At 43.8% G+C, this 44,649-nt stretch carries 35 protein-coding genes and 13 pseudogenes; 31 read left to right on the top strand and 17 right to left on the bottom strand.

Annotated elements, in window-relative coordinates:
• Window positions 1–55: 55 nt before the first annotated feature.
• Together lnt and TT11_RS04385 are read right to left on the bottom strand one after the other, a co-directional pair.
• Window positions 56–1,628: pseudogene (lnt, locus tag TT11_RS04390) on the bottom strand (apolipoprotein N-acyltransferase).
• Between the two features lie 276 nt (window positions 1,629–1,904).
• A complete protein-coding gene (locus TT11_RS04385; RefSeq protein WP_057761902.1) occupies window positions 1,905–2,804 on the bottom strand; it encodes a CBS domain-containing protein in 900 nt (299 codons plus the stop codon).
• 288 nt (window positions 2,805–3,092) lie between these two features.
• On the opposite strand from TT11_RS04385, the gene TT11_RS04380 reads away from it, so the two are divergent.
• The 3 genes from TT11_RS04380 to TT11_RS04370 all read left to right on the top strand — a co-directional run bounded on the left by TT11_RS04380 (window position 3,093) and on the right by TT11_RS04370 (window position 4,456).
• Window positions 3,093–3,284: a hypothetical protein gene (locus tag TT11_RS04380; protein ID WP_261869192.1), complete on the top strand. Its 192-nt coding sequence runs from the start codon at window positions 3,093–3,095 to the stop codon at window positions 3,282–3,284.
• Window positions 3,285–3,595: 311 nt separating this feature from the next.
• Window positions 3,596–4,207 (top strand): DUF4105 domain-containing protein, encoded by a 612-nt coding sequence (locus tag TT11_RS04375; protein ID WP_261869191.1) that lies wholly within the window; start codon window positions 3,596–3,598, stop codon window positions 4,205–4,207.
• A 57-nt stretch (window positions 4,208–4,264) separates the two neighbouring features.
• On the top strand, window positions 4,265–4,456 hold the full coding sequence (locus TT11_RS04370; protein ID WP_261869190.1) for a hypothetical protein: 192 nt from the start codon (window positions 4,265–4,267) through the stop codon (window positions 4,454–4,456).
• A 7-nt stretch (window positions 4,457–4,463) separates the two neighbouring features.
• Here the strand turns inward: TT11_RS04370 and TT11_RS04365 are convergent.
• Window positions 4,464–4,943 (bottom strand): annotated as a pseudogene (locus TT11_RS04365) (YcgN family cysteine cluster protein); the annotation flags it as partial.
• 296 nt (window positions 4,944–5,239) lie between these two features.
• Between TT11_RS04365 and TT11_RS04360 the strand changes: the two are divergent.
• From TT11_RS04360 to TT11_RS04310, 12 genes and pseudogenes are all read left to right on the top strand, one after another.
• Window positions 5,240–5,976 (top strand): annotated as a pseudogene (locus TT11_RS04360) (dienelactone hydrolase family protein).
• Between the two features lie 173 nt (window positions 5,977–6,149).
• The gene (locus TT11_RS04355; RefSeq protein WP_261869189.1) at window positions 6,150–6,914 is read left to right on the top strand and encodes a DUF2339 domain-containing protein; all 765 of its coding nucleotides are present in this window, start codon (window positions 6,150–6,152) and stop codon (window positions 6,912–6,914) included.
• Between the two features lie 40 nt (window positions 6,915–6,954).
• Window positions 6,955–7,086, top strand: coding sequence for a hypothetical protein (locus TT11_RS04350; RefSeq protein WP_370587775.1), 132 nt, complete (start codon window positions 6,955–6,957; stop codon window positions 7,084–7,086).
• Window positions 7,025–8,407, top strand: a complete 1,383-nt coding sequence (locus TT11_RS04345) for a DUF2339 domain-containing protein (protein ID WP_261869188.1) — start codon at window positions 7,025–7,027, stop codon at window positions 8,405–8,407. The genes TT11_RS04350 and TT11_RS04345 overlap by 62 nt, the downstream gene beginning before the upstream one ends.
• On the top strand, window positions 8,377–9,360 hold the full coding sequence (locus tag TT11_RS04340; protein WP_261869187.1) for a DUF2339 domain-containing protein: 984 nt from the start codon (window positions 8,377–8,379) through the stop codon (window positions 9,358–9,360). The genes TT11_RS04345 and TT11_RS04340 overlap by 31 nt, the downstream gene beginning before the upstream one ends.
• Before the next feature lie 125 nt (window positions 9,361–9,485).
• Window positions 9,486–10,196, top strand: coding sequence for a ribosome biogenesis GTPase YlqF (gene ylqF / locus TT11_RS04335; RefSeq protein ID WP_261863356.1), 711 nt, complete (start codon window positions 9,486–9,488; stop codon window positions 10,194–10,196).
• Between the two features lies 1 nt (window position 10,197).
• Complete coding sequence (locus TT11_RS04330) at window positions 10,198–10,443, top strand: hypothetical protein (protein WP_261869186.1); 246 nt, start codon at window positions 10,198–10,200, stop codon at window positions 10,441–10,443.
• A gap of 23 nt (window positions 10,444–10,466) precedes the next feature.
• The gene (locus tag TT11_RS04325; RefSeq protein WP_261869185.1) at window positions 10,467–10,871 is read left to right on the top strand and encodes a GIY-YIG nuclease family protein; all 405 of its coding nucleotides are present in this window, start codon (window positions 10,467–10,469) and stop codon (window positions 10,869–10,871) included.
• Window positions 10,872–11,210: 339 nt separating this feature from the next.
• Entirely contained in the window at window positions 11,211–11,405 is a 195-nt protein-coding gene (locus tag TT11_RS17015; protein ID WP_370587774.1) for a DUF4357 domain-containing protein, read from the top strand.
• A gap of 153 nt (window positions 11,406–11,558) precedes the next feature.
• A complete protein-coding gene (locus tag TT11_RS04320) occupies window positions 11,559–11,816 on the top strand; it encodes a hypothetical protein (protein ID WP_261869184.1) in 258 nt (85 codons plus the stop codon).
• Entirely contained in the window at window positions 11,762–12,571 is an 810-nt protein-coding gene (locus TT11_RS04315; protein ID WP_261869183.1) for an A/G-specific adenine glycosylase, read from the top strand. Before TT11_RS04320 ends, TT11_RS04315 begins: the two co-directional genes overlap by 55 nt.
• A 78-nt stretch (window positions 12,572–12,649) precedes the next feature.
• Window positions 12,650–12,802 carry a hypothetical protein gene (locus TT11_RS04310; protein WP_261869182.1) on the top strand — a complete coding sequence of 51 codons (153 nt, stop codon included), beginning with the start codon at window positions 12,650–12,652 and terminating at the stop codon, window positions 12,800–12,802.
• 90 nt (window positions 12,803–12,892) lie between these two features.
• Here the strand turns inward: TT11_RS04310 and TT11_RS04305 are convergent, their stop codons facing one another.
• Window positions 12,893–13,795 carry an acyl-CoA thioesterase II gene (locus TT11_RS04305; RefSeq protein WP_057761915.1) on the bottom strand — a complete coding sequence of 301 codons (903 nt, stop codon included), beginning with the start codon at window positions 13,793–13,795 and terminating at the stop codon, window positions 12,893–12,895.
• Between the two features lie 358 nt (window positions 13,796–14,153).
• Window positions 14,154–17,044 (bottom strand): annotated as a pseudogene (rapA, locus tag TT11_RS04300) (RNA polymerase-associated protein RapA).
• 435 nt (window positions 17,045–17,479) lie between these two features.
• Here rapA and TT11_RS04295 point away from each other — a divergent pair.
• The gene (locus TT11_RS04295) at window positions 17,480–18,427 is read left to right on the top strand and encodes an NAD(P)-dependent oxidoreductase (RefSeq protein ID WP_261869181.1); all 948 of its coding nucleotides are present in this window, start codon (window positions 17,480–17,482) and stop codon (window positions 18,425–18,427) included.
• An 11-nt stretch (window positions 18,428–18,438) separates the two neighbouring features.
• On the opposite strand, the pseudogene TT11_RS17010 reads toward TT11_RS04295, so the two are convergent.
• Together TT11_RS17010 and TT11_RS04280 are read right to left on the bottom strand one after the other, a co-directional pair.
• Window positions 18,439–19,942 (bottom strand): annotated as a pseudogene (locus tag TT11_RS17010) (flavin-containing monooxygenase).
• A gap of 217 nt (window positions 19,943–20,159) precedes the next feature.
• Window positions 20,160–20,875, bottom strand: a pseudogene (locus TT11_RS04280) (RluA family pseudouridine synthase).
• A 480-nt stretch (window positions 20,876–21,355) separates the two neighbouring features.
• Between TT11_RS04280 and trxA the strand changes: the two are divergent.
• From trxA to TT11_RS04265, 3 genes and pseudogenes are all read left to right on the top strand, one after another.
• On the top strand, window positions 21,356–21,682 hold the full coding sequence (gene trxA, locus TT11_RS04275; RefSeq protein WP_057761928.1) for a thioredoxin: 327 nt from the start codon (window positions 21,356–21,358) through the stop codon (window positions 21,680–21,682).
• A gap of 528 nt (window positions 21,683–22,210) precedes the next feature.
• Window positions 22,211–23,480 (top strand): annotated as a pseudogene (gene rho / locus TT11_RS04270) (transcription termination factor Rho).
• A 319-nt stretch (window positions 23,481–23,799) separates the two neighbouring features.
• Window positions 23,800–24,027 (top strand): hypothetical protein, encoded by a 228-nt coding sequence (locus TT11_RS04265; RefSeq protein WP_057761930.1) that lies wholly within the window; start codon window positions 23,800–23,802, stop codon window positions 24,025–24,027.
• A gap of 199 nt (window positions 24,028–24,226) precedes the next feature.
• Here the strand turns inward: TT11_RS04265 and TT11_RS04260 are convergent, their stop codons facing one another.
• Window positions 24,227–25,114, bottom strand: a complete 888-nt coding sequence (locus tag TT11_RS04260; RefSeq protein ID WP_101204903.1) for a neutral zinc metallopeptidase — start codon at window positions 25,112–25,114, stop codon at window positions 24,227–24,229.
• 547 nt (window positions 25,115–25,661) lie between these two features.
• Between TT11_RS04260 and TT11_RS04255 the strand changes: the two genes are divergently transcribed.
• Entirely contained in the window at window positions 25,662–26,018 is a 357-nt protein-coding gene (locus TT11_RS04255) for a hypothetical protein (protein ID WP_057761933.1), read from the top strand.
• Between the two features lie 243 nt (window positions 26,019–26,261).
• Here TT11_RS04255 and TT11_RS04250 read toward each other — a convergent pair.
• The 5 genes and pseudogenes from TT11_RS04250 to rpmI all read right to left on the bottom strand — a co-directional run bounded on the left by TT11_RS04250 (window position 26,262) and on the right by rpmI (window position 31,425).
• Window positions 26,262–26,562 (bottom strand): annotated as a pseudogene (locus TT11_RS04250) (integration host factor subunit alpha).
• A 217-nt stretch (window positions 26,563–26,779) separates the two neighbouring features.
• Window positions 26,780–29,190: pseudogene (pheT, locus tag TT11_RS04245) on the bottom strand (phenylalanine--tRNA ligase subunit beta).
• Window positions 29,191–29,378: 188 nt separating this feature from the next.
• Window positions 29,379–30,434 (bottom strand): annotated as a pseudogene (pheS, locus tag TT11_RS04240) (phenylalanine--tRNA ligase subunit alpha).
• 317 nt (window positions 30,435–30,751) lie between these two features.
• Window positions 30,752–31,108, bottom strand: coding sequence for a 50S ribosomal protein L20 (rplT, locus tag TT11_RS04235; protein ID WP_011281252.1), 357 nt, complete (start codon window positions 31,106–31,108; stop codon window positions 30,752–30,754).
• Window positions 31,109–31,227: 119 nt separating this feature from the next.
• Window positions 31,228–31,425 carry a 50S ribosomal protein L35 gene (gene rpmI, locus TT11_RS04230; protein WP_057761939.1) on the bottom strand — a complete coding sequence of 66 codons (198 nt, stop codon included), beginning with the start codon at window positions 31,423–31,425 and terminating at the stop codon, window positions 31,228–31,230.
• A gap of 443 nt (window positions 31,426–31,868) precedes the next feature.
• Here rpmI and TT11_RS04225 point away from each other — a divergent pair, with 443 nt between their 5' ends.
• The 9 genes and pseudogenes from TT11_RS04225 (at window position 31,869) to TT11_RS04190 (ending at window position 38,289) form a co-directional block, all read left to right on the top strand.
• Window positions 31,869–32,312, top strand: a complete 444-nt coding sequence (locus TT11_RS04225) for a thioesterase family protein (RefSeq protein WP_102093896.1) — start codon at window positions 31,869–31,871, stop codon at window positions 32,310–32,312.
• A 195-nt stretch (window positions 32,313–32,507) separates the two neighbouring features.
• On the top strand, window positions 32,508–33,365 hold the full coding sequence (hisI, locus tag TT11_RS04220) for a phosphoribosyl-AMP cyclohydrolase (protein WP_261869178.1): 858 nt from the start codon (window positions 32,508–32,510) through the stop codon (window positions 33,363–33,365).
• Window positions 33,366–33,557: 192 nt separating this feature from the next.
• Entirely contained in the window at window positions 33,558–33,797 is a 240-nt protein-coding gene (gene tatA, locus TT11_RS04215) for a Sec-independent protein translocase subunit TatA (RefSeq protein ID WP_201571991.1), read from the top strand.
• Window positions 33,798–33,823: 26 nt separating this feature from the next.
• A complete protein-coding gene (tatB, locus tag TT11_RS04210) occupies window positions 33,824–34,549 on the top strand; it encodes a Sec-independent protein translocase protein TatB (RefSeq protein WP_261869177.1) in 726 nt (241 codons plus the stop codon).
• Window positions 34,549–34,728, top strand: coding sequence for a hypothetical protein (locus tag TT11_RS04205; RefSeq protein WP_261869176.1), 180 nt, complete (start codon window positions 34,549–34,551; stop codon window positions 34,726–34,728). Before tatB ends, TT11_RS04205 begins: the two co-directional genes overlap by 1 nt.
• A gap of 54 nt (window positions 34,729–34,782) precedes the next feature.
• Window positions 34,783–35,132 (top strand): annotated as a pseudogene (locus TT11_RS17005) (twin-arginine translocase subunit TatC); the annotation flags it as partial.
• Window positions 35,059–35,466, top strand: coding sequence for a twin-arginine translocase subunit TatC (locus tag TT11_RS17000; RefSeq protein ID WP_370587773.1), 408 nt, complete (start codon window positions 35,059–35,061; stop codon window positions 35,464–35,466). The pseudogene TT11_RS17005 and the gene TT11_RS17000, both read left to right, overlap by 74 nt.
• Window positions 35,467–35,694: 228 nt before the next feature.
• Window positions 35,695–37,174, top strand: a pseudogene (locus TT11_RS04195) (UvrD-helicase domain-containing protein).
• Between the two features lie 80 nt (window positions 37,175–37,254).
• Window positions 37,255–38,289 carry a tRNA-dihydrouridine synthase gene (locus TT11_RS04190; RefSeq protein ID WP_261869175.1) on the top strand — a complete coding sequence of 345 codons (1,035 nt, stop codon included), beginning with the start codon at window positions 37,255–37,257 and terminating at the stop codon, window positions 38,287–38,289.
• A gap of 45 nt (window positions 38,290–38,334) precedes the next feature.
• Here the strand turns inward: TT11_RS04190 and TT11_RS04185 are convergent, their stop codons facing one another.
• Both TT11_RS04185 and TT11_RS04180 read right to left on the bottom strand, forming a co-directional pair.
• On the bottom strand, window positions 38,335–38,706 hold the full coding sequence (locus tag TT11_RS04185) for an MAPEG family protein (RefSeq protein ID WP_370587779.1): 372 nt from the start codon (window positions 38,704–38,706) through the stop codon (window positions 38,335–38,337).
• Between the two features lie 69 nt (window positions 38,707–38,775).
• Window positions 38,776–39,189, bottom strand: a complete 414-nt coding sequence (locus TT11_RS04180) for an OsmC family protein (protein WP_057761954.1) — start codon at window positions 39,187–39,189, stop codon at window positions 38,776–38,778.
• 474 nt (window positions 39,190–39,663) lie between these two features.
• Here TT11_RS04180 and TT11_RS04175 point away from each other — a divergent pair, with 474 nt between their 5' ends.
• On the top strand, window positions 39,664–40,182 hold the full coding sequence (locus TT11_RS04175) for an RNA pyrophosphohydrolase (RefSeq protein WP_057761956.1): 519 nt from the start codon (window positions 39,664–39,666) through the stop codon (window positions 40,180–40,182).
• Window positions 40,183–40,279: 97 nt separating this feature from the next.
• On the opposite strand, the pseudogene TT11_RS04170 reads toward TT11_RS04175, so the two are convergent.
• Both TT11_RS04170 and TT11_RS04165 read right to left on the bottom strand, forming a co-directional pair.
• Window positions 40,280–41,100, bottom strand: a pseudogene (locus TT11_RS04170) (NRDE family protein).
• A gap of 108 nt (window positions 41,101–41,208) precedes the next feature.
• The gene (locus tag TT11_RS04165) at window positions 41,209–42,861 is read right to left on the bottom strand and encodes a DUF4139 domain-containing protein (RefSeq protein WP_261869173.1); all 1,653 of its coding nucleotides are present in this window, start codon (window positions 42,859–42,861) and stop codon (window positions 41,209–41,211) included.
• Window positions 42,862–43,273: 412 nt separating this feature from the next.
• On the opposite strand from TT11_RS04165, the gene urtA reads away from it, so the two are divergent.
• The gene (gene urtA / locus TT11_RS04160; protein ID WP_261869172.1) at window positions 43,274–44,626 is read left to right on the top strand and encodes an urea ABC transporter substrate-binding protein; all 1,353 of its coding nucleotides are present in this window, start codon (window positions 43,274–43,276) and stop codon (window positions 44,624–44,626) included.
• The last annotated feature ends 23 nt before the right edge of the window (window positions 44,627–44,649 follow it).

The raw sequence follows: 44,649 nt of genomic DNA, 5'->3' as shown, positions 1-44,649 counted from the left end.
AAACTACTTAATCAGTTATCTATTATTCGCTATCAACACATCTTACTTAACAATACTACTTAACCAAACGTACTGGAGCCTTCGTACGTTTACCCAAATAGCTGAGTATTAGTAACAGTGTCATGATAAACAAAATAGGATATTGACCAAAGCGCATGAATGGCGTATTGCCAACTCGTGCCTGAATATCACCGCGCAATACAGTACGTTCAAACTGCGGTGCACGTTCTACGATACGACCTTTGTGGTCAATGATAGCTGTCACACCTGTGTTGGTCGCTCGCATAAACCAGCGACCGTTTTCGAGCGCGCGCATCTGTACCATCTGTAGATGCTGTAGTGGGCCTGCCGACGTACCAAACCAAGCATCGTTTGAGATGGTTAACAAGAAGTCCGTACCAATCGCGTTTTTGCGCGTGGTATCTGGATAGGCCACTTCGTAACAGATGGCTGCACCTAGATTGTGCCCTCGCACACGCAACGGTGACTGCTGATCACTGCCGCGACTATAGCTCATAATATCTTGGCTACCTGCTAGGTTTGGCAGAATATCGAGCACGCCTTGGAATGGAATATATTCTCCAAATGGCACTAGACGTTGCTTTTTATAAAGCCCTTCTGCCTGTGCCCCTAGCGCTACCACGCTATTGTAGAACGGCGGATATTTATCTGTACTGGCATCAAACGCTGCTTCATCCTTATAAGGAATACCTGTCACCCATGTCGTGTCAGTCTCTTGGGCCATCGCGACCATTTCACTGATAAAACCAACAGCTTCTGTCTGAAACATAGGAATCGACGATTCAGGCCACAGCACAATGTCACGTCCCCACTCGTCACGAGTCAACGTTGCATAGATTTTTAACGTTTCAATCTGATATTCGGTGAGCCATTTTAGGTCTTGAGGGATATTGCCCTGAATCAAAGATACCGATAAATCAGGAGTGCCTTTTGGTTTGGTCCACTGCGGATTGATTAACCATAGCGTGCTACTAATGATAAGCAATGCTATCGATGGAATCATATAGCCACCGCGGCGACGCAACAGCTCAACGATACTGGCAGCCAGTAGTACCGCCACAAAAGAAACCGCAAAGACGCCAGCCACAGCGCGAGCGACGACAGCCAATACTGCTTAGTAAACGCATAACCAACGAATAGCCAAGGAAAACCAGTAAATAGCCACGTTTTCATCCACTCTTGGAGTATCCATAAGGCAGCAAAAGATAACGGCTGCTTGCCGACCACACGATTAAAGATTAGCGCCAAAAATCCATGGAACAAGCCCATGCCCAGACCCATAAGCGCAATCATAATCAGCGCAAGCCATGCGGGTGTATCGCCATAAACGTGTATCGAGGTGTATAGCCAAAATGCTCCAACACACCACAGCCCTGTACCGTACGCTTGACCAATTAGAAAGGCGCGGCGACCTGTCATCGCTGGTACCAATAACGCATATAAAATAGCAGGTGATACCAAGCAACTGGCCAAATGCCATAAGGCGCGAGCGCGAGTATGAAAGCTGCCCCTGCCAGCCAAGCTATTAGTACCGTCAATCCCATATGTAAACCTTTTGGCTTATCGGGGTTCAGACGTTTTTGCAAATCAACAGTAGACAGACGCATAGCAGTTATCCAAAACCATATTTTCTAAAATTTCTCAGCTAAGCGATGAGATAACACTCATGCAAAACCTGACTGCATAATGCTTTATGCAGGGCCACAAATAAAACCCACCCATGATACCAGTCAAAACCTACAAGTGGGTAAATTTGCGTAGCTAAAACCTCATTCTAAAGTTCAAAAGGCAGAAAGCAAAAAACACGATTTTTCATCGTGTTTTTTATTGAATTTGCTAACAAGTTTTATTCATTGACCAAGTATCGTGACACTATAAGCAAGCTAGTGGCTGCCTATCAATATCTGTTGCTCAGCATTGGTTTTGGTCAGCTCTAGATTTTGGATAAATCGACCTTCTACATCGGTAATGGTGATTTTCCAATCATCTATCACGACGCTCTCGCCTTCTAAATCACCAACAAAGCCAAGTGCTTGCATGACCAGACCGCCCATCGTATCGACATCAGTATCGTCAAAACGACTACCCAGCTCATCATTACAGTCTTCAATTACTGTAGACGCTTGGACACGCCACGTATTTGGTTTTTCTGGATCAGGGACGATGTTATTGATATCGCTGTCTTCATCAAAGTCATCATGCTCATCGACGATGTCGCCAACGATTTCTTCTAACAAATCTTCCATGGTGACCACACCACCAAAGTTACCAAACTCATCCACGACAATCGCCATATGTACTTGGGTGCGCTGCAATGAGCGTAGCAAGGTATCAGAACGAGCCGTCTCACTGATATATAACGGCTGGCGCACCAAGTCTCTGAGACGCTTACTGTCAATTTTGTCTTCTTGGTTGCGAACCATATGTACCAAAATTGGAATCAAGTCTTTTGCCAATAAGATACCGATGACAGCATCATCGTCTTGACTGTCAAAAACAGGATAGCGCGAATGAGTGGTCTCAAGAATGATGTCCATCACTTCAGCAAGACTGGTGCTCTCGTGCAGACCAATTACTTGCGGACGCGGCGTCATGATTTCGCGGACTTGTGTCGCAGGCAAATCTAGCACGCCTTCTAGCATATCGACAGTATCAGGCTCTAAAAACTGGCGCGAGTCTTGTACCAGACGAATCAATTCATCACGGGTTTCGGGGGCGGTCGATAGCCAGCGTTTTAAGCCGCGCATCGACCAACTACTCGGGCTGGGAGTGTCGTCAGACATGGTGGTGTGATTTAACCTCTTTAGTTAATAAAAATCAGAATAGTATTCAATATAAAAATGAACAATACTCAATAAAAAAACAAGTAGAGCCTAGATGGGGATAAAAGTAGCAAATAAAACAGCTAGTTTGTTATTAATTACTGCATGAATAACAAACTAGCTAGTACAAATTAGCTTCACTTTATCGCAAGGCTCACCGACATTCAACGACAAATTCACTCAAATTGTATTGTCAGCGTGTTATAAACTTTGCTATGGTCAAAGCCTTTATTTATCAAAGCAAACCCTATGTCGCTACGTTCCGTTTTTTCTCGCTTACTCTCGTCGCGTTCACGCAGTCGACTGTCAGACAGTCGTGGCTTAGAGAGCTGTGGTTTAGAGAGGCGTGGTTTAGAAAGTGCTGACTTAAAACGCGAAATATCAAAAACAGCACATCAAATAGCAAACAGCCAAAGCCTACATGGCGCCAGCGTCTTGTGACTTTTTTTAATTGCCGTTACGTTATTGTTATCAGCGCTATGGTTATTACTCGCGATTTGGTATCAGTACGGCGTCAGCTCAGTATTGACTTGGCTTGCGACAATAGTGATTGTAGGCATATTAGCTACGCTGCTAAGTACACGTTACTGGGATGCCGTCACAAGAGTATTGCATAGTGACTCATTATCTAATAAAAAAAATCAATTGGTAAAGGCACAGCAACCAAGCTAATTATCGGCGTATATAGCGCTATTTGGCTCATAGGTTTAGGTTGGTTTTTTTCTATCGAACCGAAACAAGATCGAGAATGGATGGCTGAAGTCGACCAGCGAGTCTCCTATGAGCGCGATGCGACCAACCCTGATTTGATTACTTTAACCAATGTTCGTAACTTTGATTGGCAAACTGAGGAAGACGCTACCGAGCACTGGGATACCCGTACGATTGATTTGTCTAAGTTATCCGGCGTTGATGTGACTAACTCTTATTGGATGGGACCGCTGATTGCTCATACCTTGGTTAGCTTTCGATTCGAAGATGATAGACCACTTGCCTTCTCATTTGAGATTCGTAAAGAAGACGGCGAGTCTTTTTCAGCGCTGGCTGGGTTTTTTCGACGTTATGAGCTGAGCCTGATTGCCGCAGAAGAACGCGATATTATCTACACTCGCAGCAATGCGCGCGGCGAGCAGGTTTATCTGTTTCCTATTAGCAATTTGCAACAGCATGAAGTGAGGTCGCTATTTGAGTCTTATCTGACTGCGGCTGATGATTTGAACGCTAAACCTGCTTGGTACAATACATTGCTCAGCAACTGTACCAATATTATCTTTTATATGGCGCGTATCGTCAGTGGCGATCGTTTGCATGGGATTATCGGATTTGGGTCTCTGGTTGGTTACCGAACTATCTATACGATGTAGGCATGTTGGATGCGGCTCCCGAAAAGGACAACCAGCCTTGGTCAATGAATACGTGGTATGAGCGCACTCATATCAACAAAAGCAAAGGGGTTCGATAATCAAGTCAACTCACAGTCTAATATCGATAGAGATAAAAACAGCCGCAAATTTTCACAGCAGATTCGTCAAGACATTCCGATACCATCGTTGGCTAACTCGCAAGCCAGTGCTGAAGCAAAAGCCAAATCTACTGCTCAAGTATCTAACTGACTATAGACTAAGGATTGACCCAGTTAACCACCCGCGTCTCCATTTCTTCATCAGACATACCGATTTCCGTGACACAGCGACCAGCGACGCCCACGTTGGCCGCTCGCATTTGTTGTTGTGTCACCACAGCATCTCCAGTCAATAGTAAATGCCAACTTGGTAAGCCCTGCCCTTTATACAAACGCTTATAAGCGCAGTGCGATGGTAGCCACATCATCTTGGGCAAGTTGTCCATAGTCAGCTGAATACAGTCTGGCACGTGCTCTTGACGTGTTGCATAGTGACTGCAATATCCTGTCGCGCAGTCCATCAACTGGCAGGTGACATCGGTATATTCGACCAGCTCCTCATCCACATTGCCACTTTCATCTTCATCGATGTACTTGATCAAGCAGCAACTGCCGCAACCATCGCACAACGCTTCCCACTCACTATGGTTTAGTTCTGTTAACGCAAATCGCGACCAGAACTGCGGACGTAGTGGCTCAGACTCATACTTAGAGTCAGAATCAGCATTAGAATCGACATCGGTATTATCAGTGAATAAACTTACCGGTTGCGCAGGCTTGCCCGCCGCATCGAGACCTGAGTTCAAGTCAGATTGGTCATTATTTTTGTTTAACAAATTTATAGTCATAAAGTCGCAGTAGCATTTTGATAAAGAGCGTTACAGTATTATAGCTGTTTTTGCTAGACATGGGCGTTAAGGTAGTACGAGTTATAAAAACGAACCATCACAATGACGAATAATTAAAACTCACAGCATAAAAAAAGGACAATAATATGTCAATTAAGACTTTTGAATTAATCAGTACTACCGAAAACGGTGTAGAACTTATCAGTTATGTAGCACTACCAGAGAACGCTTCAGATGAAAATCCAACAGCAGGTATCTTGGTTGCACCGGAATGGTGGGGCGTGGTCGATCATCCAAAATCAGTGGTTGAGCGTTTGGCAGAAGCGGGCTATGCAGCAGTCGCTATGGACGTTTACGGTGAAGGCAAATTAACTACTGATGCAGCGCAGGCAAACATGTGGATGGAGCAAGTACTGGCCGATCAAGACATGCTAATGGCACGCTGCCGCTTGATTTTGAATGACTTCAGCGATCAGTTATCTGTCGATGGTGACAACCTAGGTGCAATCGGTTACTGCTTCGGTGGTAAAGTTGTACTAGATATGGCTCGCGAAGCATGCCACTAAAAGCCGTTGCTACTTTCCATGGTAACCCAACGCCAAAACAACCAGCTGACAAAAACTTTGCGGCAAAAGTGTTGGTTGCTCATGGCCGTGATGACTCAATGGTATCAATGGACGCTATCGAAGGTCTAAAATCAGAGCTAGACGCAGCCGATGTTGATTACACTATTGACGTTTATGACAACGCCAAACATGGCTTTACCAATCCGCATGCCGATGAGCGCGCAGCCAAAAACGAAGTAGATCTTGGCTACAATGAAGCTGCTGCTAAGCAAAGCTGGGAAAACATGCTTGAGTTTATGAAAGCCAATTTAGCATAAAAAAACGATTTGGTATAAAGACTATTAAAAAGGGTGGCTTAATTATCAAGCTACCCTTTTATTTTGAGTGTCATTCTAGCATTTGTCTTTTAGCCCAGTAATCAGAGTAGTCTTGTGCTTCTTATCAAATCACGTCATTATCACTTTACTATAAACTGGATTGAGTGACGAAGATGTTGTATCTAATGGTGACCCAGTTGGGCTGGCTGGCTTTTACGATTTTATTGATCGTAGTGGTCGCGTTATATACTAGGATAGCTCGAAAAATCGAGCATCTACGCCGTGATGTGACGACGCTGCAAGCTGAGCTTGAGCAGCAAAGACAGCGTAGTATGACGCCTCCGTCTGCACCTTTGGTCGATAAAAATGGTTATGTGCGCAACACTGCTACTGACGATCATGATCTTAAAGACAATGCTCCTAAAGACAGTGACGCTAAAGAAATAGCTTTTGACTCACAACCATCCTCTCCAGATAATCGGCTGCCTGTATCACCACCACCGCTTCCTACCGTTGCTTCAAACTCAACCATACATGCATCATCAAACATCTATGACGATAAATCTATAGACGATAACGCCCCGATAAATACGCAAAACACAGCGCCTACCGCACCGATTGAGCCTGATGAACGCTCATTGCCTATTGTGACCTCGCTCATTCACTCAATCAAAAACTGGTTTTTCGGTGGAAATTTAGTCGTGCGAGTCGGCGTATTGGTTCTGCTAGTAGGTGTGGTGCTCTTACTTCGCTTATTAAGCGAATATATCGAGATTTCGATTGCCACAAAGCTGATAGCAGTTGGCGTTACAGGGTTAGCATTGGCAGCGCTTGGGTTAAAGCTGACGGCAAAACGCTTCTCATATGGGATTACGCTACAAGGCGCAGGCTTAGCAATTGCGTATCTAAGCACCTTTTTTTGCTTACAGTGTTTATGAAATCATTCCTAGTGTCCCAAGCTTTATCGGACTTGGGTTATTGTCTGCCATTACCATTGCTCTCGCCGTACGTCAAAACGCTTTTCCATTAGCATTACTAGCATTATCGGGTGGATTTTTTTGCACCGATTTTGACCAGCGAAGATACTGGCAGCTTGGTCACCTTATTTAGCTATTATCTACTGCTAAACGTCACCATTGCCGTCATTGCTCATTATCGACCGTGGAAAATATTGAATCTATTCGGTGTGACTGTGACGTTTGGCTTGGCATACTATTGGGGTATCAGCGAAAACCTGAGCGCCGTCATTGAAACGCAGCGCTGGGCATTGGTGGCATTAGTAGCCTTACACTGGTTGCTTTACTTATTTGTCGTCATTCGTTATGCGCAGCAAATCATCACCTATAATGCGCTAAACGAAAAAGACCTCAGTCATGCTGATAATGTAGATGACACAAAACACTTGGACAAAGCCCATGTAGGCAGCTCCTATGTATTTCCTATTGATACGGGTTTACTGTTTTCAGTACCGCTACTGGCTTTTGGTTTATTTTCTGCCTTATTAAATGATATCTCTAACGCCCTTACGATTACCAGTGGCATTTTGGCTACGGTTTATCTTGGCTTAGGCTGGCTATTTATCCAGCGCAGTAGACGCTATGCTTTAATCACCGAAGGGATGCTGGCGTTAGGATTAGGATTTTTTGCGCTCGTTATTCCGTTGGCGCTAGATGCTGAATGGATTGCTTTTGGTTGGTCTGTACAAGGATTGGCGCTAGTATGGTTTGGACGACGCTCATTGCGGTCGTGGTCGGTATTGTTCGGCTTACTATTACAGCTTGTCAGTATTGGTATGCTAGTGACGACAGCGATATTCTCTAGCAAAGACTATCCCGTTTTAGCCTTTAGTATTTCAGCGCTCAGTTATCTAGCGACCATCTTTATATTACGCGATAGCAACTCCCCTGCCGCGCTGATTAATACGATAGACACCAGTAATAACCTTAACAATAAAAGCGCTACAACATCCTCGGTCATACAATCACAATCCTCAGTAATGAAAACACAAACCCTGGACAGCACATCAGATGCGTTAACCAGCTATGCGCATGCACTGGGTGTCAGTACGCAAGCTGCGTATCAATGGCTGACCTCCATCGATAGTCAGAGCCGCGTATTCAAATTCGTTTGGCACAGCCCTAGATTCATCAAATTTTTGACATTGACCGTGATGGCTTGGATGCTACAAGTACTAATGCTTGATTTGCATCATTGGTTTGATATCTGGCAATCAAGCACGACGGTAATTGCACTGGCAGCACTCATCAACTTGATCGCTTATTGGGTCATCAATCGCTATCGTCCATGGGCGGAAATTAGACAGCTTAGTCATGGACTATTAGCCCTGTTCTACTTCATGCTAATACTGCAACTGCCCCAAAAGTTTGAGCGAGATTTAACATGGGCAACAGCGGAATGTTGGTATTCGTAGGCTTAATAATCGGCTGGTTAGTCATGGGGCAGCTATGGCTAAAAACATGGTCTGATACATGGGCCGATAACAGCGATACCTCACGTTATACTGCTGCAAGCTGGCTAGGTACGGGCATCTTACTCATTGCTGCCGCGGCGCATTATGGCCTACCAGACTCTGATGGCGTGATGGCTTTCTTGTTTTCAGCAGTACTCATATTATTTGGATTATGGTTAAATCATCGTCATATCAATCAAAATGAAGAAAATACATCGACTAATAGAGTTTCGGAACAAGGTCTACTGTACTGGTTTGATTGGCAACAGGCACTATTAGGATGCGCTGCCATTTTTGCTCCCATTACTTTACTGTGGGTTGTTCTTACCAATTGGTCTTATGACGGTGTGATTTGGGGAATGTCTTATTTTCCATTGTTCAACCTATATGACATCACATCATGGTTGACATTATCGGTTGGTTTTAGTCTGTATTACATCTGCCAACGCCGTCGCAATGATACCGTTATCGATTCGAGTGCAGCTGCCAAATCTAAGCGCGTATTCACCACTGAGAATTTGCTAATTATATTGGGACTGATCAGTTTTTGGTTAATCTCCAGCATGTTGGTCAGAACGCTACATGCCTTTATTGGTACGCCACTTTGGAATGACTATCAAGGCGGCGCATGGCAAAGCGAGCAAGTACAAACTGGACTGACAATTTTATGGACGCTCTTAGCCTTGGTCGCCACTATCCTTGCCAGCCGCTATTGGCAGCGCGCGCTTTGGTTTATGGGTATTGGATTATTAGGTATTGTCGTTCTCAAGCTGGTCTTGGTAGATTTGTCACAGACTGAGGCAATTTGGCGAGTGATATCCTTCCTTGGTGCAGGCAGCTTAATACTATTGATTGGTTACCTTGCCCCATTACCACCAGCACACGAGGAAACAGAAAACCAAAATCAGGCGTAATGACAAAGCTGGTTGGGTGAAATTGTGCCGTGAGCAAGGTGGTTCTGTAGTAAACTGGACACCATTAGAAAGTAAACGTTGATTGTTTTACTTTTAGCATTTTTTATAAAAGGTTATGAAAGCAGATGGATAAGAGAGCAAGTATTCAGTGGTTCCCTGGGCATATGAACAAAGCCCGTAACGAAATCAAAGAAGTCATGCCGCAGATGGATTTGGTCATCGAGGTCATCGATGCGCGTATTCCTTATAGTAGTGAAAACCCAATGGTCGCAGCACTGCGCGGCGAAAAACCTGTTATCAAAATCCTGAACAAAGCTGACCTTGCCGATCCTGAGTTGACTCAAGCTTGGATGGATTATCTCGAGCAGCAAGATGGGGTCAAAGCCATTGCTTGCGATACTGAAAAAGCCAATGATGTAAAACGCATCATCGCCATCTGTAAGCATCTTGTACCTAATAAAGTCGGGACTGGTCGTCAAATCAAAGCGATGATTATGGGTATTCCAAACGTTGGTAAATCAACGCTGATCAATACGCTAGCAGGACGTGCTGTGGCAAAGACAGGCGACGAGCCAGCCGTGACCAAATCGCAGCAGCTGATTAAACTCGACGATGACATTATGCTCTATGACACACCTGGTATGCTATGGCCAAAGGTTGAAAACGAAAACTCAGGTTATCGTCTCGCTGCGACAGGCGGTATTCGTGATACTGCTTTTGACTTCGCTGATGTAGCCAGCTATACCGCTGAGTATCTAATGCAAGCCTATCCTGAGCTGCTAAAAACTCGCTACAAAATTGAAGAGCTACCGAAAACTGACTGGGAGTTTTTTTGAAGTGGCTGGGCGTAATCGCGGCTGTGTACGCGCGGGCAACCAAGTCGATACTTACCGTATGTCTGAGATTCTCATTAACGAATTGCGTAGCGCGAAGATTGGTCGCATCACGCTAGAAACACCAGCAATGACTGAAGCGGAAGAAATCGTCGTCGCTGAACAACGACTCGCTGCTGAAGAGAAGAAAAAGGCGAAAGAGGAAGAAAAACGCTTACGTCGTCTAAAAACGCGGAAGAATCGGAAGTAGATTCACCAATAATATAAGCTACTATGAATCCATTAATACCATCGGCTAAAACCATCCAAATTTATCTGCCAAAAGGTAACCCTCGTGGGTTGCGTTTGGCAGAGATGACTACGCGCACAGTAAGATTGATTGAAATCCCACGTATCCACATTGACGACTTTTTTGCGATGCCCGATGCCAATCAAGTTGGTTTGTATTTTTTGATTGGTGATACCGATAGTGTAGAGAAGCCGTTACTTTATGTTGGACAAACTGGCGATCTTAAAAGACGTCTTAACCAACATGATGACAAAGATTTCTGGACACGGGCTTTTGTCATGCTCTCAACCAATAACTCTATGACGCAAACCCATGCGCTATATATAGAACATAAGGCTATCGCAACTGCCATTGAGGTGGGACGTTACGAACTAAAAAAATGGAAATAATGGAAATAAACCGCATACACCTGACCCATTAAAGGCTGATTGCGAAGAATTATTCCACACCCTTGACGTTTTACTATCCACCTTAGGACAGCCTATTTTCGAGTCCTTGGCTATTCATGATAGCTTTATAGCAACGAGACTTATAAAAGCAAATCGACTGATTCCACCATTGCTAAAGTTGCTCAAATAATCGATGAAGCTCCATCGAAACCTATTCCATCCCTGTTTTACTATAAGGTAAAAGATGGTGATGCTAAAGGATACTATGACGACGATGGCTTCGTAATATTAGCAGGCTCTCTCATAAGACAAACACAGACATCATCAGCTCCGCCATTTGTGACTAAATTAAAAGAGAGTCTGTTCAGTAGCGGCAAACTCGTAGCCGTAAACGATAAAAGTTATAAACTCACTGAAAACCATTTATTTAAAACACCCAGTGGAGCCAGTGCTCTAGTATCAGGACGTTCGACCAACGGATGGATTGAGTGGAAAAATGAATCGGGTGAGACTTTAGACAGTGTCTATCGATAAACTCTTACTTCTCTATAGTGATACTATCTATCCCCTTTATTTATAAACAATTAAGCCTCATATATTGGTAAATAGTTTTATCTATTCACCTTCTCACTTACCCGTCGTAACTCCAAATCCTATATATCCCTGTTCAACTTACAAGGAATACTCTTGCCTACTCAATTTTCTCAGTCACCTACTTCCCTAAACTCCTTTGCCCCACGCCTACTAGATTGGTTTGCCGAAAACGGTCGCCATGACTTACCTTGGCAACAGCACCAAACCGATACGCCAAATCCTTATATCGTTTGGTTATCCGAAGTGATGCTTCAGCAAACACAAGTGCTACCGTACTGCCCTACTTTGCGCGCTTTATGGCGTCGTTTCCGACTGTGCAGGATTTGGCCGCAGCAGAATGGGATACCGTAGCAGAGCATTGGGCAGGGCTTGGCTACTATGCACGCGCACGTAATTTGCATAAAGGTGCTAAGCAGTTGGTTGAGGTAATCGATAAAACGGGCGAGTTTCCGCAGACGCTAGCAGGATGGGAAGCGATTTCGGGCGTTGGGCCATCGACTGCTGGCGCGATTATGGCGATGGGATTACATCATTATGGCGTCATCTGCGATGGTAATGTCAAACGAGTGCTGACACGTTGGGCGGCAATTGACGGCGATATCACTAAATCTGCTACCACCAAAGATTTATGGGCATTAGCAGAGCGACTGACACCTACAGAGAACTCAGGATTGTTTGCGCAAGCCATGATGGATATGGGCGCGACATTATGTACCCGTAGCAAGCCTGCGTGTCTATTATGTCCATTGAAAGAAGACTGCCTAGCGCATGCGCAAGGGCGCGAGACTGATTACCCCGTCAAAGCAAAAAAGCAGCCCAAACCTAGTAAATTCAGTGATGCACTGCTAATCGAAAGTGCAGATGGTGACATACTATGGCTACAGCGCCCTGACAATGGTATCTGGGGCGGATTATGGAGCTTGCCATTACAGTTCGTGGAAAAAGTTGATGGTAAAGCGAATAACAAGGCTACCGTTAAAAAGACACTAGCTAGCGATGATAAGCCATCGAATATGCCAAATGACGTACGTAGTAATGAAAAAGTATACGAAGCAGAATTTACCACTGCCGAGCAAATCATAAATGAATGGCTGATAAAAAAATGAACTGGTGGCAAAGTCAGTCAGCAATACCTTGCTCGATGACGCCCTATCAAGCATTCGCTGACGCATTTTCACTGGTATTTGACCCCATGTAAACTGATGATTAACGCGACGCAGGTAACTGAGCTAAATCAAAAATTAGCAGCGGCTGAAATTGACTTTAAGTGGTTAACCGAACAAAAAGCGCAAGACAGCCTAGGGCTACCTCGCGCGATGATTAAGATCTTAGAATAAAAATTGGAATAAAAAAAGCGACCCACTATTAATAATGAGTCGCTTTCTTATGATCATAATATAGAGATAACTAACTAAGCCTACAGCACTCTAAGACTTTGGCACACGTAAACGCATGAGTCCTTCTTGTTGCACGGTAGCGACCAGTTTTCCATCTTGCCAAAACTGACCATGGTTCAACCCTTTCGCATTAGACGTGGTATCACTCCACATGTCATAAAGCATCCATTTATTCAAATCAAAATCACGATGGAAATGCATTGAGTGATCGATACTAGCGGCCTGTAGGCCACTGGTCATAAAGCTAACACCATGTGACATTAGCCCTGTGCCAACCAAATAAAAGTCAGACGAAAATGCTAATAGCGCTTGCTGAATAGCCACTGGCTGATTGCCCAATTCACGAATGCGTAGCCAGTTTGCTTGTTTAGGCTTCATTGGTTCTGGGCTAATCGGATTACGCGGCTTCACTGGCTTAATCTCGACATGACGGCGGCGCATAAATCTTGCTTTTAACGCTTCTGGCACTTTTCCGACATTCTCTTCTTTTAAATCCTGTTCTGTCAGTAAGTCTTCTGGTGGTGGATAGACAGGCATGTCTTCTTGATACTCAAGGCCATCTTCCATCGGTGAAAACGAAGCAATCATTGAAAAGATCACTTGCTCAACAGGTGGCTTACCGCGTACTTCTTTGTACTGAATAGCGGTGACTTCACGTGCAGACAAGCTACGACCATCACGCAATCGACGGACTTGGTATATCACTGGTTGGTTGATATCGCCACCACGCAAAAAATATCCATGCAGTGAGTGACAAGGTTTGTCTTTATCTAATGTATGCGCCGCTGCCATAATCGCTTGAGCGAGCACTTGCCCACCAAATATACGACTGCCCACATAGTCATGGCTTTTACCCTCAAACACATCAGGGGTAACTTCAATAAGCGCGATAGTAGCCAGCAGCTCATCAATCAGTTGTAGATTATCGGACATGACGATATGTTTCCTTATTTTTATCAAAAACGCTCAGCATCTGATGATATTGATGCCATATAGCCATCATATTTGAATGTAAAATAATGCGAGATCACTTGTTAAGATCTGTCGAAGGAGACCTTAAAATAAACATACAGACATCGTTAGCGATGTTATCACCGAATATTTATTTTCTATAGAAAAGGTAAACATCTTACCCAATATTGGTGGCTTTGACTAGTTGCTGTCGGCTTACTTATAAGTATTGCTTATCTATTTTTGCCAGACAAATCTCAACTAAAGATCAAAGCAAGCAATCTCAACCATAAAAACGAGATGTATAATAACACCTCGTTTTTGACAAATACGCCGATGTTTATGGCTTAACTGCTACGAGTACGCGAATAGAGTCGGGTACTAATGACAAGTTACCAAGCGCTTGCTCACCTTGAGCTTTAAGCTGCTCTAAACGCTCAATCTCTTCAGGACGTACGTTTGGATTGATCGTCTGTAGATGTTTTAGACGCTTGATTTCACGTGACCACTGCTGGCTAAAGCGGCTACTTGCTTGCTCACCAATTTCAGCGATCTGCTGACGAGCAATGTCTTCAGCTTCGTAATAACGCTGCTCAATCACATCACCGCGTACTTTAATGACTTGGCGGGCACGGTTTTTATCCAAACGCTCAACGTGCGGCATAATCATCTCAGCACTGATACGAGCCGATAAATCACTGCCCTGCTCACTGATAAAGACACGGATATTTTGCGTGGACAAAGTCGCTGGCAAATTAAGCACTTTTGGCGCAATCGCTTCAACACGGAAGTTCACCTCTAGCAGTACCATACCTTGCGGAACAGCGGCACTTTTTAGCATAGCAACTGTCGTGTTACCAAAGGTGCTGGTGCTCGCTAGCTCATAAATTGCACGCATCAATGGATGCTCGTGAGTGATGAATTCGATATCTTCACGCTGAAGCGCTTGCTCACGCTCAAAGGTCAACGTCATACCGTCTTCATCACCAAGTGGCAAACCATCAATATAATCACTGATCTCGGTGCTATCGATCGGTGCGATCACCCACGAGCCATCACGTTGGATGTTATGATCGATATTGGCAGATGCAAAGAAACGCTCAATAAAGTGCGGCAGCAAATTATTACCATCAAAGTCACGCATAGCATCGGCGATACGACCTGCGACACGCGGACGACATGAGTTGTACTCTAACAGACGATCACGACCAGCTTGTAGCTGTGCTTCTAGTCCCAAACGTGTCTGTAGCGCCTCGTCAATAATGTCTTGCAAGATGACATTGTTCTCAGAAGTATCAGCACCCTCAAGCATTGGCTTAAGCTCTTGAATATATTGCTCTTGTACGCTTTGTGCGGTTGGCGATATCTGATTGAACATGTTCAGCGCATCGTTATACCACTGATACAGACGCTCTTGCGCTGTACCTTGTACGTAAGGTACATGTAGCATAATTTGCTGCGTCTGACCGATACGATCTAGACGGCCGATACGCTGCTCTAACGTATCTGGATTAGCAGGCAAATCCCATAGTATTAACTGGCTTGCAAACTGGAAGTTACGACCTTCTGAACCAATCTCTGAGCATAACAATATCTGCGCGCCTTCACTATCAGCAAAGAATGCGGCCGCTTGGTCACGCTCAAGCAAAGTCATCTGCTCAGTAAAGATAGCTGTTTTGATACCTGCATGCAGACGCAATACTGCTTCCAAACTCTCTACCGTCGCACCACTACGAGCGATTAATAGCACTTTTTGATGCTTAAGCTCACCGCGTAAGATATCAATCAACCAAGAAACGCGTGGGTCATCTTCTAGCCAGCCACCATCTGGTTGGTTTTCTTCGCCCCATAGCTGCTCACGCAACTTACCATTGGTTTGATAGCTGTCTTTCCATGCCTCAGGAAGTGGCAATGGATATGGTTGGCTACTACGGCCGTAGAAACCTTTCACACTCTCACGAGTATTGCGGAACAAAATACGACCTGTACCATGACGATCTAACAGCTCATTTAACGCATGTGTACGCAGTTTTTCATCTTCGTTGATTGAAGACAACTCTTCAGTACTAATGTCTAGCAAGCTACTCAAGGCAGCGATTTGGCCTTCATTGAGTGGCTTTTCTTCTATCAAGACGCCAGCAACTGCTGCTGTCTCTGCAAAAGCTTCTTGCCCATCGATAAATTCATCCAAATCATCAAAACGATCTGGATCAAGCAAACGCAGACGGGCAAAGTGACTTTGCGCACCGAGTTGCTCTGGCGTTGCTGTCAATAGCATCACGCCTGGCGTTTCTTCTGCGAAATCTGCAATCAAGTCATACTTATCATTGCCGCCCTGTGCTTCATCCCAATGCAGATGATGCGCTTCATCAACGACCAATAAATCAAACCCTGCATCCATCGCTTGGTCGTATAAGTCTGGGTGATCGAGTAATAGATCCATACCACCAATGATACATTGCTCAGTGGCAAAGACGTTTTGTTCAGGATCGTGTTCTTTGATAGCCGCAGTACGCACTAGATCAAACAATGCGAAATTTAGATTAAAGCGACGACGCAGCTCAATCATCCATTGATACTGCAAACTATCAGGTACTAAAATCAACACACGCTCAGCTTTGCCCGTTAGCAACTGCTGATGAATAATCATGCCCGCTTCGATGGTTTTACCAAGGCCCACTTCATCAGCCAGTAGTACACGCGGCGCGATACGCTTGCCAACTTCATGTGCGATATATAGCTGATGCTCGATGATATCGACACGCGCACCCATTAACCCTTTTAGTGGGTGGCCTGCTAGCGCTGACTGCATGCGCAGGATATCTTGGCGCAGCTCATACCAGTCACCGCGCTCAATTCGGCCAGCAAGCAAACGCTCAAGCGGCTTGGCCAACGTGATATTGGCAGCAAGACGGGTTTCCATGATGCCGCGCTCGTGCTCATCGACGCCATATTTAAGTACGCCCATCACTTCATCAACAGCATTGACCGTATAGCTTTTGCCATCTTGATCGTAGATGCTATCGCCTACTTTAAATACCACGCGCGATAATGGCGCAGAGTTTTTTTTGCGTAGACGCGTGTCTCTTCACTTTGCGGAAATAAAATATGCACACATCGGTCGTCAACATCGATGACCACACCTAAGCCAAGCTCAGACTCCGTATCAGATAAATAACGTTGACCAACGGCGAATTCAGTACTGTGCAATGAAGCAATAGAGATAGTCATAAGGCGATGTCTTTTGTACTCAGATAATGAAATTTAGATAGCAATGGTAGATTGTGATAGCGGTAAGATTACAAAGAACATAAATCGTCAATAGACGCAAAATAAATGTCGTAATCTTAGTAGAGCCAGCAGCTCAGTCACACCATTATATAACGTTAGCGGGTAGATGAGTGCGTTAAGTTGAATTTTCAAGAGGCAGCTTGCGATAGCTATGATTTTATAAGTTATTTAATCGATACTATGTCAGACCAGTACACTATTATTAAATAATACAGATTATCCTATTTTATCAGCAGCTTATATCTATTCTATCGATATTTGGCCGATTCGTTTTTGACTAAAAATATCAACGTGCTACATTAAGCTGATAAGGATTCATGCGATAGCCGTTTATTCGCTAATTATCTATAAGACAACAATAAGTAAGGACTAGCCATGCAAGCCGTTTTTTTAGATAAAGGTACGTTTTCTGAAGGTATTGACCTGCCCGCGCCAATGGGTGTGAGCGATTACATCACTTATAACGACACGCCAAAAGACACGGCTGTCATCATTGAACACTGCAAAGACGCCGATATTATTATCACCAACAAAGTCCAGATTGGTGCAGAAGTGATAGAGCAACTACCGAAACTTAAGCTTATCCAACTGACTGCTACTGGCATGAATAACGTCGATCAAGAGGCTTGCGATAAGCACGGTGTTGCGCTGTTCAATGTCGCTGGCTATGCGGTCAAAAGCGTGCCCGAACACACATTTATGCTCATGCTGACAGCTATGCGTGCTGGTATTCATTATCATCAAAAAGTCGCTGATGGCACGTGGCTGGCAAACGGTAATTTTTGCCTGCTAGATATTCCGCTGATTGATTTGGAAGATAAGACGTTAGGTATTATTGGTATTGGCACTATCGGCAAGCGCGTGACCGAGATTGCTCGTGCCTTTGGTATGACCGTACTGTGGGCAGAGCACCAAGGACGTGAACCACGCAGCGACGACTATACCGCGTTTGATGAAGTGCTGGCACGTGCGGATGTGATCAGTCTGCACTGCCCATTGAACGAACAAACTGAGCATCTTATTAATAAAGATACTCTGGCAAAAATGGTTAAACAACCGCTCATTGTCAACGTCGCCCGTGGCGGCATCGTTGATAGCCAAGCATTAACTGACGCGATTAATAATGAGCAAATCATCGGCTATGCTAGCGATGTGTTTGAACAAGAACCGATCGCTGATAATGACCCTTTGCTCAGTATCAGCGACCATCCGCGTGTTATCTTTAGTCCGCACAATGCATGGGGCAGCAAAAGCGCTCAGGAGACCTTGTGGCAGATGTTAAGTAAGCAAGTGGCCGATTTCATCGACAACCATCATCAATAATTACCAAGACGCTAACGGCTAAATCGTAACCAGTCGTCTTTTATCTTGCGATACTTAAGCATGATTCGATCGCTTAGATAGTTGTTGGTCACGAACCAAGGATAGCGATCGCCTTGCTTAGGTAGCTCGTCTTTGCCGCGTCTGACATATCCAGACGATAGCGAACCCATTACGGTATCTACTTGAGCACAGGCTGTCATATCTGCAGTCTGTGCTTGTGGCATGGCGACTTGATAACGGTTCTTATGCATATACCCCAGTAGCCTCACTACATACTGACAAGCCAAATCGATTTTTAGTGTCCATGAGGCATTGGTATAGCCAAACAGTGCAGCCATATTAGGTATGCCTTCTATCATGACTGCCTTATAAGTCATACGCGTGCCGATATCGACGGCCTGACCGTCGATATATACCGCGGCCCCACCCAACATCTGTAGCTTTAAGCCAGTCGCAGTAACGATGATATCAGCGTCGAGATGCTGGCCAGATTGCAGCATAATTCCCGTTGCCGTAAAGTGCCGATTTGATCGGTCACTACTGTTGCGCGTTTGTCCTGCAGGGCTTTGAATAAATCACCGTCAGGTACCGCACATACTCGTTGATCCCATGGATTATAGTCAGGCATAAAATGCTTGCTGTCGACGCCGCTACCCTTTAACTCTTTTTTTTCACCCCATGTTTTAAGACTGCCTTCATCACCTTGGGTGCATGAGTCGCAACTTTGTAAAGGCCTTGTTGCCGTAACACGTTGCGCGCGCGTAATACCGTATAAGCTTGCTCTTTTGATAAAGGAGAAAACTTGCCAGATAGCCAGTCAATAGCATGGTCATCACCCGGCACGCTTGCCACATAGGTCGGCGTACGCTGCAGCATCGTGACATGACGCGCACACTGATTACTGTCTTTGTCTACTAGCGCAGGTAGCAATGTCATCGCTGTGGCACCGCTACCAATAACGACGACTTTTTTATCATTATAGTCTAGATTATTCCAGTGCTGTGGATGGACGATTTGACCGTGGAAATTCTCTTCTCCTTCAAAACGAGGGCGATAGCCTTGCTCATAATCATAATAACCAGTGGCACCTACGATAAACTTAGCAGTCTTAACAAAAATCTCACCGCTTGCATGGTTTTTAATAGTTGCTGACCACTGTTGTTCCTCACTAGACCATGATATCTGCTGAACTTCATGCTGATAATGGATATGTTTGGTCACCCCAAACTCGCGTGCCGTATCGGCGATATAGCGTTTGATATCATCGCCTGCTGCAAGCATTCTATAATCAAGCCACGGCCTAAAATTATAGCCAAAGGTCAAGGCGTCAGAGTCAGAGCGAATCCCGGGATAGGTAAATAAATCCCATGTACCACCCAAATCAGCACGCTTTTCTAAGATAGCAAAGCGCTGTGGAGGTTTTTGCTTATTAGTCGATTTTGCCTGCTTTTGCTTTTTTGGAGCTTTATGACCGAATAGGCCTTTATGCTGCTGTTGCTGTAAACGGCAAGCCATACCAATACCTGCGATACCCGCACCGATAATCAATACTTCATAGTCGGCTACTTTGTCCGTCTTTGACTTTTTACCTTTAAAGCGATTTTTGATAGCCTGTTTGGTAGTGGTGATATCAAGCATACTTTCATCCTTGTATTTGCATGACTGGCATTTTATAGCTGGCTTTAGAGCCGTTTATCGCATCTATTAACAGCAAGCGGCAAAATCTAACGATTTAAAATGGGCAGGGACTTTCCCAGTCCATCCAAGCACCCAGTACTGGATGCTTTAAACGCAATTGCTGTGCATGTAAGTTGAGCCTTGGGGCTATCCCTAGTGCGGCACCTTCAGCATAAATCGGATCGCCAATCATCACATGATCGACATGGACCATATGTACGCGTAGCTGATGACTGCGACCCGTGACTGGCTTTAGCATGACCGAGTGACTGCCTCGCCATTACAGGTTTCATGAGCCACAACTTCATACAACGTCAGTGCATGCTTCGACCAGTCGTGATCGACGATATGGCGCGGTTTGGTACTTGGCTCATAGCGTACTGGCACTGATATCTCACCAGTTGCACCGACCTGCTCCCATTTACCAAAGACACGTGCTTGATATTTCTTTTGCGGTAGACGCTCGATAAATTGCTTACTGACATTGGTTTGCGCTGCTGCATTTTTTTGCAAAAATAAGCAGTCCCGAGGTGTCCATATCTAAGCGGTGAATCAATTTGACAGCTGGATTGGCACGCTCAAGACGAGCAAGCAGACTGACTTTGAGTGTTTTACCATCGACGCTTAATAGGCCTGCAGGTTTATCAACCACCCAAATGTCATCGTCTTCATAAACCGTAATTTCTTGCGCAAAATTTTTAAAAAAAACTCAAGCGGATAAGCGCTTTCTTGGGCATTGAGGGCGTTAACTTCTTCATCGGTAAAAGGCATAAATTTAACTACTTATGTAAATTGGTTTTAAGATAAGGATTTTTGGTGGCTAGTCTTTTAGACACGATAGCTATATTTGGCATGATAGCATTTTATGAACAACGTTTATTTGGATAAAAAGGCAAAACTTTGACTGATTTTTAATGTCATTAATATCGCTAGCTACTAATCACTAGCTACTATATAAACGAGATATAAAATACGACTTATATCGCACTGAGATACATACTTTAATAAGGATAATCGTATTAAATAACAGATTAGACACTCTTGTGCTGCACCGTTTTGATTTATTGTGCTAATACTAGTTGTTAAACAATTTAACCAGCCTGTATCTGTCAAATTAGGGCAAACATGTTAATATAATGGCACATTTTCACCCCTTCTAAACAATTCTTTGACCACCAACTGATTTATTATTAAACCAATATATAGGTTGATGAGTGGTGATAGAAGTAATAAAACAAGAGAGATAAAATTATGTCAGACCTTATTGTACATACTACCGACACAGACTTTGATCAAGACGTTCTACAATCAGACGTACCTGTACTAGTAGACTTCTGGGCGCCATGGTGTGGTCCTTGTAAAGCCATTGCTCCTATTTTAGAAGATCTAGCGACTGAGTACCAAGGTAAAGTTAAAATCGTCAAAGTAGACGTAGACAACAACCCACAAGCGGCTAGCCGTTTTGGTATTCGCAACATCCCAACACTATTTGTATTCAAAGATGGCGAAAAAGTTGACTCAGTAATGGGCCTACAGCCAAAAGCTGAATTGGCTAAAGTACTAGACAAGCATTTATAAGTTACATTTGCTCGCTCTAGATGAACTTGAGCGGGTAAAATAGAATAACCGAGAAAGCCATTATCTAACCAAGATAGTGGCTTTTTTTGCTTGTTTTTTTGTGCAAAAAACTCGATAATGTGACTTTTTTTGGCAAAATTTATTGACAACGCTATTGTGAAGACCGTATAGTCTGCTGACAAGAGAAAACCAACTGTTTTCCTAAGTATCTTGTCGCTATTCTCCTCGTGTTTATCAACAAAAACACAATCGTCATTATAAACACCATTGCTGAACAAAATGACTAAACGCAATTACTGATATTGAGTTTTTGACGCAGACTCTTATGTAGCCTTTTTTATCCTTATTTCTTATTACCTTGCATCCAATGATGGCAATGCGTACATAAGCAGACATATAAAACCAAAACTACATAAACTACAGCGCTGTGCACACACCCATATCATCATATTACCGTTATTTTAATCACTGTCGTGACTTGTGCTGCTAATGGCATCTCTCATCTGATCAATTGCTAATGACCTATCTATGAATCTTACTGAATTAAAGAAAAAATCAATCGCTGAGCTATTGGCTATCGCCAAAGAAATGGGTCTTGATAATATGGCGCGTAGCCGTAAACAGGACATTATCTTTGCTATTCTAAAAACCCATGCGCGTAACGGTGAAGCCATTTATGGTGACGGCGTACTTGAGGTTCTTCCTGATGGTTTTGGATTTTTGCGCTCATCAGAAGGCTCATATTTAGCCGGTCCTGATGATATTTATGTCAGCCCTAGCCAAATTCGCCGTTTCAGTCTAAAAACTGGTGACAGTATCGCTGGTACGATTCGTCCACCAAAAGATTCTGAGCGTTATTTTGCATTATTAAAAGTTGGCGAGATTAACTTTGATACGCCAGATCGCTCACGTCATAAGCTTATCTTTGAGAACCTGACGCCCCTATTCCCAACTGAGCATTTAAAACTTGAGCTTGGTAACGGCACCACTGAAGATTTGACTGGTCGTATCATCGACCTAATCGCTCCGATTGGTAAAGGTCAGCGTTCTATCATCGTCGCACCGCCAAAAGCGGGTAAAACGATGTTGCTACAGACCATCGCGCAATCAATCACTCGTAATAACCCTGAATGTTATTTAATCGTACTATTGATTGATGAGCGTCCAGAAGAAGTCACTGAGATGGTACGTACAGTACGCGGTGAAGTGGTCGCTTCTACCTTTGATGAGCCGCCACAGCGTCACGTACAAGTTGCTGAAATGGTCATCGAAAAGGCCAAACGTTTGTCGAGCATAAGCAAGACGTGGTGATTTTACTTGATTCAATTACGCGTCTAGCGCGTGCTTATAACACGGTCATTCCATCGTCAGGTAAAGTGTTGACGGGTGGTCTGGATGCCAATGCTCTAGAACGTCCAAAACGTTTCTTTGGTGCTGCGCGTAACGTGGAAGAAGGTGGTAGTTTGACTATTATTGCCAGTGCATTGATTGATACTGGTAGTAAGATGGATAGCGTTATTTTTGAAGAATTTAAGGGAACGGGTAACCAAGAGATTACGCTTGAGCGTGACTTGGCTGAAAAACGTGTATTCCCTGCGATTAATATCAAAAAAAATCTGGTACGCGCCGCGAAGAGCGTCTATTGGACGAAGACAAACTGCGTAAAGTATGGATCTTACGTAAACTACTTCAACCGATGGATGGCGTACAAGCCACTGAGTTCTTATTGGATCGCCTAAAAGAAGCGAAAACCAATGACGAATTCTTTGAGCAAATGAAGCGTAAATCACAAAACTAATTCTTAGTCAGTTTGCTAGACATATTCAGCTTTGATTCAATATTAAGACTACCTATAGGTAGTCTTTTTTATGACAGCATCAAAATATTAATAGTTAAACCCATTAGGACGTAATCTGCACTGTCGTTAACAGGCATTGCTGATGATACAGTACGGCAACATCGCTTACATCTCGTTTGCAAAGTTTAGCGCTTTTACTACGACTATATTATTAGTAACCGACTATTATGACAGACAGTAGGAATATACTTGAAAATATCATGGACACAGTATTTTGAAGGTATTGTATTTTAAACTTGATGACTTAATAGGTGATAATATGAAATTTGCTAAAACGATCGCAATGACTGCAATTACTAGCTCAGCACTAATCATGACTGGTTGTAACTCTTATAGCGGTATGAGCAACACAGCTAAAGGTGCTACTGCTGGCGCAGCAGCTGGCGCTCTTATTAAAAGCAAAGGTGACAGTAAAGATATCGCTCGTGGCGCATTGGCTGGCGCAGCGATTGGCGGTGCTGGTGGTTATGTTCTTGATAACAACTAAATCTTTCTACGCTGATATTATTTGACAATTGGTTGAGTGATATTAGATAAAAGATGATAAAAAAAAGCCTGCAATTCGTTGCAGGCTTTTTTTATGTCTTAATTTTTATTATAAGTCCATGCGCTAGACTTATAATAAAAAACATCAGTATTAGAAATACATCATTAGTAAAACACATGACTACTAATATGTATGGCCATTAAAGTGCACCGCTGAACGTATCGCAAGATTGTACATTACCGCTTTCTAGACCACGGGTGAACCATTCGACACGTTGTTGACTGGTACCATGAGTAAAGTTATCGGGCACTACTGCACCACCACTCGCTTTCGCTAGACGATCATCACCAATTTGACTAGCTGCATTCACCGCTTCATCAAGATCTCCAGCTTCTAAAAACTGTACACGCTCTTGATTGCGCTGTGCCCATACACCAGCAAAACAATCCGCTTGCAACTCTTGCAATACTGATAGCTTATTGGACTGTGCTTGGGTCACTTGCTGACGAGCTTCATTGACCTGTTGGCTAATGCCCAGTAGCGTCTGAACATGATGACCGACCTCATGCGCTATCACGTAGGCCTGTGCGAAATCGCCAGCCTTGCCTTGGTTCTCTTCACCACCAGAGCCTTGCTGATCGCCTGAAATACCAAGATTCTGACGCATCTCTACAAAGAATGACGTATCCAAATAAACAGTCTGATCCCCTGGACAATAAAATGGACCGGTTGCAGAGCTAGCACTACCACATGCTGAGCTGACCTGACCATTAAACAAAATCAATGACGGTTCTTGATAAGTACTACCAGCTTCATTAAAGATTTGATGCCAGACTTCTTCTGTATCTGCTAGTACAACTTTCACAAACTGCGTGTCTCGGTCTGTGCTGGTTGCCAGCTCAGTAGATGATTCACTACTACCACCTGTAACCGCCTGTCCTGTCTGTAATGCGGTCATTGGGTTTACCCCAAATACCAACCACAAAATACCTGCGATAATAATGCCACCAATACCACCACCGATCATCTTACCGCCACCTGTGCTAGAGCGCACATTCGAGCTACCTCGTCTACCTTGCCATTTCATAATTCTATTCCTCAAATATAGATTAATTCACTATTTCTATTAACTACTATCTCTATTAGCCACTACTTCTATTAATCTTTACTTATGTTATATGTTATTTGACCAGTTAACTCACGCTATGACCTAGTCTACTATCCTAAAAGCAAGTAGAAACCTATAAAATTGCTAACTTAACTAGGATTTATGTAATATAGGACCATAATCGGACTATTTAATTCAATTCTTACCCATAAAAACGGGGTTAATATCAACAATTCGAGACAAAAAAATGAGAACTAAAAAAAAGGTCTCAATCCCTCTGATGTCATTGATTATACGTCGATTAATTTGGCTTCTTGTATTAAAAAGTATATCGGATAGAGAAAGTAAAATATTATTTTAAATTTTATTGTTACTTAATTGTACAGGCTATTTCTATTTACTTAGAAAACCTATAGAATGCGTGGAAGCTGAGTAGCTGTGACTAAGAGTAGTTGAATTCTGAGAAATCTCGGATTTCGACCTTTGTTGCTGCTACTGCTCATTTCATTTTTCCGGAGAAAACCATATGAAACTTAAATTACTTGCTCTAGCTGGTATCATGACTGCAACTATGGGCCTTACTGCCTGTGATAGCAGCAAAGAAAACGCTGCTGAAGATTTATCTGACGCGCAAGAAGAAGTGCAAGACGCTTCTGAAGAGCTAAACGAAGCTGCTGCTGAAGGCGAAATGACTGCTGATGCTGACGCTGCTGTTGCTGGCGCTGAAGCTGACATCGCTGATGCACAAGCTGCAACTGCTACTGACGAAATGGACGCTGAAGTTCCTGTAGACGGCGACACCACTAGCGTAGACGTAGCTAGCGAAACTGATACTGCTGCTGTTGAAGCTTCTGACGAAGTAGTAGTTGAAGAAGCTCAGTAATTTATTGTTCATACAATAGATAAACTGTAGTAAAAAAGAGAGCCTATGCTCTCTTTTTTATGTCTATCATTTATGATCTTAGTAGGATTTTACTTTATAGATAACCCTAATATGCGATGCGTGCCGCAATATCGAAATACATAGATGTACGCAAAAATAACTAAGTGCAAATACGCACTAGCATTCTTATAAACTCACGATAAAACAGACACACTATCGTTCAGCGCAGCGCCAAACTAAGTATTAGCTATCGAACAAACGCTCGTCAACCTTCTGACGAAATTTCTGTCCTGTCTTAAAAGTAACCACACGGCGTGCGGATACTGCAACAGGCTCCCCTGTTTTCGGGTTACGGCCTGGACGGCTGTTTTTATCTTTAAGCTCAAAGTTGCCAAAGCCTGAAAGCTTGACCTCTTTGCCATCAATCAAACTCTCTGACAGCTCATCAAAAAAAAGTTCTCCACCAGACAGCGGCCTTCTTGGCGTGTTAGGTTAGGTGACTCATCAAATGCTCAATCATGTCAGATTTGGTTAAGGTGCTCACAGTACGACTCCTATGCTATGTCGTGATGTCGAATATCATGGTTTAGCGGTATGAGGGTTAAGGCTAGCTATTATAAAGGTTTTTTTGACCGTTTTTTTAACAAAGTCTTCATTAAAATCCTTTATTAATAACCACTTAACTTATTCTATGAATAGCAATGCTCCGTAGCCTCATGGTAAAAAGACTACAGAGCATTGGGTATAATACTTACTAAATGTTAGCTGTCGCGCAGCTGTACAGAATGCTGGTCAGTTAGCGCTTGTACCACTTTATCTGTGGTAGTCTTGACGGCTTCGTCAGACAACGTTTGCGTACTGTCTTGCCATATTAGTGCAAACGCTAGTGAGCGCTGGCCTTCTGGTACTTTGTCACCTTGATAGACATCAAATAACCAAAGATCAGTCAACAAATTACCTGCCGCAGTTCGCACCGTTGTCTCTAGTGTCTGCAAACTGATGTCACTGTCTACCAAGATAGCAATATCGCGGCGTACTTGCGGGAACTTGCTTGGTGTCGTGATAGCATGCTGCTCACGTGCAATCGTCAATAGCGGTGCCAGTGACAATTGAGCGACCCATGTAGCCGGCAGATCTAATTGTTTAGCAGTATTTGGGTGCAACTGACCCAACCAACCAACGTATATATCATCGATATATAACTCAGCGCTTTGTCCTGGATGCAGGAAGCTCAGCGTACTACGCTCATAGCGGATACGTGCGCTATCGATTTGAGCTGGTAATAGCTGCTCAATATCATGCTTTAGGTCATAAAAATCTAACGCACGATTCTGATAAGCTTGCTCGCTCCATATATCACCAACTGCGACTAAAGCGATACTTGGCGTTTGTACTAAGTCACTAATACTTTGTCCAACAAAGCTAAGACCTGTCTCGAAGAAACGTATGCGCGGCTGCTGACGATTTAAATTATATTGCACGCAAGGCAATAGGCTCGATAGCAAAGTACGACGCATAACGGCTAAATCACTAGAGATAGGGTTTGCCAGTGCCAACACCTCTCCTAGCGCTTCGTCGTCAAGCAATGCTTCTAGTTTTGCATCACTAAAGCTAAAGCTAATCGCTTCCATATAGCCGTTGTCAACTAATGATAGCTTCATCTCATGGGTCAAATCTGCAGTATCATCATAATCCATACTGACTTGTAAATGTGGCAGGACGCTTGGAATATTGTCATAGCCATAGATACGAGCAATTTCTTCGATTAAATCCTCGCGGATACTCATATCAAAACGATAAGATGGCGGTTTACAAATCAGTGAATCGCTCTGCTGCTCTACTTTAAAACCCAACTGGGTCAAGATACGTACCATCTCAGTTGGTTCAATATCAATCCCAATGACATCGCGAACTTTCGCGATGGGCAATGTAATTGGCGCGCGTGCTGGCAAATGCTCAAGGTTTTCGGCCGTGACTATTTGTCCAGCTTCACCGCCAGTGATACTGGTGATTAAATCACAAGCTCGTGCCAACGCCAATGCTGGCAATTCAAAGTCGACACCGCGCTCAAAACGCTGTGATGCGTCCGTATGTAGCCCGAAACGACGTGCGCGTGCAGCGATAGCGAGTTGATTAAAGAAAGCACTTTCTACAACGATATTGGTAGTGCTATCAGTGACACTGCTACGCTGACCACCCATGATACCAGCCAGTGCCAAGCACCTTTATCATCAGCAATCACAAGCTCATCACCGGTCAAGGTAACGGTTTGCTCATTCAGCAAAGTAATGGTTTCATCAGGCTGTGCCAAACGTACAACGATATCACCTTCGATCATGTCTGCGTCAAACGCATGTAGCGGTTGACCCAACTCCATCAACACATAGTTGGTCACATCGACCAAGAAGTTGTGTGAACGTAGGCCCGACTGTACTAGCGCATCTTGCATCCATTTCGGAGTATCGATGCTACGGTCAATATTGCGAATCGACTGCAACAGATAGCGAGGACACGCTTCCTTTGCATCGACTGTCACAGCTGGTGTTGCGGCAGTGCCAGCGGTATTGGCCGAGATTTCTGGCGTTTGTACAGGTAGATCGTTGATGACTGATATCTCGCGAGCGATACCACGTACGCTAAAGCAATCACCACGGTTTGGGGTGATAGAGATATCCAATATTTGATTATCTAAACCTAGATATTCACGAATATCTGTACCAACTGGTGCATCTTCAGGCAGCTCAAGCAAGCCATCTATATCATCGACTAAATCAATTTCAGAGGCGCCACATAGCATACCGTTTGAAGCCACACCGCGTAGTTTGCTCTTCTTAATCTTAAAACCCGCTTTACCATTACTGGCGTCATCGCTTGGCAATACCGCACCAACGGTAGCAACCGGTGCTTTCATACCGACGGTCACGTTAGGAGCACCGCAGACAATTTGTAGCGGCTCAGCGTCACCGATATTTACTTGAGTAACACGTAATTTATCTGCATCAGGATGCTGCTCAACGCTGATGACTTCACCGACAACCACACCGCTAAAAGCACGGGCAACCGCATAGCGATCATCAATCTCAAGACCTGCCATAGTCAACTGTTCGGCTAACTGTTCGCTAGTATTTGTAGGGTTTACCCACTGACGTAGCCACTGTTCGCTAATTTTCATAAATATCTCGGATCAGAATTTTATAATAAAGATGTTGGAGTAAAGCTTGGCGAATTCGCTTGCTATAGTCAATCCTATATAAATTAGATACAGCGTCAGGCTCGCTCAGTCTACGATTTGTAGCACTTTCACTCGCCTTCCTTGGATCTAAATTATCTTGAACTAACTATATAGGTATAAAGAAAACTCTAGCCAAATTGCTTTAAGAAGCGCACATCATTTTGGAAAAATAAGCGCAAGTCATCAATACCGTAATACAGCATCGCAAAGCGCTCGATACCCATACCAAAAGCAAAGCCAGTGTATTTGTCGCTATCGATACCGCAATTGGTTAATACTTGTGGATGCACCATGCCGCAGCCCATTACTTCAAGCCACTTGCCATTGTCATCTAAGATATCCACTTCTGCAGACGGCTCAGTGAATGGGAAAAACGACGGACGGAAACGTACGGTCAGCTCTTTGGCAAAAAAAATGCTTCTAGAAACTCACTGATTAAGCCTTTAGCTCAGCAAAAGTGCTCGACTCGGTGACCATAAGGCCTTCTAGCTGATGGAACATCGGCGAATGAGTTTGGTCTGAGTCGTTACGATAAACACGGCCTGGGCAAATGATGCGAATCGGCGGCTCATTTTTTCCATGGTACGAATCTGGACAGGACTGGTATGCGTACGCAATAGATAATGCGCATCGAAATAGAATGTATCATGCATCGCGCGCGCAGGATGGTGCGACGGGATATTCAACGCTTCAAAATTATAGTAGTCGCTCTCGACTTCGGGGCCAGTTGCGACATTGAAACCCGCTTGAATAAAGTACTGCTGCATACGCTGAGTAATCATGGTTACTGGATGCAGATGACCTTTTTGACCACCGCGAGCAGGCAAGGTAATATCAATGCTCTCGGCCTCCAACTTGGCATTGAGCGCTGCGACTTCTAGTTGCTGCTGCTGGTCTGTCAGTGCTTGCTGAATGCGACTACGCACTTGATGCAACCAGCCGCCATAAGTTTTTTTATCATCAGCATCGAGCTTGCCCATCTGCTTTGACCAGCCCGTTAACGGACTCTTTTTACCAGTCAATTGCACACGCAAATCTTGCAGTGTACGCGCATCAGTTACTTGTAGGATTAGAGCTTCAGCAGCACTCGCAAATTCGGTAAGCTGAGCTTCGTTAAGCTCATTGAGCTCTGAAGACAAGGTCGGTAGCGCCGACAAGTCGTTGGTGGCAGCAGGGTTAGTCATAAGACGCATTATTCCTGATTTGAACGGACTATTAATTGTAGGGATTTGACCAAATATTGCAAACCATTTATCCAGCTATGTTTATATAAAAGATTAATATAAAGGCTGGTTAGAAGAATGGCTTGAATATTTAGACGATGATAAGCGTATTTTTACTCAATAAAGAGCACGCTTAAAATAATTTAATATAAAAAAAGCCACCGACCAGCGGTAGCTTTTATTAATATCATACTATTAATCAATATTAGTCCTATCCATTTAGACAATTGCTTATAAATAATTATTTAAAAGCATCATACCTAAAGGACGGTTAATATTTAGGCCAATTCCGCTTTTGCTTTTTCGACCAATGCTGTGAAAGTCGCTGCATCATGCATAGCGATGTCTGCTAGAACGCGACGATCGATTGCGATGTTTGCTTTTTTCATGCCATTGATGAAGCGGCTATAGCTTAAGCCGTTTAAGCGTGCACCAGCATTGATACGTGCGATCCAAAGACGACGGAAAGTACGTTTCTTGTTGCGACGGTCACGATAAGCATATTGACCAGCTTTGGTCACTGCCTGTACCGCTACGCGGTAAACACGTGAACGGGCACCGTAGTAGCCTTTTGCGCGCTTTAAGATTTTTTTGTGACGGCGATTTGCCTGTACACCACGTTTTACACGGGCCATAATTTACTCCAAGATTTTTTAATCACTGTTAAGCGAGTGATGATGCTGTCAAATAACAAACATCATTGTCAGATTGCAAAGTCAAATATTTTCAATCAAAGATAGATGACGGTAGGCTATTAAATGTATGGGCACATACGACGAACTGCTGCTTCGTCAGACTTGTGCACCAACTTAAGACCACGCAATTGGCGAATACGCTTAGCTGATTTCTTGGTCAAAATATGGCTTTTGAATGCTTGCTTACGCTTGAAGCCATTCGCTGTTTTTTTGAAGCGTTTAGCTGCGCCGCTTCTGGTTTTCATCTTAACTTTCATGATGATTTGCCTCTTTTTCTGTTTTAGAACCTGGTCGTCAAATAGTCATACTGAATAATCGTTATATAAATAACCACTAAACCTCTATTTGCCTCGAGGTGGGAGGCGCTATTTTAGCAGATAGTGCCTTGTTTTGCCAAGTAAAGTTTTGGCGAGGTTTTAGTAGTCAATATAGACAAGTAATCAGCATCAAATAAGCGATAGCGGCTCTCCTAAAAGCACCAATAAAATGGCTGATTTTTATCCAAATAGATTGAATGTCAGCCTAAGCTGTGCTTAAGTAGAGACTGAGCTATATCTTCATATAAACACTATTAAAACCACCTTATTTACCATGAATATTTAAGCTAGAATGCACAGTCATAACGACGATAACAATAACAGTGCTGCTACCTACGGCATGATAAATAGAACCATATTTGGCCATCACTCTAGGAGATAGTGTGTCAAAACAAGAGTTAGTATTCGACGACGACTTGTTTGTTTTTGAGACAGTGATGCGTGTACGTCATACGGAAGCCGACGCAGGACAGCATATGACGGTAGAATCTCTGACAGCGCTATTGTCCGAAGCACGGCTAAGATTTCTATACGCTAAAGGGGTCAAAGAAATCAACGCAGACCATCAAGGCTTGATTATTGATAAATTGCAGCTAGATATTGTGAGCCGTATCCGCGTACGAGAAGAGCTATTATTTGAAGTTGGTGTTGAGCCAATATATGATAATGGCGGTAATATAATCCTAAAGGTCACGCGGATGCACACGGGCGAAATAGTAGCAAAAGCGCGCCAGCATTTTAGAGGTTACGACTTTAACCTCAATAAAGTGACTAAGCTTGATAATACGATTAAAGAAGCGTTGTATCCGCATTTATTTAGACTGTAGAATCGCTTATTATCAATAGTATGCTGTTCATTTAGATTTAGCATAATTGCACTCTATAGCGCATTTAGCTGACATCATATTGCTAGCTGTCAGCATATTGCAGAGCATTTCAGATAATCTCCCCGCTTTAATCATAAGTAGTATAATTGCTTATCACTCTTTTTCACTTTCTACCTATAAGACGACAAATACATTATGACTTTACCTGCTTGGCTGACTGCCGTAACTTTTAATGATGATGGTTTGATTCCTGCAATTGCTCAAGATCATCAGACAGGTCGTATTTTGATGATGGCGTGGATGAATGCAGAAGCATTGCAGCTAACCGCGCAAACCCAAACAGCGGTTTATTTTTCACGCTCACGTGCCAAGCTGTGGCATAAAGGTGAGTCATCAGGTCATACGCAAACTGTGCATGATATTCGTCTAGACTGTGATGCAGATGTGATTGTGCTTAGTGTCACTCAGGCTGGCGGCATTGCTTGCCATACGGGACGTGAATCTTGCTTTTATCAGCGGTTGGATTTATCAGGTCAAACGCCTGAATGGCAAACTGTCGATAAAGTATTAAAAGACCCTGCAGATATTTATCATTCTCATGACTCTACTAGCGAAACTCTTGAAATTGAAAACACTGGTGCGAATACTGATTCTGATACCATCCAAGCACAATCTAATACTACTCAAGCACAAATCGATAAAGCCTCTGTATTGCAGCAGCTTGATAGCGTATTAGCAGAGCGCAAACAAGCCGATGCCGACAGCTCTTATGTCGCCAGTCTGTATGCTAAAGGATTAAATAAGATATTAGAAAAAGTCGGTGAGGAGAGCACAGAGAGTATCATCGCTGCCAAAGATTTTGCTAACTGCGATGAGAGTACAGACAAAGCAAGCTACGATGAAGCGCGTCATGAGCTGATCTATGAAGTCGCCGATGTCTGGTTCCATACCTTGGTTGGGCTAGCATGGTTTGATATAGAGTCGGATGCCGTGTTAAACGAGCTAGGCAGACGTTTTGGGTTATCCGGTATCGATGAGAAAGCCGCTAGATAAGCCTAAATAAAAAATAAACGTCTATTTTATTTGATTATTGTTGCTTTCACCTATTTGTAATAAGTGCAGGTTATAATATAGCTCTGTTTTATCTCGCATTATATGTCGATGCTTTTTGTTTGCTAGATAGACCTTTTTGCAAACTCAAAGCAGGCATATAAAGACTGAAAACCAAGTCACAAGGATACCATTATGGGTAGTTTTTCTATTACACATTGGCTGATACTATTGGTCGTTGTCGTTGTCGTGTTTGGCACCTCAAAACTCAGAAATGCTGGTAAAGATTTGGGCGGTGCTGTCAAAGGTTTTAAAGAAGCTGTTAAAGATGAAAATACAGAGCATGCCAAAAAACACGCGGTTCTTGACCACGATGCAACGGCACACACTGAAGAGCGCTCAACCAGCAAGGTTGATGATAAGCATAACGTATAGCATCTAAACAGTGACATCGGACCATTATGTTTGATATCGGGTTTTCTGAACTACTTCTCTTTGGCGTTATCGCCCTAATCGTACTGGGCCCAGAAAAACTGCCGCAGGCAGCGCGCACGGCTGGGCAATGGTACGCCAAAATTCGCCGTACAGTCTCAACATTGCAGTCTGAAATAGAGGCTGAACTTGACTTGGCTGAGACGCGCCAGCAAATGCAAAAAGAGCTTGCCAAAATTCGCCAGACCGAAGCCGAAATGAGGCGTGAGATGGCTGAGATGCGGGGTAATATGAAAGCATTTGAAAGCTCGCATAGTCCTGCTTCGATAGCTTCTGAAGCATCTACGAATGCTGAAAATAGCAAGGGTGACGAAGTTCATGAAAATAACCGCACACAAAAGCAGCCGTCAGCCACGCCAAAAGCATTCGACTATGCTTATGCCACTGACGAGCAGACAGATACATTAGAAAATGACCAATTATCGAAGCGCGGTCACAGCGGTGACAATATAGATGATCCAAATGTAGATGATGCAAATGTAGATGATGCAAATGTGAGTGACAACGCCAAGGCAGCGCCAGTTGTTCAGACCATCATTACCCGACCGTGGGAAAACATGTGGTTTCGACTTGGCGCTTATGACAAAGCACGTCGGCTCCCAATGCCACCATATGTGCCAAACTATAAAGCGGATGCCCTACTCAACAGTCCTGCCAACATGCAGACTTCTGACCATAAGCAGGAGACTGATTGATGCCATCATTCAAGCGCAAAAAAAGTCGTCAAGAGAAAATTGCTGTTTCTGCCGTTACTGACCCAAATGTCATTGATCAAGAAGCTATCGATCAAAACAACCTTAATCAAGGTGCTGCAGCAACGACCAATACCACTCAAGATAAAAAAATCAGAGGATGTTTTAAGCCCTTTGGCTGATATGCTATTACCGAGCATTTGATTGAGCTGCGTCGGCATTTGATCAAAATATGCGTGGCGGTACTGATAATATTTTTAGGTTTGGTCGGCTATTCGCGTGAGCTATATAACTTGTTGTCTGACCCGTTGGTGGCGCAGTTACCCGCCAATTCGACCATGATTGCCACCGATATCACATCGAACTTTATGGCGCCGATACGTTTGACCGTATTTGTAGCTGCATTTTTGGCGATGCCTATATCCTTTATCAAATTTGGTCATTTGTAGCGCCCGGTCTGTATAAAAAAAGAAAAGAAAATTGCTATTCCAGTACTGCTATCTTCTATATTTTTGTTTTATGCTGGTGTGGCTTTTTCTTACTTTATTGTGCTCAAAGGGGTCTTAAAGTTCTTTATCATGTTTGCCCCGCAAAACGTACTACCCATGACAGATATCGACAGCTATCTCAGTTTTGCCTTAAAATTATTTATGGTATTCGGCTTAACGTTTGAGATTCCAGTTGTCACTTTGCTATTGATATTGGCAGGTATTGTCTCCATTCAGAGCTTAGAAGAAAAGCGTCGTTATATCATTGTGGGCTGTTTTGCTGTGGCTGCTGTTGTTACGCCGCCAGATGGCGTATCGATGCTCATGTTGGCGATTCCGATGTGGTTGTTGTTTGAGCTTGGTTTGTTTTTGGCGAAGATTCTAATCAAAGAAGAGCCTAGTCCTACTCTCATATCGACAGACAAAGAATAAAACACTTATCAGTCTAATCCAGACTAAAATAAAGTTATTGATTACATATAGCTATGCGTTAAACTACCATTACACCGTTTTATTCTTGCCTCATTAGTAAGCTGATTGCTTACTATCACGTTTTAGCATCACCATCATCTATAAGCCATTGTTTACCCAGTGGCTTTTTTTGCCCCTTTTATTTTTAATCAATTTTTGTATTTAGGTAGCTTTATTATGTCCGCATCTATGCCAGCTTATATGAGCGATCCCACTGACGAGCAGCTGAGCGCGCTGAATATGGCGATGGATCATAAGTCGTTTAAAGTGGTCGCTTATGCGGGCGCCGGTAAGACAACGACGCTCAAGCTAATCGGTGAGCGCTTACGTGGCCGCGGACTATATCTGGCTTTTAACAAAGCGATTGCCAATGATGCTCGTTCAAAGTTTCCGCCACATGTAGAGTGTCGTACTTTTCATTCACTTGCGTATCGTCATGTGGCTCGTGATATTACCGCCAAGCTATCTCTGCCACGATTTTCACCTAAGCGTCTCGGTGATGATTTAGGACTACAGCCTGTACAAGTACGTCGACAAATGGATGGGGTTAATAAATACATTACGCTGACACCCGCACGATTGTCTCGGTTCGTCAGCGATGCGGTAAGTAATTTTTGCAGCACGCATGCCAGCTACCCTGCGCCAAGCACATACTCTTCCCAAGTTGGCTCGATGACTCAGATGCAGAGCAGCTGCGCGAGATGCTCTACCCCGCTGTTGAGCAGCGCTGGTTACAGTCGATTGATGCGCGTCACCCTGCTGGTATTGGCCATGATATTTATCTCAAGCTTTGGGCGTTGTCTAAGCCAGTATTCCAGCGGACTTTATCTTATTTGATGAAGCCCAAGATGCCGATCCCTTGATGATGGGTATCTTGACTCAGCAGTCGAGACAAGTCATCTATGTGGCGATGCACACCAGCAGATTTATGAATGGCGCGGTGCGGTCAATGCGATGAAAAAAACTGCCGCTACCGCAGACATTATTGACACAGTCTTTTCGCTTTGGCGAGCCGATTGCAGAAGTGGCCAATACCTTATTAAAAGCGCTACAAGAAGACGTACCGCTAAAGGGTAATCCAAACAAGCAATCCTCTACCGATAAGGGCATGGTACACAGTAAGAAAGATGCTATTTTGTGCCGTACCAATGCTGCTGCTATGTCGCAACTGTTGACAGGATTAAAACACGGGCATCGCGTGGCGCTACAAGCGGATACCGACCGTATGCTCAAATTCTGTCAGGCAGCCGAAAACTTAAAAAATGGTAAATCGGCTTACGGTGTACCTGAGCTGGCTTATTTTTATAATTGGGGTGATGTGCAAGAGTACGCCGAAACCAATGAGGGTAGCGACCTCAAAACACTGGTCAAACTGGTCGATGACCATGGTACTAATGTACTAAGCCAAGCGGTCAATAGTCTGACTAGCATTGAAAACGCTGACTATGTCATCTCTACTGCTCATAAAGCCAAAGGGCTTGAATGGGGAAAAGTACAACTAGATGATGATTTTTACTACGATGTGACAACCAATGCAGTCAAGATCAGTCCAGAAGAGCTGCGTTTGCTTTATGTTGCTTGCACGCGTGCGCAAAGCAATTTGGATATTCACAATATTAAAGACTTGATATCAGGATTACAGACGGGCAAAAAAAGTGATTTTTGGTAATACTTAATTACCCTCCACCTTTGTCAGCCTCAAGTTTTATTCAATCTCTCATAGTGACCCTTTAGCAGTGAATCACCAGCATGAATAATAACCAACAACTTCAAACGCGTCAAAATACCATTAATCAGTTATTTGCGACTCCCGTGCGTTTGCTCGCGCCTATGGAAGGCTTGACCGATCCATTAATGCGCCAAATCTTAACCCAAATTGCGTCTGACTTGGGGTGTCCTTATGATTGGTCGGTCAGTGAGTTTATTCGCATCACTCAGCACGTCTTACCTGCGCATGTGTTTTATAAATATGTGCCTGAGCTACATCATGATGCCAAAACGGCCTCTGGTACGCCCATTCATGTACAGATTTTGGGTAGCGAAGCACAGCTTATGGCCGAAAACGCCGCGTACGCTTGTGAGCTCGGTGCGCCTGCTATCGACATCAACTTTGGATGTCCTGCAAAAACGGTCAATAGTCATCGCGGTGGTTCAGTACTGCTGGATGAACCTGAAACAATGTATCAGATTATCAGTGCCGTACGCCAAGCCGTTCCCGCCCATATACCAGTATCAGCTAAGATTCGTCTGGGCTATACCGACACTAGCCGAATGGATGATATTCGCGGTGCAATTAACGATAGCGGCGCCGACTGGCTGACCATTCATGCACGTACTAAAACCCAAGGCTATAAGCCGCCTGCCTATTGGGACAAAATCCAGAGCTTTAATGCGCTCGATATTCCAGTCATTGCCAATGGAGAAATTTGGAACTTTGAGCATGCGCAAAACTGTATGACACAAGCAGGTACACCGCATTTGATGTTAGGTCGCGGCGCAGTAACACGTCCTGATTTAGTGGCACAGGTTGATAATGATACTGAAAACAGTACTGATAGCGTAGAGAATACGGCTACATTGTTATGGCAAGATTTAATCGCGCATCAGATTAAGTTTTTGGAAGGTGAGGCAAAGAACGATGTGGTTTTGGTCGGTCGTTATAAACAATGGCTAGGTATGCTTACCAAAGGCTACGTTGAGGCGCAAACAGTGTGGGAAGGTATTAAACGAGAGAAAAATAAAGCGGTGATTATTAGCGCCCTACAAGCAAGCGTACGAGATTAATCACCTGCTTGTATTTGAGCGTTTTGGCAGTTACGGATATTTTTACTAGACGCTGACTCGTATCGCTAAATAAAATAGCATTAGACAACATGCCATTGATAGTACCCAGAGGATAGAGCGGAACATTGCCAAATTAGTAATATACGCCACACAAAAACCAATTCGTATCATCACATACAGCCAAGCCAATACGTTGATAATCGACTGCGGTACAAAGAACAGCATAGCTACCAATACTGCTGCCAAGAATACTGGCAAGGTTTCATAACTGTTTTGCTGTGCTGCATTAGCACGTGCTGCCAGGCCTGTCGCATTTTGAAAGAATTCGCGAGGATGTGCATTATTTCTGATTCTAAAGCCACCAGATACTTTCGCAACGATTGACACCGCCCATGGCAATAGACTTGCTACCACCATGGCTAAAATGGCAGACGCCACTTTGTCAGTTACCAACTCAAAAAAATGCACTTATCATTATATAAGTTCCTAGCTTGCAACCACTTCGAAATCATGGGTGATATTGACCCCACCTGCTACTAGCATACGGCTGGCAGAACAGTATTTTTCTGCTGATAACTGGATGGCTTTTTCGACTTGTTTTTCTTTGACCTCTTGACCAGTGACAATGAAATGCATATGAATATCGGTATAGACCGCTGGTACGGTTTCAGCACGCTGGGCGGTTAGCTCACAACGTACATCCGTCACTGCTTGGCGTGATTTCTGTAAAATCTCTACGACGTCATAACTGGCGCAACCACCTAATCCTAACAAAATAAGCTCCATCGGGCTTGAGCCTTTTTCTTTATCAGCATCGATTTGTACATTATGTCCTGATGGTGACACACCCATAAAGGCTTTGTTCTCTTGCCATATGACGCTTGCTTTTGATTCTGACATTGTAGATGTTCCTTATTTTAAATGGCGTATTGCTATTATTATTGTGTGAATGATATATTGCCCAGCTAGTGTAGCATAAGCCAAAGCAAGATTTTATAGGCTCATTGTTTTGCTGTTAGCTCGCCAGTGAAATCTGTGCTTTCATCACTTTATACATATCGAAATAGTGAAGTTCGACAGTTTACTAAATAATCGTATGTTCATCCGCCTATTACTACTCTTCGACACTTGCCCAAAAATACTGTATAAAAACCTACAAAAGTTTGCTTATAAATAGTTGATTTTAAAAGGTAAAACTCGTGAAACATTTTATAGCAAAATACTGTTACACATTTTGCTTGTTTCTTGGTTTAATAACGGTAATGAATCTTGTTTTGAGCGGATGTCGATAACAATCACCTTATAATAATTACGATTGCTGTCACGGTTTCAAGTCAAAACAAGCTATTTTTAAACAAATTAAAAGGTTTAGTCATGATAGATGCAGACGGCTTTCGCGCCAACGTCGGCATCATCTTGGCAAATACACAAGGGCAGGTTCTGTGGGCAAAACGTATTGGTCACAACGCTTGGCAATTTCCGCAGGGTGGTATCGACCGCGGGGAAACGCCGATGGATGCAATGTATCGCGAGCTCTGGGAAGAGGTCGGCTTACATCCGCGTCACGTAGACTTATTGGCAGTCACGCAAGACTGGTTGCGCTATCGTTTGCCAAAACGTTATGTACGTCATGGTCAGCATCCCTTATGTATTGGGCAAAAACAAAAATGGTTTTTGCTACGCTTAGATGAGCCAAATACTCAACATATACGCTTTGACGAAGGGAAACCTGAATTTGACCATTGGCAATGGGTCAGCTACTGGTATCCACTCGGACAAGTGATTCACTTTAAACGAGGCGTTTATCGTCGTGCCTTGCAAGAATTGGTACGCGAACTCCCGCTAAAGCAAGAGCTGATCATTCCTGAGCAAAATAATCATCTGCTTATGTAATGAATCACTCAATAGTACAATGCAAAACACCCACGATAGTAGCTAGAATGTTAGCAATTACCGTGGGTGTTTTTTTATTATCTACTAACCGTCATTGTCAGTGACTATCAAACTCTCGGCTAACAATGTCAGCCGTGTAGTTTGCTCCCATATCTCTCTCTTTGCGCAACGTTAAGATGCTTTGAGTGCGGGTACCATAAGTAGGTTTGCTAGTTTTAGTATCGCCAAAAGCGACGGGTTCAATATAAACAGACGATAGCATTTGCTCCACTTCAAATGCCACGCCAGTCATAGGCAATTTATCTTCTGGTGCTTTGGTACTATCTGACAAAATGTTAAAAGCCGCCGCTTGCCAGTACGCAGGCGAACTATCCTCTGCAATCAATGGCAGCACTTCTTGACGTAGTCGCCCGCGCAACCACTCTGTCTTAAACCAGCTGTCCTCTGGTTGTCCATTAGAGATAACATACAGACCTGAGTATAATGGCGTGGGTGCATGGCCACGATTATTAACGATCACAGCTTGCGCAGCGTCACCAATGATCAGGTTAAAGCCCGCATAATCTTGCAAATCAATCTGCCGTGCAAAATCCATCGGACTTAGAGTCCCTGTCAAGAATTCAGTGACCAGTCCACCACGTGAGCGCTCATCACTACTTGCCTGCACACCATCACGGAAATTTAATACTGCAGCCCAACGACCATTCTGTTCATAATACTCTGCACTCTGCGCTGGTGACACTTGCTGATGAATGCCTAACCACGTGCACCGCTTTGCTTATCGCGTCCAGCATAGATAGGTTGGTCAGACCACTGGTGGAGCGGCTCAGTTGGGCGCTGCAAAAACTCATCACGATTAGACAGTAGTACCAGCGGTAACTCATCAAATAATTGCCAAGCAATAGCGACAATACACATAGCTTTCCTTTTATAATAATTTTCGTTATGCGGGTAATTCTTAATAGAGGCAAAGATATTATTTCAGACTTTACTTATTAATAAGGTAGCACTTACAGGCAGTGCTTATTAATTGCCAGTCAGTAATTTATTGGCAGGATAACTAACCTGGGAGGTTGAACGTATTACTTTTGATTGCTTACTTGGTAAGTTAAATTCCCACGCCACCATACCTTGATTGTCATTCCAATCTCGCTCAGTTACAGGCGGCGTATGAGTCACCGCAACTTTTAAACTATCGTCACGACTGATAGGTTCACTGCCCAGTACTTGCAAGCGTACGCTACGATTGTGCTGATTGGTAAACTGATAGGCTTGGGTGGTCGTCAGTGTTTGCGTACGGTTGAGCACGCCTTTTTCCCCTTGCTTGTCTTCATTGGTCAGCTCTTTTACGAGCATATTTGAATCACGACCAAATCCAATCCCCTGCTCTTTTAGCATTTGATAGTTATAGCGCGATTGTCCAACATAATTGTCATCACGGTACAGCTGTAGCGAACCATCGACCCAGTCCGGCGTCAAAAACGGCGCTGACGCATACCAGTAGGCAGCAGTCTCAACACTTGGCGTACTGCGAATCCAGAGCTTACTGTTACCTGCCTGCTCCCCAATCACTGTGCGTACGCGTCTCCCATCACTCGGAATACTGACCAACTGCGGTAAACGATACTCGATAATGCCATTTTTGTTTTGGCTACTGACCGTAAAATTCGGTAGCGGTGCCATCGGTGCGCCTGCTCCTTTGTTATAAGCAGGCTCTTCCATCATAACAGGGGACGCATCCATCATAGGTAGCTCGCGTCTTACTCGGGCATCCGCGCTCTCTTCATACAATGATAGACGCTGCACATATGGCAGTTGCCCCGTCGTACTTTGATTGGGATTAACAGTACTAAGTGTCAGTGGTACGTTTGTCCAGTTCTCGCCAGTTTGCTGAGCAATAATCGCAGAAGCTGTGATACTTAACTGCTCACTGTTTGTGTTTAGGCGAGCTTGATATGCAGGCTCCCAACCTGCACCTTGCACTTGATAATGCAACTTAATACTACTTGGCGAGCGGCTTGCCGTACGTACACTCACCTGTGTCACCTTGTTAAAGGTCGATGTCGCGCTGCCTGCCATCAGTTGATTAAGTGCGTCTTGGGCACGCGCTTGTCGCTGTTGAATCTCTAAAATCCTTTGGTTAATACTGGTAGCTTGAGTTTCTATATCGCGGGCATTATTGGCAATCGTGCTGTCTGTATTGACTTGCGTGGCTTTGGTCAAATTCTGCAAGTAAGCCTTTGCTAATCGTGCCGCTTCTAATTCAGCATTGATATTGGCTAAGGTGTTTTGCTGCGTCTGTACCTTGGCATCACCTTGATACTGGCATTGGGCTGCCTGCTCACCTGTCAGCTCTTCGATGCTGACTTCCCCAACGTTGACATTATTCGTCGCTTGTACGCTTAGACTTTCTTTATCCATATAAGGTGATAGGCACGAAAACACCACCATTTGCTCACCGCTACCTGTAATAGGCAATGCGCGCGTCACGCTTGCCAGCCCCTGATAAATGGTCACTTGCTCGACGCTACTGGTGGCCGCTTGCGCCGAAGACAATCCCAAGATGGCACTACTACTAAGTACAAATGGAAGGATAGCAAATCTAGTCATTTGATTAAGCGGCGGTAATACGCTGCCACGACCTGTTGAGACAGGCGAATCCGTTAATTGTGCGTTCATACATCATTCCTTAGCAGTAAAATTCATCATGGCAGCCACGCATTGGCTCAACGCGCAAAATAGTAACTATCTTAGAGATATTACCGTAGCCGTTTTACAGGTCTTTGGCAATAAATGCTTTTGGCAAACAGCATTTTTAGTAATAAGCACTTTTAACGATAAATCTCTTCATATGATAGCTATGCAATTTTAAAAATTTGGTTTTCTGGATTGCACCATTTTTTTGTTCATCTCCCCTTTATGGTGCAGTTTATTAACCATCTTGCACTAAATTAATGAATATATTAATCAGAACCTAATTATTGCTCAATTATTACTCGATTATTGGCTTTTTTAACTTGGCACGGAACTTGAACTCTTAATAGGTGTTCAGGAACATTATTTTACCTTTTGTATTTATTAGGAGATGTCCATGTTTTCGTTACCAATTTTAGCCAATACTCAAGTAGTAGCCCCTCAATCACACGGAAAAATCAAATCACGTTTATCGTTACTAGCAGTAGCCGTCGTTGGCAGCTTAAGTCTTATTGGTTGTCAAAAACCTTCCGAAACTGCAGCATCAACAGAGACAACCGCTGAAACGAGTACAGAAACGACCACCGAGCCTGCTGCTGATGGCGACACTATCAAAGTCGGCATACTACATTCGCTGTCTGGCACCATGGCCATCTCTGAAACCTCTCTAAAAGATACCGCGTTAATGACCATTGATGAAATCAATGCCAATGGCGGTGTGCTCGGTAAGCAACTCGAACCAGTCGTCGTCGACCCTGCTTCTGATTGGCCATTATTCGCTGAAAAAGCCCGTCAGCTACTCACTCAAGATAAAGTAGATGTCATCTTTGGCGGTTGGACATCGGTATCACGCAAATCTGTATTACCTGTAGTTGAAGAGTTAAACGGATTGATGTTCTATCCAGTGCAATACGAAGGACAAGAGCAGTCAGAAAACATCTTTTACACTGGTGCGGCACCAAACCAGCAAGCCATTCCAGCAGTAGAGTACTTGATGAGCGAAGAAGGCGGCGGTGCAGAGCGCTTTGTATTGTTAGGTACTGATTACGTCTATCCACGCACCACCAACCAGATTTTAAAGGCATTTTTGAAATCAAAAGGCGTGGCTGATGCAGACATCATGGAAGAATACACCCCATTTGGTTTCAGCAACTATCAAACCATCGTATCTAACGTTAAAAAGTTCTCAACGGGCAAAAAGACCGCGGTTATCTCGACCATCAATGGCGACTCAAACGTTCCGTTCTATCGTGAACTAGCGAATCAAGGCATCAAAGCGTCAGATATTCCAGTCATGGCATTCTCAGTCGGTGAAGAAGAGCTACGCGGTATCGATACCAGTCTGCTACAAGGGCATTTGGCGGCGTGGAACTACTTTATGTCGATCAAAAACCCAACCAACAGTGCCTTCACCAAACGCTATAAGCAGTATGCATTGGACCAAAAACTACCAAATGCTGAAAAAGTCGTGACCAATGATCCAATGGAAGCTACTTATGTCGGTATCAATATGTGGAAGCAAGCTGTCGAAAAAGCAGGTACAACTGATGTCGATAAAGTACGTGTTAGCATGGCGGGACAAACATTCGATGCACCTTCTGGCTACACGCTAAAAATGGATGAAGAAAACCATCATCTATGGAAGCCTGTGATGATTGGTCAAATCCGTGCCGACGGTCAGTTTGATACGATTTTCAAAACGCCAGAAGTCATTCAAGCGCAGCCATGGAGCGAATACATTCCTAAATAAAACATCTCCTAAGTAAAGTGGTA

Origin of the sequence: Psychrobacter sp. JCM 18901 (assembly GCF_000586435.1) — a bacterium.
Lineage (GTDB): Bacteria > Pseudomonadota > Gammaproteobacteria > Pseudomonadales > Moraxellaceae > Psychrobacter.
The sequence above is the reverse complement of the archived record's forward strand: the minus strand, read 5'-3'. Positions and strand labels throughout refer to the sequence as shown.

What these genes read in the sequence shown, in the direction of transcription:
- TT11_RS04385 (WP_057761902.1), bottom strand. Translation starts at nt 2,804, where the DNA reads ATGTCTGACGACACTCCCAGCCCGAGTAGTTGGTCGATGCGCGGCTTA.
- TT11_RS04380 (WP_261869192.1), top strand. Translation starts at nt 3,093, where the DNA reads ATGTCGCTACGTTCCGTTTTTTCTCGCTTACTCTCGTCGCGTTCACGC.
- TT11_RS04375 (WP_261869191.1), top strand. Translation starts at nt 3,596, where the DNA reads ATGGCTGAAGTCGACCAGCGAGTCTCCTATGAGCGCGATGCGACCAAC.
- TT11_RS04370 (WP_261869190.1), top strand. Translation starts at nt 4,265, where the DNA reads ATGAGCGCACTCATATCAACAAAAGCAAAGGGGTTCGATAATCAAGTC.
- TT11_RS04355 (WP_261869189.1), top strand. Translation starts at nt 6,150, where the DNA reads ATGTTGTATCTAATGGTGACCCAGTTGGGCTGGCTGGCTTTTACGATT.
- TT11_RS04340 (WP_261869187.1), top strand. Translation starts at nt 8,377, where the DNA reads ATGGGCAACAGCGGAATGTTGGTATTCGTAGGCTTAATAATCGGCTGG.
- ylqF (WP_261863356.1), top strand. Translation starts at nt 9,486, where the DNA reads ATGGATAAGAGAGCAAGTATTCAGTGGTTCCCTGGGCATATGAACAAA.
- TT11_RS04325 (WP_261869185.1), top strand. Translation starts at nt 10,467, where the DNA reads ATGAATCCATTAATACCATCGGCTAAAACCATCCAAATTTATCTGCCA.
- TT11_RS04315 (WP_261869183.1), top strand. Translation starts at nt 11,762, where the DNA reads ATGGCGTCGTTTCCGACTGTGCAGGATTTGGCCGCAGCAGAATGGGAT.
- TT11_RS04305 (WP_057761915.1), bottom strand. Translation starts at nt 13,795, where the DNA reads ATGTCCGATAATCTACAACTGATTGATGAGCTGCTGGCTACTATCGCG.
- TT11_RS04295 (WP_261869181.1), top strand. Translation starts at nt 17,480, where the DNA reads ATGCAAGCCGTTTTTTTAGATAAAGGTACGTTTTCTGAAGGTATTGAC.
- trxA (WP_057761928.1), top strand. Translation starts at nt 21,356, where the DNA reads ATGTCAGACCTTATTGTACATACTACCGACACAGACTTTGATCAAGAC.
- TT11_RS04265 (WP_057761930.1), top strand. Translation starts at nt 23,800, where the DNA reads ATGAAATTTGCTAAAACGATCGCAATGACTGCAATTACTAGCTCAGCA.
- TT11_RS04260 (WP_101204903.1), bottom strand. Translation starts at nt 25,114, where the DNA reads ATGAAATGGCAAGGTAGACGAGGTAGCTCGAATGTGCGCTCTAGCACA.
- TT11_RS04255 (WP_057761933.1), top strand. Translation starts at nt 25,662, where the DNA reads ATGAAACTTAAATTACTTGCTCTAGCTGGTATCATGACTGCAACTATG.
- rplT (WP_011281252.1), bottom strand. Translation starts at nt 31,108, where the DNA reads ATGGCCCGTGTAAAACGTGGTGTACAGGCAAATCGCCGTCACAAAAAA.
- rpmI (WP_057761939.1), bottom strand. Translation starts at nt 31,425, where the DNA reads ATGAAAGTTAAGATGAAAACCAGAAGCGGCGCAGCTAAACGCTTCAAA.
- hisI (WP_261869178.1), top strand. Translation starts at nt 32,508, where the DNA reads ATGACTTTACCTGCTTGGCTGACTGCCGTAACTTTTAATGATGATGGT.
- tatA (WP_201571991.1), top strand. Translation starts at nt 33,558, where the DNA reads ATGGGTAGTTTTTCTATTACACATTGGCTGATACTATTGGTCGTTGTC.
- tatB (WP_261869177.1), top strand. Translation starts at nt 33,824, where the DNA reads ATGTTTGATATCGGGTTTTCTGAACTACTTCTCTTTGGCGTTATCGCC.
- TT11_RS04205 (WP_261869176.1), top strand. Translation starts at nt 34,549, where the DNA reads ATGCCATCATTCAAGCGCAAAAAAAGTCGTCAAGAGAAAATTGCTGTT.
- TT11_RS04190 (WP_261869175.1), top strand. Translation starts at nt 37,255, where the DNA reads ATGAATAATAACCAACAACTTCAAACGCGTCAAAATACCATTAATCAG.
- TT11_RS04185 (WP_370587779.1), bottom strand. Translation starts at nt 38,706, where the DNA reads ATGGTGGTAGCAAGTCTATTGCCATGGGCGGTGTCAATCGTTGCGAAA.
- TT11_RS04180 (WP_057761954.1), bottom strand. Translation starts at nt 39,189, where the DNA reads ATGTCAGAATCAAAAGCAAGCGTCATATGGCAAGAGAACAAAGCCTTT.
- TT11_RS04175 (WP_057761956.1), top strand. Translation starts at nt 39,664, where the DNA reads ATGATAGATGCAGACGGCTTTCGCGCCAACGTCGGCATCATCTTGGCA.
- TT11_RS04165 (WP_261869173.1), bottom strand. Translation starts at nt 42,861, where the DNA reads ATGAACGCACAATTAACGGATTCGCCTGTCTCAACAGGTCGTGGCAGC.
- urtA (WP_261869172.1), top strand. Translation starts at nt 43,274, where the DNA reads ATGTTTTCGTTACCAATTTTAGCCAATACTCAAGTAGTAGCCCCTCAA.